At 44.8% G+C, this 43,427-nt stretch carries 45 protein-coding genes, 1 tRNA gene and 2 pseudogenes; 24 read left to right on the top strand and 24 right to left on the bottom strand.

The features are described 5' to 3' along the window. The 4 genes and pseudogenes from KIH43_RS04605 to KIH43_RS04590 all read right to left on the bottom strand — a co-directional run. Positions 1 to 654, bottom strand: a pseudogene (locus KIH43_RS04605) (arsenical-resistance protein); the annotation flags it as partial. Next, a complete protein-coding gene (locus tag KIH43_RS04600) occupies positions 651 to 1,133 on the bottom strand; it encodes an arsenate reductase ArsC (RefSeq protein ID WP_297718210.1) in 483 nt (160 codons plus the stop codon). The gene KIH43_RS04600 and the pseudogene KIH43_RS04605, both read right to left, overlap by 4 nt. After that, the gene (locus KIH43_RS04595; RefSeq protein ID WP_296969295.1) at positions 1,130 to 1,459 is read right to left on the bottom strand and encodes a metalloregulator ArsR/SmtB family transcription factor; all 330 of its coding nucleotides are present in this window, start codon (positions 1,457 to 1,459) and stop codon (positions 1,130 to 1,132) included. Before KIH43_RS04595 ends, KIH43_RS04600 begins: the two co-directional genes overlap by 4 nt. 151 nt (positions 1,460 to 1,610) lie before the next feature. After that, the gene (locus KIH43_RS04590) at positions 1,611 to 2,231 is read right to left on the bottom strand and encodes a DUF6803 family protein (RefSeq protein ID WP_297718206.1); all 621 of its coding nucleotides are present in this window, start codon (positions 2,229 to 2,231) and stop codon (positions 1,611 to 1,613) included. An 87-nt stretch (positions 2,232 to 2,318) separates the two neighbouring features. On the opposite strand from KIH43_RS04590, the gene KIH43_RS04585 reads away from it, so the two are divergent. Continuing rightward, positions 2,319 to 2,459, top strand: coding sequence for a hypothetical protein (locus KIH43_RS04585; RefSeq protein WP_297718203.1), 141 nt, complete (start codon positions 2,319 to 2,321; stop codon positions 2,457 to 2,459). 287 nt (positions 2,460 to 2,746) lie between these two features. Here the strand turns inward: KIH43_RS04585 and KIH43_RS04580 are convergent, their stop codons facing one another. From KIH43_RS04580 to KIH43_RS04570, 3 genes are all read right to left on the bottom strand, one after another. Next, positions 2,747 to 3,787 (bottom strand): nitronate monooxygenase, encoded by a 1,041-nt coding sequence (locus KIH43_RS04580; RefSeq protein WP_297718199.1) that lies wholly within the window; start codon positions 3,785 to 3,787, stop codon positions 2,747 to 2,749. Between the two features lie 126 nt (positions 3,788 to 3,913). Continuing rightward, entirely contained in the window at positions 3,914 to 5,005 is a 1,092-nt protein-coding gene (locus tag KIH43_RS04575) for a patatin-like phospholipase family protein (protein ID WP_297718196.1), read from the bottom strand. Between the two features lie 69 nt (positions 5,006 to 5,074). Further along, on the bottom strand, positions 5,075 to 5,887 hold the full coding sequence (locus KIH43_RS04570) for a DMT family transporter (RefSeq protein ID WP_297718216.1): 813 nt from the start codon (positions 5,885 to 5,887) through the stop codon (positions 5,075 to 5,077). Here KIH43_RS04570 and KIH43_RS04565 point away from each other — a divergent pair. After that, positions 5,814 to 5,996, top strand: coding sequence for a hypothetical protein (locus KIH43_RS04565; RefSeq protein ID WP_297718219.1), 183 nt, complete (start codon positions 5,814 to 5,816; stop codon positions 5,994 to 5,996). The genes KIH43_RS04570 and KIH43_RS04565 overlap by 74 nt on opposite strands. A 123-nt stretch (positions 5,997 to 6,119) precedes the next feature. On the opposite strand, the gene KIH43_RS04560 is transcribed toward KIH43_RS04565, so the two are convergent. The 4 genes from KIH43_RS04560 to KIH43_RS04545 form a co-directional block, all read right to left on the bottom strand. After that, positions 6,120 to 6,602 (bottom strand): SRPBCC domain-containing protein, encoded by a 483-nt coding sequence (locus KIH43_RS04560; RefSeq protein ID WP_297718193.1) that lies wholly within the window; start codon positions 6,600 to 6,602, stop codon positions 6,120 to 6,122. Positions 6,603 to 6,759: 157 nt separating this feature from the next. Further along, entirely contained in the window at positions 6,760 to 7,245 is a 486-nt protein-coding gene (locus KIH43_RS04555; protein ID WP_297718190.1) for a hypothetical protein, read from the bottom strand. 139 nt (positions 7,246 to 7,384) lie between these two features. Beyond that, positions 7,385 to 7,460 (bottom strand) — tRNA-Phe (locus KIH43_RS04550). A 56-nt stretch (positions 7,461 to 7,516) separates the two neighbouring features. Continuing rightward, positions 7,517 to 7,711 (bottom strand): hypothetical protein, encoded by a 195-nt coding sequence (locus tag KIH43_RS04545; protein ID WP_296969339.1) that lies wholly within the window; start codon positions 7,709 to 7,711, stop codon positions 7,517 to 7,519. Positions 7,712 to 7,822: 111 nt separating this feature from the next. Between KIH43_RS04545 and KIH43_RS04540 the strand changes: the two genes are divergently transcribed. Then, entirely contained in the window at positions 7,823 to 8,188 is a 366-nt protein-coding gene (locus KIH43_RS04540; protein ID WP_297718187.1) for a hypothetical protein, read from the top strand. Between the two features lie 51 nt (positions 8,189 to 8,239). Then, entirely contained in the window at positions 8,240 to 8,518 is a 279-nt protein-coding gene (locus tag KIH43_RS04535) for a hypothetical protein (RefSeq protein ID WP_366069221.1), read from the top strand. On the opposite strand, the gene KIH43_RS04530 is transcribed toward KIH43_RS04535, so the two are convergent. Genes KIH43_RS04530 through def form a run of 6 tightly spaced genes read right to left on the bottom strand, consistent with a single transcriptional unit; the run spans position 8,519 to position 14,951 of the window. After that, a complete protein-coding gene (locus tag KIH43_RS04530) occupies positions 8,519 to 9,202 on the bottom strand; it encodes a response regulator (RefSeq protein ID WP_296969344.1) in 684 nt (227 codons plus the stop codon). Between the two features lie 2 nt (positions 9,203 to 9,204). Continuing rightward, the gene (locus tag KIH43_RS04525; RefSeq protein ID WP_297718184.1) at positions 9,205 to 11,517 is read right to left on the bottom strand and encodes an ATP-binding protein; all 2,313 of its coding nucleotides are present in this window, start codon (positions 11,515 to 11,517) and stop codon (positions 9,205 to 9,207) included. After that, entirely contained in the window at positions 11,514 to 12,134 is a 621-nt protein-coding gene (locus tag KIH43_RS04520; protein WP_297718182.1) for a DUF4390 domain-containing protein, read from the bottom strand. The genes KIH43_RS04525 and KIH43_RS04520 overlap by 4 nt, the downstream gene beginning before the upstream one ends. Beyond that, positions 12,079 to 13,374 (bottom strand): 16S rRNA (cytosine(967)-C(5))-methyltransferase RsmB, encoded by a 1,296-nt coding sequence (gene rsmB / locus KIH43_RS04515; protein ID WP_297718179.1) that lies wholly within the window; start codon positions 13,372 to 13,374, stop codon positions 12,079 to 12,081. Before rsmB ends, KIH43_RS04520 begins: the two co-directional genes overlap by 56 nt. Positions 13,375 to 13,428: 54 nt before the next feature. Beyond that, complete coding sequence (gene fmt, locus KIH43_RS04510; protein ID WP_297718177.1) at positions 13,429 to 14,427, bottom strand: methionyl-tRNA formyltransferase; 999 nt, start codon at positions 14,425 to 14,427, stop codon at positions 13,429 to 13,431. An 8-nt stretch (positions 14,428 to 14,435) separates the two neighbouring features. Beyond that, positions 14,436 to 14,951: a peptide deformylase gene (def, locus tag KIH43_RS04505; protein ID WP_296969355.1), complete on the bottom strand. Its 516-nt coding sequence runs from the start codon at positions 14,949 to 14,951 to the stop codon at positions 14,436 to 14,438. Between the two features lie 75 nt (positions 14,952 to 15,026). On the opposite strand from def, the gene dprA reads away from it, so the two are divergent. Together dprA and KIH43_RS04495 are read left to right on the top strand one after the other, a co-directional pair. Continuing rightward, positions 15,027 to 15,692, top strand: coding sequence for a DNA-processing protein DprA (dprA, locus tag KIH43_RS04500; protein ID WP_297718174.1), 666 nt, complete (start codon positions 15,027 to 15,029; stop codon positions 15,690 to 15,692). A 220-nt stretch (positions 15,693 to 15,912) separates the two neighbouring features. Further along, positions 15,913 to 18,576 (top strand): DNA topoisomerase III, encoded by a 2,664-nt coding sequence (locus tag KIH43_RS04495; protein ID WP_297718171.1) that lies wholly within the window; start codon positions 15,913 to 15,915, stop codon positions 18,574 to 18,576. Between the two features lie 59 nt (positions 18,577 to 18,635). Here KIH43_RS04495 and KIH43_RS04490 read toward each other — a convergent pair. The 7 genes and pseudogenes from KIH43_RS04490 to rpmH form a co-directional block, all read right to left on the bottom strand. Beyond that, positions 18,636 to 19,637, bottom strand: a pseudogene (locus tag KIH43_RS04490) (FAD-dependent oxidoreductase); the annotation flags it as partial. 37 nt (positions 19,638 to 19,674) lie between these two features. After that, a complete protein-coding gene (locus tag KIH43_RS04485) occupies positions 19,675 to 21,540 on the bottom strand; it encodes a phosphoenolpyruvate carboxykinase (GTP) (RefSeq protein ID WP_296969363.1) in 1,866 nt (621 codons plus the stop codon). A gap of 90 nt (positions 21,541 to 21,630) precedes the next feature. Further along, a complete protein-coding gene (gene mnmE, locus KIH43_RS04480; protein ID WP_297718213.1) occupies positions 21,631 to 22,992 on the bottom strand; it encodes a tRNA uridine-5-carboxymethylaminomethyl(34) synthesis GTPase MnmE in 1,362 nt (453 codons plus the stop codon). 40 nt (positions 22,993 to 23,032) lie between these two features. Beyond that, a complete protein-coding gene (gene yidC / locus KIH43_RS04475; protein ID WP_297718166.1) occupies positions 23,033 to 24,709 on the bottom strand; it encodes a membrane protein insertase YidC in 1,677 nt (558 codons plus the stop codon). A 15-nt stretch (positions 24,710 to 24,724) separates the two neighbouring features. Next, positions 24,725 to 24,931 (bottom strand): membrane protein insertion efficiency factor YidD, encoded by a 207-nt coding sequence (yidD, locus tag KIH43_RS04470; protein ID WP_296969391.1) that lies wholly within the window; start codon positions 24,929 to 24,931, stop codon positions 24,725 to 24,727. Positions 24,932 to 24,958: 27 nt separating this feature from the next. After that, positions 24,959 to 25,276 carry a ribonuclease P protein component gene (gene rnpA, locus KIH43_RS04465; protein WP_297718163.1) on the bottom strand — a complete coding sequence of 106 codons (318 nt, stop codon included), beginning with the start codon at positions 25,274 to 25,276 and terminating at the stop codon, positions 24,959 to 24,961. A gap of 8 nt (positions 25,277 to 25,284) precedes the next feature. Then, positions 25,285 to 25,419, bottom strand: a complete 135-nt coding sequence (rpmH, locus tag KIH43_RS04460) for a 50S ribosomal protein L34 (RefSeq protein ID WP_011903922.1) — start codon at positions 25,417 to 25,419, stop codon at positions 25,285 to 25,287. 222 nt (positions 25,420 to 25,641) lie between these two features. Here rpmH and dnaA point away from each other — a divergent pair, with 222 nt between their 5' ends. From dnaA to atpE, 18 genes are all read left to right on the top strand, one after another. Then, positions 25,642 to 27,069 (top strand): chromosomal replication initiator protein DnaA, encoded by a 1,428-nt coding sequence (gene dnaA / locus KIH43_RS04455; protein ID WP_297718160.1) that lies wholly within the window; start codon positions 25,642 to 25,644, stop codon positions 27,067 to 27,069. Positions 27,070 to 27,333: 264 nt separating this feature from the next. After that, the gene (gene dnaN / locus KIH43_RS04450; protein WP_296969377.1) at positions 27,334 to 28,449 is read left to right on the top strand and encodes a DNA polymerase III subunit beta; all 1,116 of its coding nucleotides are present in this window, start codon (positions 27,334 to 27,336) and stop codon (positions 28,447 to 28,449) included. Between the two features lie 11 nt (positions 28,450 to 28,460). Further along, positions 28,461 to 30,959, top strand: coding sequence for a DNA topoisomerase (ATP-hydrolyzing) subunit B (gene gyrB, locus KIH43_RS04445; protein ID WP_297718155.1), 2,499 nt, complete (start codon positions 28,461 to 28,463; stop codon positions 30,957 to 30,959). A 1-nt stretch (position 30,960) separates the two neighbouring features. Continuing rightward, positions 30,961 to 31,455 carry an SET domain-containing protein-lysine N-methyltransferase gene (locus KIH43_RS04440; RefSeq protein WP_297718152.1) on the top strand — a complete coding sequence of 165 codons (495 nt, stop codon included), beginning with the start codon at positions 30,961 to 30,963 and terminating at the stop codon, positions 31,453 to 31,455. Between the two features lie 10 nt (positions 31,456 to 31,465). Further along, positions 31,466 to 31,690 (top strand): DUF3717 domain-containing protein, encoded by a 225-nt coding sequence (locus tag KIH43_RS04435; protein ID WP_297718149.1) that lies wholly within the window; start codon positions 31,466 to 31,468, stop codon positions 31,688 to 31,690. A gap of 57 nt (positions 31,691 to 31,747) precedes the next feature. Then, the gene (locus KIH43_RS04430; protein WP_296970639.1) at positions 31,748 to 32,551 is read left to right on the top strand and encodes an ABC transporter ATP-binding protein; all 804 of its coding nucleotides are present in this window, start codon (positions 31,748 to 31,750) and stop codon (positions 32,549 to 32,551) included. After that, positions 32,548 to 33,249 (top strand): ABC transporter ATP-binding protein, encoded by a 702-nt coding sequence (locus KIH43_RS04425; RefSeq protein ID WP_297718145.1) that lies wholly within the window; start codon positions 32,548 to 32,550, stop codon positions 33,247 to 33,249. Before KIH43_RS04430 ends, KIH43_RS04425 begins: the two co-directional genes overlap by 4 nt. 22 nt (positions 33,250 to 33,271) lie before the next feature. Continuing rightward, positions 33,272 to 34,498, top strand: a complete 1,227-nt coding sequence (locus KIH43_RS04420; RefSeq protein ID WP_296970228.1) for an ABC transporter substrate-binding protein — start codon at positions 33,272 to 33,274, stop codon at positions 34,496 to 34,498. 13 nt (positions 34,499 to 34,511) lie between these two features. Next, positions 34,512 to 35,432: a branched-chain amino acid ABC transporter permease gene (locus tag KIH43_RS04415; protein ID WP_296970226.1), complete on the top strand. Its 921-nt coding sequence runs from the start codon at positions 34,512 to 34,514 to the stop codon at positions 35,430 to 35,432. A gap of 2 nt (positions 35,433 to 35,434) precedes the next feature. Beyond that, complete coding sequence (locus tag KIH43_RS04410; protein ID WP_297718141.1) at positions 35,435 to 36,364, top strand: branched-chain amino acid ABC transporter permease; 930 nt, start codon at positions 35,435 to 35,437, stop codon at positions 36,362 to 36,364. Positions 36,365 to 36,491: 127 nt separating this feature from the next. Continuing rightward, positions 36,492 to 37,229: a TSUP family transporter gene (locus KIH43_RS04405; protein ID WP_297718139.1), complete on the top strand. Its 738-nt coding sequence runs from the start codon at positions 36,492 to 36,494 to the stop codon at positions 37,227 to 37,229. A gap of 106 nt (positions 37,230 to 37,335) precedes the next feature. Further along, entirely contained in the window at positions 37,336 to 39,255 is a 1,920-nt protein-coding gene (gene mnmG / locus KIH43_RS04400; protein WP_297718136.1) for a tRNA uridine-5-carboxymethylaminomethyl(34) synthesis enzyme MnmG, read from the top strand. Continuing rightward, a complete protein-coding gene (gene rsmG, locus KIH43_RS04395) occupies positions 39,252 to 39,914 on the top strand; it encodes a 16S rRNA (guanine(527)-N(7))-methyltransferase RsmG (protein ID WP_297718133.1) in 663 nt (220 codons plus the stop codon). The genes mnmG and rsmG overlap by 4 nt, the downstream gene beginning before the upstream one ends. A 24-nt stretch (positions 39,915 to 39,938) precedes the next feature. Continuing rightward, positions 39,939 to 40,709 carry a ParA family protein gene (locus KIH43_RS04390; RefSeq protein ID WP_297718130.1) on the top strand — a complete coding sequence of 257 codons (771 nt, stop codon included), beginning with the start codon at positions 39,939 to 39,941 and terminating at the stop codon, positions 40,707 to 40,709. A 21-nt stretch (positions 40,710 to 40,730) separates the two neighbouring features. After that, positions 40,731 to 41,621, top strand: a complete 891-nt coding sequence (locus tag KIH43_RS04385) for a ParB/RepB/Spo0J family partition protein (protein WP_296970214.1) — start codon at positions 40,731 to 40,733, stop codon at positions 41,619 to 41,621. 69 nt (positions 41,622 to 41,690) lie between these two features. After that, entirely contained in the window at positions 41,691 to 42,185 is a 495-nt protein-coding gene (locus KIH43_RS04380) for an ATP synthase subunit I (RefSeq protein ID WP_296970212.1), read from the top strand. Between the two features lie 40 nt (positions 42,186 to 42,225). Then, a complete protein-coding gene (gene atpB, locus KIH43_RS04375) occupies positions 42,226 to 43,101 on the top strand; it encodes a F0F1 ATP synthase subunit A (RefSeq protein WP_296970210.1) in 876 nt (291 codons plus the stop codon). 45 nt (positions 43,102 to 43,146) lie between these two features. Beyond that, positions 43,147 to 43,413, top strand: a complete 267-nt coding sequence (gene atpE, locus KIH43_RS04370) for a F0F1 ATP synthase subunit C (RefSeq protein WP_114639407.1) — start codon at positions 43,147 to 43,149, stop codon at positions 43,411 to 43,413. The last annotated feature ends 14 nt before the right edge of the window (positions 43,414 to 43,427 follow it).

Below are 43,427 nucleotides of genomic sequence, written 5' to 3'. Positions count from 1 at the left end.
AGATGTGTATAAGAGACAGGTCACAAACTTCAACATCGCGTAACGAGTTAAAAATCCCGCAACACAAGGCACGCCTAGGTAAATAGCTACAGTCTTAGCAATTTCACCAATCGAAATATTGATGACAGATCCCTCGAAACCAAAATAGGGCGGCAATATAGTTAAAAAGAAATAGGCGTACACGCTAAAGAACAACACTTGGAACACGGCATTAAATGCCACCAAGCCTGCAGCATATTCAGTCGACCCTTTGGCAATATCGTTCCATACGATAACCATTGCGATACAGGGCGCTATCCCAATCAGAATTAATCCTGCCATGTATTCTGGCTGATTGGGGACAAAAGCAATTGCCAATAAAAACATCAGGGTTGGCGCCACAATCCAATTTAGCAAGAATGCTATCCCAAATATTCTTTTATCCCTAAAAACATCCGGCAGCTCTTCGTACTTAACCTTGGCAAATGGCGGATACATCATCAAGATCAAACCAATCGCAATGGGAATATTGGTTGTGCCGATCTGAAACGAATTAATGAAGTCCTCGATACCAGGGATAAAGTAGCCCAAACCGATGCCAAAAGCCATTGCGGCAAAAATCCAAACTGTAAGGTATCTATCCAAAAATGAAAGTTTTTGCGTAATTTGGCTCATGATTTAGTGTGAACCTCTTTCAAGCTCATGGAATCTAATTTGTCTAATGGCATAGAAGCGAGAATATCCAAACGTTTTTGAAGCCCATTCTTAACCTCATTGAATGCTCTGCGCTTATCCAAGTCAGAGCCTTGAACTTGCGAAGGGTCAGGGAAGCCCCAATGTGCTGTAGCTGGATTTCCGGGCCAGAATGGACATTGCTCACCAGCGGCGTTATCACAAACTGTCACAATAAAATCCATCTTGGGCGCATTGGGTAAGCCGTATTCATCCCAAGATTTAGAGCGCAATTTAGACTCATCGTAGCCAAGCTCTGCCACCGCAATATCTTTAGCAATCGGATTGACAGCCGTTCCAGGGGTTGAGCCAGCTGAGTAGCCAACAAATAGGCCGCTTGGATGCATGGATGCTAATGCCTCTCCGAGCACTGAGCGAGCAGAGTTATGGGTACATAAAAAGAGAATGTTGTATTGCTTCATTTGATTTTTACTTTTTTGATTGGAGAAACTGGAACACAAGGCCTTCCACCACAACAGTTATCTAGCAAAAAACTGCTGAGATCTTGAACTAATACCGCATTTGGGCGATAAATAAGATTGCGACTTTGGCGCTCTACCAATAGCAACCCCGCATTTACCAATTCTTTTAGGTGAAAGCTGAGGGTGGCATTCGGAATCCCGAGTTTTTCAATCATTTGAGTGGGCGTTAGCCCCACATCACCGCGCTGGACAATTAAGCGAAAGATATTGAGACGAGTTTCTTGTCCAAGTGCAAGGAAAATATGAATAGCATCTTTATTTTTCATATTTCCAATTATATGGAAATATGTATTACATTTCTATGACAAAAGTTGCTTTGGAATCAATAAATAAAAAGCGCCAAAACCACGCGAAGGGAGTTTTGGCGCCTCTTTCTGGCCTAGATGCAATCATTAGATCCAATTAGGCATTTCTTACCTAATGGTTGTGCGTTGACTTATTCATAGGCATTTGATTAGTAGGCATATTGCCCATCATTTGCTGATGTTGCTTCATCATCTTTTCATGCTCTTCGGGGTGACAGAATTCATGGTCATCAGCACCAGAAATCATTTGATGGGCGCTAGCGCCTTTATAGCCAAGAATGCTTGGATCTAGCATTCCAGCAATCATTGCAATGTGGCCAAATACCAAAAACAATGCGACACATATCGCGTGAATCTTTAGCTTGCCCATTTGGTCCAATGCTTTATTAACTAAGCCCATCTCTTGTAAAGCAATCCAAATGAGCGGTAATCCTGCGATTAGGTAAGTGCCAACAGCAATCACATCAATCACCGTCCTCCATTCGCCCGCCTTGGTAATAGGAATTACCGCATTTGTCATGATGTAAATGATGATACCGACAAAGTAAACGCCAACAGCAAGGCCGGCGAAACGATTAAGGTAATAAACGGCACCATCAAACTTACGTGTAAAGAGCAAATAGAGCTCAGTGATGGCCAAGGTCTCAGCCAAGACGACCGGAATAGCCATAAAGATAATTAAATTCCAGGGCTGGTTAACAGCCAACAACTCCATGTAATGGGTCATGTTCATAGATTTCTCCAATAGATTACAGTGGCCTGATGCCACAAAAATTTGTTAACTACTTAATTAACTAATGAATCTAGGAGGCTTGAAAATATGATTGGGTATCGCCTCCATAACCAGCAAGGGAACCCACGCAACAAAGTGACTGGACAAGTCTGGTTGCGTATATTGATTTGTAGATATGTTGGCTACGACGCCCAAACAGCACTGGTGATGAGTTTGATGATTGGTTGATTGTGACTTTTCAATCTTTGAATCGGCATTTGTATGACAGTTATGTTGCACTACATGCTGAACATGAACACCTCCCAAAGACTCATATGACGCAGACATACTGCCCGCATGAATGAGACTAACAAATAAGGAGAGGCACAAAAACGCACAAATTCGACGCATGATTCATTCTAAGCCTAATTAATGATTTTGTCGTTTTAATGACATCACAAAACCACAAGTTAAGGTAATGCGAGGATAGTTTTAGTATTGCTTGGTAGCCCAGGGCGAAGATGGCTTACTCCAAGTCATCTCATCGCAACCAAAAACTCTTTCTTTAACGCCAACATTAAATCTTTAGCGCTGAGATTTCTAGTTTTCGCGTATTCTTGACCCGCCCATAGACTTTGAAATTCCCCATTATTCATTTTCGCAGCCAATTGCCGCAAAGAAGCGGTCATCGTATTTTGTAGGGGAAATGGCAACGTAGCCTTGTCTTGCATGAGGCGAATAAATTCATTCTCAATGCCTCGGGCAAGCCTGCCTGAGAAACCTCTAGTGAACACTGAGCCCCTGCCATGTTGGCTGAGCAAGTAATCCTTATGGGCTGGTGATGCACTAGACTCATCGCAACATAAAAATGCCGTTCCTAATTGAGCGGCTACAGCCCCCGCTTTTAAAGCATTGGCTATATCCGCCCCATCCATGATTGCGCCAGCACAAACTATTGGTATAGAGCAGTGCTGAACTAATTTTTTAGTCAAGTCAATCGCAGTTAATTTTTCGTCTGCGCCATCTGGGTTAAACATGCCGCGATGACCGCCTGCTTCAATACCTTGAGCCACAATAAAATCGGCGCCCGCTTTTTCAATCATTTGTGCCTCTTGAACATTGGTAGCAGTAATACCAACTACTATGCCCAGCGAGTGCGCCTTCTCTATTGCTCTTAATGGAGGAATCCCAAAATGAAATGTCACAATCTCTGGACAATGCTCCCACACGGGATTGAGCTGCTCTTCTATATCGGGATAAAAAGGGGATTGCGGTATAGCCAGCGAATAATCTCCCTCAAAAGGCAAAGCCCTTAATGCCTCTGTTGCTTGAGCTTGAATTGCTTGCGAAGGTAAATCAACCACACTAAAGACAAAGAAATTTGCATTAATGGGCCCTTTAGTTAAAGCTCTAGTAGCCACCAAATCTTCACTAATTTTTTGCGGCGTACTGTAAGCAAAACCAAAGCTGCCCACACCTCCATGATTGGCAACTGCTGAAGCCAGCTTAGGATTATTAATACCGCCCGCCATTGGAGCCTGAATGATTGGAACTTCTAATCTTGAAAAATTAAACATGTCGCTAAATTAAATGTCGTTTTAAAAAACATTACAAGACGCTGGGATTTTGAGCAACGAAATAAGGATTAAAAATAATCCAACAAGCAAGCCATTACGCTTATTAGTGATCGGGAGATGTCAACCCTATACCCAAAATTCTTTAATTTTTAATGCCTCGACCTTTGCTCGATCATATCCAGTACGCAAAGCGCCTTCGATCTGCTTTGGATCCAACAAATTTACGCCTGGTGGCGTACCAGCAACAATCCATTTAACCTTGGTGCCTGTTGCCTCTACATCCTTAATATTTTGGGCAATTGGGTGTGGAATCGTCGTCAGAATTGCCCCCGTTACACCATTGGTTAACGTAATAATTAAAGCTCTTTTTGAACCAGCTACCAAATCTACATGGGCTGGATTGGAACAAATTCCACCATCCATGACATAACGCTGCCCCAGCAACGTTGGCCCAGCAACACCTGGCAATGAACTGCTTGCAGCAGCTCCATGAGCCAAAGCAATATTATTTTTCTTAGCTGTTTGCTGACCAACAACTAATCGCTCTCCTGTGTAGCAATCAATTCCAGTAGTAAACATTCTTTTTGGTGGCCAACTTGTTTTGCTATCACCCGTTAATAAAGCGGCTAACTTTTCAATGCGATCGCTATTCAATTTATTGTCGGCGGCCAGTGCGGCGGCGCCAATTGTTCTGCGTGTTTCAATACTGCCATCCGTAGCGCTCATATTGACCTTATCAGCCCTCATCTGACTGAGATTAGGCGTTGCCAATGGAGCCATCTTTGAAAAGATTTCTGGAAACTTTCCAAAAAAATCAAACTCTGTTCGCAGGCGATAAAACTCGCCCGATAACAGTGACGAGCCAATGTAAGAGCCAGCAGAAGTACCAACAACCATTTCAGGGATATTGGCCATATCTAAACCAGCTTCATAAAGACCATGAAAAAATCCGCAATACCAAGCAATGTAGTATTCGCCGCCGCCGCCAAGGACCATTGTTCGATCCAATCCTTTTGCTAAGCTCGAAACAGTTGGCTTATTAGCAATGGGGATTACTAAACCATCATCAGCAAATAATTTGCTTGATATTTCTGCTGCCTTTAGCTCTAGATCTGGCTTGGGGGGCAATGTCCGGGCTTCACTATGTGCAAATCCAGAGGTACCAGCTATAGCAACCGAACTAACAACTGTTGTTTTTAAAAAATCGCGGCGTGACATATTGGTACCCCTTGAAAAATTAATTGCAAAAGATGGTAACGATTTCGCTTGTCTTTTTAAGATACATTGCTATCTCTTATTTACCAACGAAACGCCTAGCGCGGCAACAATACCGCCGACGACCATTGATATCAGCACTTGCTCGCCAAGCAGCAATGCTGAGAACAATACTCCAAATGCTGGAACTAGATTAGTAAAGACGGCTGTACGCGATGGGCCGATTGCCTTAATTCCTTGGTAATACCAAATAAAGGCAATAACCGTGCCAAATGCCCCCACGTAAATGATGGAAGCCCAAACATACCATTCAAGTGAAGTCCATTTAATATTTCCAAGCTCGCCTACAGCGCCAATGCTTAAGAACAAGAATCCCCATAAAGTGCCATAAGTTGTAGCGATCACGGGTGATAAGGACTCTAGAGCCTTGCGTGAAATTAATGTGTAGGCCACCCAGCTCAATACGGCACCTAACATCATTAACTCCCCAAGACCAATGGATTGACTGATATCCGTAAGGCCACTTATTAAATCGCCGCGAGTAATCACAATCATTGCGCCAAGCAATGCGATCACTACTCCCATCCAGCGACGCAAACCTAGTCGTTCTTGAAATATCAAGCTGGCCAGCAACGCGGTCATTGTGGGGTTTAGGCTAACAAATAAAGAGGTGCGTCCGGCAGGCACTCTTGCTAAGGCACCAAAGAAGAAAATGTTATAGAGAAAAATTCCCGTTAAACCTAACGCGGCAGTTAGTAATAACTGTTGACGATTAAGTTTTGGCAATCGCCCCTCCATCTTTATTGCAAAAATGATTAGCAATAAAGAAGCCACCAAGAACCTGCCAAATGCTGCTGTCATCAAAGGCAATGACTGGGCTAAGATTCTTCCTGCGATGAAAGTGCCACCCCAAAACGCCGCGACCATTACAAGCTTGAATCCCAGCGCGGGTGTGAGTGAGGAAAAATTGGCTACTGTCATCGGGACAGAATAAACGATGCCACAAAAGACAATGGCCCAACAAGCGGGCTATTGCGATTCTTGGTGGCCCCGAGGGATCTACCTGAGTCAGAGGTACCCACTCTAAACCTCAATGCTTACTACAAAGCAAATAAATTTATTTATATAACTCAACTAATTGATCAAGTGACATGCTCCAGCCATGTTGGAAGCCCATTTCATCATGCGCTTTTCTGCCAGCTTCATTCTGATGCATGACATTCGCCCTATAGTTTGTTCCGCCATCCTTAAGCGGCAAAAGTCTTAGGTCAACCACAAAAAAGAATCCAAGATTCTCGGCTTTTGGTTGTGACTTGGGCTTAAAACCGGGAGCAAATTTATTTGTCCAAACCAGTCGTTGTTGTGGTTCGATGGCTAAAAAACACCAAGCGTTGTCGGGCATTCTTTCGCCATCTGGCGATTGCATAACGGTGCGAAAAATGCCGCCAGGCTGAAGATCGATTTCGCACTCTACAACGCTCCATGGTCTCGGACAAAACCACTTCATTAAGGTTGTTGGATTGGTTAGGCCCTCCCAAATCTGGGCACGAGAGAGACTGACATCACGCTGAAATTGAAGATCAAGCAGTGGGTCTGGCATTTTGGCTCACCTTCAAATGTAAGATGATTTGAGTTTGATTTTAAGTCTCAGGTCGCGAAAAACAAAAAAGCCGCCCGAAGGTGGTTTTGGCATTTCTTAGTGGCCCGGGGCGGAATCGACCAGGGGATAAGGAGATCTAATCCAACTCTAGATACATCTAGCTGTTACCTACAATTGACCCATCTGAGGCCCTTATTTTGCGGTAAGTGCGCATCATATCCATCATTACAGCGGTGCTCCAAGCAAAGCAAAAAAGACTGCTCATTGAGAGAACTACAGCAAGAATGCGATATCTGCTTGGCAGATTTGAAACGGCCTGCTCAGATCCAATCGTTGTATAAATGCCGCCAATAACAACAATAGCGTGATCAATGCTTGACGCTACGCCATGCCACAACCCTAAGAATGAGAGTATGCCAATCTCGCTTAAATGAATTAGCGCTAATGCGGATAACCCCATAAAGAAAAAAATTTCCATACGGAAATATTGCTTCTTAGCAATCAATTTATTGGCGTGCCGATGGTATATGGATTGCGCTCCCCACAAACATAAACCGTGATACACAATCAAAACAAAGAACACCACGATAAAGCCTATCAACAAGCCAAAAGAAGATAAGTCGCTAATTGAAATTTCTTTCATTTTTGAGCACCTAGTTAATATTGTCTGGTTAACCTAAACAACCTTTTGGATGAATTGTATCTAGCGGTGCATCCAAGCAGGCCATAATCTGCCTCTCTCGGAAAATGAAAAACCACCCGAAGGTGGTTTTGGTGTTTCTTGGTGGCCCGGGGCGGAATCGAACCACCGACACAAGGATTTTCAATCCTCTGCTCTACCGACTGAGCTACCAGGCCAAGAGTGATGATTATAGCGGAACTATAAAGTCTCCCCCTTGTAACCCCGATAAAGCCTACTGAAGCTTGCTACGCTCTTGTTGATATTGTTGATAACTTGGCAGGATGGGTTTTTTTGGCTCGGTCCCGCCACTATTCGCTTTTTGTTGAGAACGTACGCCTTCATACATTGACTCAGAAGGTGCCGATCCGCACCCGGCAATAAATGCAATGATCAATGCCAAAACTATAAATAGTGGTTTTTTTGTCATGCCATTCTTTTCTTAAATGCTCGGTTGCTTTTTAATGTAATGGATAATTTTTACAAATGCTGTCTATTAAATAGTATGGTGATGCTTAAATAATCTACCTTGGGGATCTTTATGAAGGCCGCAGTCAATTTTTACTTTTTAATCGTCTCGTTTTTTGTTGCTTCTTCATACGCACAAACTTCTAATTTAGCTGGTCCTTATGGACAAATCGGTGTTGGCTACCAAAATACATCTCCCTCGTTTTCAAATACAAGTCTAGTCGCCCTAGGTCAATCGCTCAACCCCAATATCTCCGTCTCAAATTCCAGTGGGACAACCGGCGTGATTTCTGCGGGCTACAATTTTTCACTTGCACCCTCATTACTTATTGGCCTTGGATTAGATTTTTCTCCCTTCTCCACGCAAAGTGCTACAGCCTCTGCAAGCTATAGCGGGCCAATAGGTTCATATCAAAATAGTGCGTCTGTCTACATTTAAAATACGCTCAACCTCTTTGTCTCTCCAGGTATCGCTCTAGATCAAAATAAGTTGATATACGCAAAAGTTGGCTACACAGGAGCAAGTGCCAATGGTGTAAATACTGATTTCTATATGGGTGGCACAAGCTTTGGATTTGGCTATAAGCAAATCATCAGCTCTGGTGTTTATGGTTTTGCAGAATACAACTATGTTAACTATGGCAGCCTGAGCCGCTCTTTGAGTGGAAACTTGGTAACCCCAACTAAATTAAGCGTTCCTGCAACGCTTACATCCACCGTTTCCGCCACATCAACCAACCTACTTATTGGGCTTGGTTATCGCTTCTAGCTACTGCTCGCCTTTGTTGCGAGAGGTGTCTATACCCAAAGCCTTGAGCTTGCGATACAAGTGCGTTCTCTCAAGGCCGGTGTATTCAGAAATCTTGGTCATGCTTCCGCCCATGATTTGCATCTGATGCTCAAAGTAAGCCTTCTCAAAAAGATCTCTAGCCTCTCTTAAAGGGAGATCAAAGTAAGTCTTCGCAATTCCGCTAATGAATTCACCTTCAAGAACTTGCTCAATTGGCTCATTATTTACTGGCTTGGAAACTAGGCTTGGGCTTGACCCTTGCTGAGGCGTCTTTTCTTCAACTGGCTCAACGTATTTTGGAGAGCTCTCTAAAGCCTTGCTAACCGTCTTTAAGAGCTTTTGTAAGGCAATTGGCTTTTCTAGAAAGTTCAGCGCGCCAATGCGGGTTGCTTCTACAGCGGTATCAATGGTTGCATGTCCAGACATCATGACCACTGGCATTGTTAGCTGACCAGTCTTGGACCATTCTTTTAATAAAGTGATGCCATCAGTTTCAGGCATCCAAATGTCAAGCAAAACCAAATCTGGGCGCATCTGCTCACGAATGGTTCTAGCCTGCGCGGCACTCTCCGCAGCATAGACGGTATGCCCCTCATCAGTCAGAATCTCGTTGAGTAACTCACGGATTCCCATTTCGTCATCAACGACCAGAATACTAGCCATGCTTAGGCTGCCTCATTTGCTAAGTTCATAAACAAAATTGATACTTGCGCACCAACCACTTCTTCCCCCTGCATACGATTTCGGATTTCTATTTTTGCACCGTGATCGTCAATAATTTTTTTCACAACTGCCAAGCCTAAGCCGGTGCCTTTACTTTTTGTAGTGACATAAGGCTCAAACGCTCTTGCCAATATCTTAGCTGGAAATCCAATCCCGTGATCGCTAATTGTTAAGCGCACTGCATTTTGTGTCGCTCCATTTTGCTCTCCATAGGAAACCAATTCTGTTTTTACTTCAACAGGCTCCGATTGACGCTTACCTTCAAGAGTGGCATCTTGAGCATTTTGGAGCAAATTATGGATAACCTGCCTCAACTGTGTTGGGTCACCCATAATATTTGGACAACTTGGGTCTAAACGGGTTTGCAATGGACTGCCTTCATACAGGCCAAGAATCTCAGTAGTAAGTGTGTTGATTGAAACGGGTTTTAGCTGGGGCGATGGGGTCTTGGCAAAATCCCTAAAGTCATTGACCATCTCCTTCATAGCCTGTACCTGGCCAATAATGGTTTCGGTGCTGCGATTAATCATTTCTTCTTGCTCAGGACTGAGCTTGCCAGCAAGCTTATGCTGCAAGCGCTCTGCAGAGAGTTGAATCGGCGTTAATGGATTTTTGATTTCGTGAGCCAACCTTCTTGCCACTTCGCTCCACGCGATCGATCTTTGTGCACTAACAACATCTGTAATGTCATCAAAAACCACCATGCGTAGATCATCCGTTAACTTCGTGCCGCGCACAAATAAAGTAATTCCTGGCTCATTTTCATACTCACTAGTGGCATGCAATTGAATTTGTTTTTGCCAAATTGGTGCAGACTGTTGCGCATCAGAAGCAGCCGACTCTGGCTCAGCATTTGCAATGGCAAGTTTCATCGTTGCAAAACCTTCTTTAATGGCTTCTTCAAACTCTGTCAGAGAAGGGTTGCTGCTTAAGGGCTTTCCATCTAGCAGGGTGAGGTCCTGTGAAAAAATACGGTCTGCACCAGCATTGCTTGAAACGAGATTGTATTGTTTATCAAAAATGCAAACCCCTGCAGTTAAGCTTCCCAAAACCCTTTCAAGAAAGGCCTTTGACTCTTGCAAAGAGGTACGGGTATCGGCCAATTGTTTGGTCATCACATTGAACTGGCGCGTCAACATGCCTAACTCGTCCCCAGTATCTAATTCCGGCTTAGGCGATAGATCTCCTTGCGCAACGGCTTGAGTGCCTTTTAATAACATCAATAAGGGTTTGGCAAGCTGGCGGCCCAATAACAACGCCAATATCACAGCCACAAATAAAGCAAAAAAGAGGGTCAGAGTTAAAGTCCCCACAAACATTTTGCGCAAACCACTACGACCCAACGATTTTTCTTGATAGTCCGTATAAGCAGTTTCAACTGCAAAAATATTTTTTGCCAACGGTGCTGGAATAACGCGAACTAATTGCAAGAAATACCTGTCATCCAGGTCTTTATTTGCATCTGCTTTATTGTGAACCGCGCGCTTGCGCACAATAGGAATAATTGCTCTTACTCGATAGCTACGCTGACCACCCTCAAGCTCTATTTGCTCTACCGAAGTCATGCCCTTCTTTTTAAAGGCCTCGCTAACAATCTCTAAATTTGGCGGCGGCAAATAGTTATTCGTTTTTACTTCGCTAGTAAAAATCATTTTGCGTTGCATGCTAAATAGGGTGATCTCTTGGATTCCGAACTGGCTGCGGATTTTCATCACCATAGAGGCAACTTGTTCAGCACTAGTACCAGCTGGCGCCAACACAATCTGCTCAGCAATATATTTGCCCTCGGAAAGAATTTCTTCTTGGGCGAGCCTTAAGGTCACGCGCCCCAACTCTAAGCCAGAATTGAGTGCAGACTCCACCTGTACATCAAACCAAGTTTCAATACTGCGGGATACGAATTGCAGCGAAACGCCATACAAAATGAATCCGGGCACCGCTCCCACCAAAGCAAAAATCATCGCAAGTTTTGCAATCAAGCGGGTGCCAAACTTGCCGCGATACCACCGCACTGCAATTACGACAACTAAAATTAATATGACCAGTGTGAGAGATATGCCGATGATGAAGTTAGCCGCATAGAGCCAAATGAAATAGCGCTCAAAAAACTCGGTATTGGATGAGGCAATTGCCAACAAAGCTAACAGTAAGAGGGCGAATACACCAATTAAGCCGATAGAAAATGGCAATAGTTTTTTACGCCAAATTTTTGACTCAAAAAAACTAGGATTAATCGATGCGGTAGGATTGTTCATCGTTTAATTAAATTCGGGCCATTGGCGGAAAATGGAAAACGATACCAATCACTAGAGACATTCCAGTCTCGGTTGTTTAAAGCGTTAACTTGAAACGGCTTGGGCAGCTTACTTAAATCCAAAAACATCCGAAATCCCGCGGTATATGATCTATTTGGATCCAGCTGATTCGCTTCGATTACACGCCAGCCACCAATACTACCAACCGCTTGCAGCGCCTCACCAAGGTTTTTAGCAGAAAAACTAAACCCCTCAGAAGCGATTCGATATTGCTGCGTCAAAGGTTGATAAGAAAGACGAATTTGTCTTTGAGCGAATATCGTTTTTTCATCAAACCAATACCAGCGAGATCGCATCAACTCAAAATCAACCTGAAAATACAGAACAACGCCTTTTTGGATAGCATCCTCTAAACCAGGAGTAAGTTCGATTTGAAAGGAGGTGTTTAATAGCCACTCGCCATCAACCTTTTCCATTTCAAAAGATTTGATCTTGATTCCCTCGGCGTGAACAGTTGTTGAAGCAATGCACACAGCCATCAAGCAGAAAAGGATCAGTTGCTTAATTCGTTGGCTCATGGCCTTTTTTTCTAAATAAAGCGTAGTAAAAACCATCATTGGTCTCAGAGGGCAAAAGCTGTCCTGGAGCGCCTAATCGTACCGCATTGCTATGCTGCTGCGCAAACCATATCGCCTGATCTTCCCCCTCTTCAGGAAATAAGGAGCATGTCACATAAAGTAGCAGCCCCTCTGGTTTAAGCATTTGCCAGGTGTGGGTCAAAAGCTCTCGTTGTTTTTGCTGCAAAGACGTTATATCTGCAGCGCGGCGCAAAAAAGGTATATCTGGGTGTCGCGACACAATTCCAGATGCTGAACATGGGGCATCCAGCAAAATTTTGTCAAAAAGTTCGCCGCCCCACCAATTACTTTTGGAGGCATCCCCATGAATCACTTTTACATTTTCTGAATACAAATGTAATCGCTCTAAATTGCCCTCGATCTTTTTGAGTCGCTGGGCATCCATCTCTAAAGCCAGCATGCGGCAATCGGCCAATTCTAAGAGATGGCCTGTTTTTCCTCCAGGCGCAGCACAGGCATCCAATATCAAATCGCCAGGTTGTGGGTTTAACAGAATGGCTGCAACTTGAGCGCCCGCATCTTGTACTGAAACTGCGCCACCATAAAAACCAGGTAACTCAGAAACCGGAACGGGGCTTGTCACTAACAATGCTTCAGACAAATTAATGCCCGCGATGCTTGCAATTGGTGTGGATGCAATTCCTTTTTCACTCAATAAAAGTTGATACTGTTCGCGCGAAAATTGTTTTCTATTTACTCGCAGAATGAGTGGCGCACGTCTAGCTTGCGCAAATAAAATGGCTTGCCACTGTTTTGAGTAATTTTTCTTTAAACTCGCACGCCACCATGCTGGGACATACATAGGGATTGGGTCTGGGGGATATCTATGCTCACCCTTAGGCGGATGCAAAAGCAAGTCAACCTTGCGCAATACTGCATTGACTAGGCCCTTGGCATAGATTGTTTTGTCATATTCTGAACAGGCTCTCACAGCCTGATCCACAATGGTATGAGCAGGATAGCCTTTACCTTCGGAACTATCTTGCAAAAACAATGCAATGGCAACACTTAAGAGATGATCAATTTCTGGCGCGGGCGCTTTTGGAATGAGTTGTTTTATTAACTCGTGAGAACGAACCCATTTTCGTAAAGCATCAAAAGTTAGGCTTTGAACAATAGGTTTTTCTTGGACTTCGAGCTGATCTAAAACTTCAGTTAAAGATCTGCCATGCATGACTTCTGTTATTGCTTGTGCGGCAATGGCAATTGCCTCAAACAAGGGCAGATTAAGGGTGTGTTTTTGAGCTTGCAATGATTTTGTCCATCTTCAACTTTACTTCGGTAACGCTTCAAAACATATTGGCTGCTTCGTACCCTCAACCGTCTGTAGCCATGTTTTTGCGTCAATCCTTTTGCCACCAGGTTTTTGCACTTCAAGAACTTCGATGACGTTCGCGCCACATTGCACAAAAATTCCACGCTCGCCAAAGCCCAGCACCTCTCCCGGCTTACCTTTTTTGTGATCTAACTTAGGACAAAGACTGGAATTCCAAAGCTTGATGGTTTGGCCTTCAAAACCACTAGTAGAGCCGGGGAAGGGGTTAAAAGCCCTAATCTGAGCATCGATTGTTTTGGCCTCCAAAGACCAGTCTATCTCAGCTTCACTTTTTAAAATCTTTTCCGCATAGGTAATGTTTTCGGCTGGCTGTGGAGTGTGCGTCAATGTCTGGCCCGAATCTAACTGCGCAAGAACGTTCACGATGAGTTTTGCGCCTAACGCTGCTAATTTGTCATGCAAGGTTGCACTCGTGTCGCTCGTGGTAATTTCAACAACATCTATTAACACCGTACTTCCAGTATCAAGGCCAGCATCCATTTGCATAATGCATACGCCTGTCTTTTGATCGCCAGCCTCTATTGCACGCTGAATTGGAGCGGCTCCTCGCCAACGAGGCAATAAGGAAGCATGGATATTAAAACTTCCGTGCCTGCCAGGGCGCTCACTAATATCTAAAATCTCTTGGGGCAATATCAAACCATAAGCAACCACTACCATCGCATCAAAATCAGTTTGAATTAAACGCTGATAGGCCTCTTCTGCTTGCGCTTTTTTATGCGAGTCTGAACTAGTGCGCCGTAGCGTTTCAGGCTGAATGACCGGTATCTTTTTTTCTATTGCAAACTGTTTAACCGGGCTGGCCTGAAGATGCATTCCTCTGCCAGCAGGACGATCTGGCTGGGTTAACGCCAAGACAATATTATGGCCAGCATCATAGATTGCTCGCATTGCTTGCGCGGCGAATTCAGGAGTGCCAGCGAAGACAATTTTCATAAATACGCTTAACGCGAACCTATCAACTCTTTAGCGCGCTTTTTCAATTTTTGTGAAATGCGATTACGTTTAAGAAGCGACAAATACTCAACAAAAACTTTACCTTCTAAATGATCGAGTTCGTGTTGCAAGCATACTGCTAGCAACCCATCAGCTTCGATTTCAAATTCTTTACCGTCCAAATCCAAAGCCTTTACTTTTATTTGTGCAGGGCGCTCAACCTCATCATAAAAATCAGGAACTGAAAGACATCCCTCACGCCAAGATTTTTTCTCTGGGCTGGTCCAAGTGATTTCAGGGTTAATGAAAACTCGCAGCTCATTTTGTTCATCAGACACATCAATAACAACGATTCGCTCATGAATATCTACCTGGGTTGCAGCCAAACCCACTCCTGGAGCGTCATACATCGTATCAGCCATATCAGCTACGATTTTTTTGATGCGTTCATCTACCTTGGCAACCGGTTTGGCAACCTTGTGCAGACGGGGGTCGGGATAACAAAGAACAGTTAATAGGGCCATGTAGGAATTATCCAACAGAGCAATCCATCTGTCCCGATTGCCATCAAAACCCCACGCCTCAAAAATGCTTTCACCATGACCCTTGAAAAACAAATGATTAAAAAAATTATGCGTGGAAGCCCAAACTATCCTACGCGCTTAAATGATTTATTCGACCCACCTTCGTGCATTTATGCCCTTGGAAATGTCCAACTTCTTCAGCGCCCAATGATCGCTATTGTGGGCTCACGGGCTGCGAGCCCACAAGGATTAAGTCACGCTTATTTTTTTGCCCAATCACTCGCAAGATCTGGCGCTCTCATTATTTCTGGTCTTGCGAGGGGCGTCGATGGCGCTGCCCATAAAGGGAGCCTAGCAGCAGAATCTCAAACTCTAGCGGTATGCGGAACAGGTCTAGACATCACGTACCCTAAAGAGCATTTTGGGCTCGCCCAGCAAATTGCCCGGCAAGGGCTACTGGTCTCGGAATTTATGCCTGGGACGGGCCCAAGACCCTTTCATTTTCCTAAGAGAAACCGCATCATTGCAGCCCTATCACTAGGGGTAATCGTGATTGAAGCCGCTAAAAATTCTGGCTCTTTAATCACCGCCCGGATAGCGGCAGATTTGGGTAGAGAAATTTTTGCGTTACCGGGAAACATTCATGATGGCCACTTTGCTGGATGCCATCAACTCATTCAACAGGGTGCCAAATTGGTTTGCAAGCCTAAAGAAGTGCTGGAAGAGATTCTTCTTCCATAAAAAAGTCTTTTTATACAATTGGTTAGCGCGTTTTATGACGCTTTTAGACCTCCAATTGAAAGTCAAATCATGCCCAAATTAAGGGGTTTTTGGACATTTCCAGATTTATCGGTTAATAATAAAAAAGAGGGGTTGAAGTAGACCAATGCCAAATTTGGTTTAAATTGATCCTCCTTTTTCGCTAATAAACATTCATTTAGGCTCAAATTTAGGCAAACGCGTGGCTAAAGCATCTACCAAAAGCAGCTCCAAAACCATATCGGCGGACCACCCAAAGGCGTTAATCATTGCCGAAAAGCCGTCGGTCGCCAATGACATTGCTAAGGCCCTTGGAGGGTTTACAAAGCACGAAGACTATTTTGAAAGCGATGATTTTTTAATTTCATCCGCAGTGGGCCACCTTTTAGAAATAGCGGCCCCAGAGGAATATGACGTAAAACGCGGTAAATGGTCTTTTGCCAATTTACCGGTTGTCCCGCCCCATTTTGATTTGCGCCCAATCGCAAAAACAGAATCGCGCCTAAAAGTCTTGCAAAAGCTCATTAAGCGCAAGGACGTTACCACCCTCATTAATGCATGTGATGCCGGACGCGAAGGCGAGCTCATTTTTAGATTGATTGCCCAACACGCGAAAGCCTCTCAAACTATCAAAAGACTTTGGCTGCAATCGATGACGCCTGCAGCTATTCGAGAGGGGTTTGCAACTCTACGCTCTGATGATGAGATGCAGCCTCTTGCCGATGCTGCTCGCTGCCGCTCAGAAGCGGACTGGTTAGTAGGCATTAATGGCACTAGAGCAATGACCGCCTTCAATAGCAAAAGCGGTGGATTCTTTTTAACAACCGTCGGTCGAGTGCAAACGCCAACCCTTTCCATTGTGGTTGATCGTGAAGAGCTTATACGTAAATTCGTATCAAAAGATTACTGGGAAGTGAAGGCCGAATTTATTGCCTCCGCAGGTATATACGAAGGGCGATGGTTTGATCCTAAGTTTAAAAAAGATGTGACGGAGCCGGACGCCCGCGAAAATCGCATTTGGAGCGAAGCGGCGGCACAAAGTATTGTGGCAGCTTGTCGTGGGAAAAAAGCCTCTGTCACAGAAGAATCAAAACCCGCAACCCAGCTGGCTCCACAACTTTTTGATTTAACCAGTTTGCAACGTGAAGCCAATGCTCGCTTTGGCTTTTCGGCAAAAAATACATTGGGTCTAGCTCAAGCACTTTATGAACGTCATAAGGTACTAACCTATCCGCGAACTGATGCAAAAGCATTGCCCGAGGATTATCTTGATACCGTGAAACAGACTATGGAAAATCTTGCGGAGCACTCGCAAGAATATCGCCCATTTGCAAAACAAATTCTGCAAGGCGATTCCGCTGACTCAAAAGCAAAAGCCGGTCATGGCTGGATAAAACCCAACAAGAGAATTTTTGATAACTCCAAGATTTCTGATCACTTTGCCATTATTCCAACCCTAGAAGCGCCCAAAAGCTTGAGCGAGCCAGAGGCAAAGCTTTATGACTTAGTTGTGCGCCGCTTCTTAGCTGTCTTTTATCCTGCTGCTGAATTCCGCGTCACCACACGCATTACTGAGGCCTCGGGACATCATTTCAAAACCGAAGGTCGAGTGCTCGTCAACCCAGGCTGGCTAACCGTTTACGGAAAATCTAACCAGGCAGACGATGAGCTGGTGCCAGTAAAAGAGGGTGAAACCGTACAAACCGAATCTGTTGTCGCCGTTCCACTCAAAACTAAACCGCCTGCGCGCTATACCGAAGCTACCTTGCTGTCTGCAATGGAGAGCGCCGGGAAGTGGGTTGATGATGATGAAATGCGTGAAGCAATGGCTGAAAAAGGGCTTGGCACTCCAGCAACTCGTGCCGCGATTATCGAAGGGCTGCTTGCTGAAAAGTACATAGTGCGCGAGGCACGGGAACTCATCCCCACAGCTAAGGCGTTTCAATTAATGACCTTGCTGCGTGGCTTAGATGTAGAAGAGCTCACTCGTCCAGACTTAACTGGAAGCTGGGAAAACAAGCTGTCGCTCATTGAGCACGGCAAAATGAAGCGCGATACATTTATGCAAGAAATTGCGCAGATGACACAAAGAATTGTGAAGCGCGCCAAAGAATATGACAGCGATACCATTCCGGGCGACTATGCAACCTTAAGCACCCCATGCCCACACTGCAAGGGCCCCGTTAAAGAAAACTATCGACGTTTTGCATGTGAAAAATGTGGTTTTACGATTAGCAAAACCCCGGGTGGTCGCGCTTTTGAATATCCAGAGGTGGAAGAGTTATTACGTGAGAAAACCATTGGTCCACTGCAAGGCTTTCGTAGCAAGATGGGGCGTCCATTTGCAGCCATTATTAAATTAACTGAAATACCCGAGGATGATGCCGATTATCCAAATGCCGGATTCAAGCTAGAGTTTGATTTTGGCAATACAGAAGATGATGAAACAGAGGCGATCGATTTCACTGGGCGCCAAGCATTAGGCGCTTGTCCAAAATGCTCTGGGGCGGTTTATGAAGACGGAATGCGATACATTTGCGAGAGCAATACTGGGCCCAGCAAATCATGCGATTTCAAAACTGGTAAAGTCGTTTTGCAGCAAGAAGTCTCTCACGAGCAAATTCAAAAATTGCTCAAAGAAGGCAAAACTGATCTTCTTACCAACTTTAAATCTAACCGCACTGGGCGTGGCTTCAAAGCCTACCTAGCGCTTGGCTCGGATGGCAAAATTGGTTTTGAGTTTGAAGCTAAGGCGCCGGGCGCTGCCAAAGCACCAGCCAAGAAACGTGCGGGCGCCAGCGCAGCAACTAAATCGGAAGCAAAGCCTAAACGCGCAAGCAAAGCAAAGTCGTCCTCCAGCAGCTGAGCTGTAATTAGCTTGGCTGCTAACGCTGACCACAAAATTCCCCTTGACCCCAGTGCAGTAGCAATAAAAATGCCAGGGCGCTGATTCAAGGCGCCGATGATTGGCAAGCGGTCGCCCGCAACACAACGCACACCAACAAACTCTCCATCGTGGTGGAGATGCTTTACATTTCCATCGGCATAATTCACCAAGCCTTTGGCTTGCTCACGATTAAAGTCATCGCTGGTCAGTCTTGGAACAAGATCGTCCTCTCCCTCATCAAAGCTAGACCCTACCATCCAGCGATAAATGCCATCATTTCCCTTAAGAGCCGGCAAGCAATAACCGTCGCCCGAAATTCCGACTCTGGGTAACTTTGTCACCCAGTGATCCTGGGGGTTAATTGAAAAAATGCTTAGCTGCCCGCGCACAGGCCTGAGCGGCAAACGCAGGCCCAAACTGTTGATCAAGGGCTTGGTCCCCATTGCCGCTGCAAGAACCACTTTCTTCGCCGTTACTACTACATGCCCTTGATTGTCTTTAAGGCGCCAAATACCCTCAACATTTTCTAAGCAAGTAATTTGTGTGCCCCATAAACATGTGAGGCCATCATGATTGCTTAATAGCTCTTTTGAAGCTTGCGATAAGTCTAGGCTGGCACCGCGCGCGATCCAAACCCCGCTTTGCTCAACACCGCAGACACTGCTTGCTTCTTTAGCATCTAAGGGAATTGCAATATCTTTTTCTAGATTGAGTGAGCGCAGATGGGCTGACACCTCATCCCGATTAAATGTGCGGTCTTTTTTTGTTGGAAGAAAAATGCCGTGGGCATTCCACGTCTTTCCCCAACGCGCTTCGGCCAATAAAAAAGCTAAGCGTGTTAGGCGCAATAAGCGTGGAGAGCCTTTGCCAATATGGGGATGTGCAATTGCATATGCATGACTAGAGCATGCTGTTGCAGCCGAATTTGCGGCATCAATTACACAAACTGATTTTCCACACTCAAGAAGCTCTCGGGCAATTGTTGCACCACAAATACCTGCCCCAATCACCACGATGTCATGGTGATTGGGTTTGGTCATTAATGTGTATGAAGGGTATTACTAACAGTGTTGCCGATTAGGCGTTGAGGCGCTGCTCAATCTTTGCGCGGGTCTCTTTTAACTCTTTAGGCAAACGCTCGCCAAGATGATCAAACAACTCTGTATGCAGCTTTAACTCATTCTTCCAGTCATCAACTGCAACGGTAATTGCTTTAGCAAATTTCTCGGGTGAATAATCAAGGCCGCCCCAGTGCATATCATCATATTCAGGGGTAATACCAAATGGGGTTTCTTTGCCCTTGGCTTTACCTTCTGCACGATTCAAAATCCAAGAGAGAACGCGCATATTCTCACCGAAGCCTGGCCATACAAATTTACCGTTTTCATCTTTGCGGAACCAGTTCACGCAATAGATCTTAGGCAATGTAGCGCCTTCTGCTTGTAGCTTCTTACCAATATTGAGCCAATGTTGGAAGTAGTCGCTCATGTTGTAACCTGCAAACGCAATCATGGCGAATGGGTCACGGCGGACAACACCAATCTGACCAGTAATCGCTGCGGTAGTTTCAGAGCCCAAAGTAGCGGCCATGTAAACACCCTCAACCCAATCACGTGCTTCACTCACAAGTGGAACAGTATTAGAGCGGCGACCGCCAAATAAGAATGCATCAATTGGAACGCCTTCTGGATCATCCCATTTTGGGTCTACCGCTGGATTATTGGTTGCTGCTACTGTAAAGCGTGAGTTTGGATGAGCTGCTTTACGGCCAGCGGCGCCATCTGCAGGAGTCCAATCCTTGCCTTGCCAATCGATCAAATGTGCTGGGGGTGTTTCTGTCAAACCTTCCCACCAAACATCACCATCATCCGTTAGACCAACGTTGGTAAAAATAACGTCCTGATTAAGTGAGTCAATACAGTTTTGGTTGGTTTGGCGGTTTGTTCCAGGAGCAACGCCAAAGTAACCAGACTCAGGATTAATCGCGAATAAACGTGTTTTGCCGGTGACAGGGTCTTTGCGTGGCTTGATCCAAGCAATGTCATCACCAATGGTAGTAACCTTCCAACCTTCAAAACCTTTTGGTGGAATCATCATAGAGAAGTTGGTTTTGCCACAAGCAGAAGGGAAGGCGGCGGCAATATGATATTTCTTACCTTCAGGCGAAGTCACGCCCAAAATCAACATATGCTCAGCGAGCCAACCTTGATCGCGGCCCATGTTTGAAGCAATACGCAATGCGAAACATTTTTTACCTAACAGCGCGTTGCCACCATAGCCTGATCCAAAAGACCAAATCTCGCGTGTCTCTGGATAGTGAACAATGTATTTGTTTTTATTATTCGGCCATGCAACGTCTTTTTCGCCGGCAGCTAATGGCTTACCAACAGTATGAATGCAAGGCACAAACTCGCCGTCCGCACCCAACTGATCAATCACCGCCTTACCCATACGAGTCATGAGACGCATATTGATGGCAACATAAGGACTATCAGAAAGCTCTACACCAATGTGTGCAATAGGTGAACCAATTGGGCCCATAGAAAATGGCACAACATACATTGTTCTTCCGCGCATGCAACCATCAAAAAGAGGCTTTAAGGTTGCGCGCATTTCGCTTGGCTCAACCCAGTTATTGGTTGGACCAGCATCTTCTTTTTTAGCAGAACAAATAAAAGTACGATCTTCGACGCGAGCAACATCCTCTGGGTCAGAAAGTGCTAAAAATGAATTTTTACGTTTTGCTGGGTTAAGGCGTTTAAAAACGCCCGCACTAACAAGTAACTCGCATAACTCATCGTACTCTGCTTGAGAACCGTCACACCAACGAATAGCATCAGGTTTTGTGAGGGCGGCAACCTCTGCAACCCACTCAATTAAACGCTGGTTTTTTACGTAGGCGGGCGCATTCACATTGATTTGGCCGCTAGTAGTTGAAGTCATATGTTTCCCTATGAAAATTGAATTTTTTAATCCGATGATTTTAACATTTTGGACATATTTCGCGTCTTATGGATTGCCCACGATGGCTGGTCACTTGCCTATGCAAAATTGGCTAAAAATCTTGCCCAATAAATCGTCTGGCAGCAGCTTTCCTGTAATCTGACCTAGGTGATTTTGCGCTAAAGATAGCTCTTCTGCAAACAATTCGAGCGAATTGTTGCCATTTGCAGCGAATTGCTCCGATCTTTCAATATGCTCAGCAGCGCGCTCAATACATTCTAAATGGCGCCTACGCGCGACAATGGATCCCTCTTGGGATCCATTCCAGCCAATTAATTCGAGTATTTTTTGCTTAAGGTCTTCAATCCCATAGCCCGTTTTGGCCGATATCAACAATGTGTTCTCGTTTCTTGATATTTTTGCCAAATCCAATAGATCTGCCTTGTTTATCAACTCAAGGATGGGGCACCTAGCTGGCAATGCCTTCAATATTTGTGGCCTTAAATCGTTAACTTCTTTTTGAGCACCCGGCGCAGTTAGAAACACCACCAAATCTGCCGACCGAATAGCTTCCCAGGTCCGCTCGATCCCCTTGGCCTCGACTTCATCAGTGGTTGACCTCAGGCCAGCCGTGTCAATAATGTGTAAGGGCACCCCCTCAATCTGGATGCTTTCTCTCACTCGATCGCGAGTAGTGCCAGCAATGGGTGTAACGATGGCCACCTCTTCTCCAGCCAAACAATTTAATAGCGAACTTTTACCGACATTTGGTGCTCCGACCAAAACCAAGTTTGCCCCATCACGCAAAATTTTTCCCTGCTTGGCGCCATCCTGTAATGTCCGAAGCTTATGCTTCACCGCCAAAAGTCTCTCGCGAGCATGGGCATTTTCCAAAAACTCAATTTCCTCTTCTGGGAAATCTAATGTTGACTCCACCAAAATTCGCAACTGAGTAATCTCTTCGATTAACTCATTAATGTCATGGGAAAAGGTTCCCTGCAAAGACCTTGCGGCACCAAGCGCAGCAGCTTCGCTCTGCGCATCAATTAAATCTGCAATGGCCTCTGCCTGAGCTAGGTCTACCTTGTTGTTTAAGTACGCTCGTAAAGTAAATTCGCCAGGCTCAGCAATAGCCAAGCCGCTATCTTTTCCCAGCTCAAGGCAGCGCCGCATAACCAAACCCAGCAACTGGGGGCCACCATGGCATTGCAACTCAAGAACGTCTTCTCCAGTAAACGAGGCTGGAGAGGCGAAATAAATTGCTAGAAGCTGATCAATAAGTTGATCAGAGGCGTCTAGCAAATTGAGTAATGTTGCCTGTCGAGGTTGAAGCTCTTTGTTAAAAAGGGCTTTAATTATTGGCTTTAGGTCTTGCCCGCTAAGCCGAACCACCCCCACTCCCGCCCTGCCTGGAGCAGTAGCTACAGCAATGATGGGCAACTTACGAGTCATCATTGCTGTGCGCCTTTAATGTCTGAATGCCATCAATAATTTATTTGGCTTCTTTTTTTCCAAACATTTGGTTAATTTGCCATTGTTGAGCAATCGACAACAAATTGTTAACCACCCAGTACAAGACCAACCCTGCTGGGAAAAAGAAGAACATGATTGAAAAAACGATCGGCATGTACATCATCACCTTCGCCTGAATTGGATCTGGTGGCGTAGGATTCAACTTTGTTTGTACAAACATTGAAACAGCCATGATAAGTGGCAAGATGTAATAGGGGTCAGGGATCGAAAGATCATGAATCCACAAAATCCAAGGTGCGCCGCGCATCTCAACTGACGACAGCAATACCCAGTACAAAGAGATAAACACCGGAATCTGAATCAGCACTGGGAGGCAGCCGCCCAGGGGATTAATTTTTTCCTTGCGATACATCTCCATCATCGCTTGATTTAATTTTTGGGGATCACCCTTATATTGCTCTTTCATGGCCATCAAGCGCGGCTGCACTTCTTTCATGCGTGCCATCGATTTATAGCTTGCAGCCGATAGAGGGAAAAACACCAGCTTGATCAGAATGGTCAAAAGAATAATTGCCCAACCCCAGTTACCCACAAAGCCATGAATCTTCTCTAGCAACCAAAATATCGGTTTAGCAATAATGGTCAGATAACCATAATCTTTTAACAACTCAAATCCAGGGGCAATCGTTTCTAAAACTTTTTCTTCTTGGGGGCCAACAAAAAGCTGCGCCTTCTCTACAACTGTTGAGCCTGGAGCAACAACGCCCAACGGGATTTGCATGCCAATTCTATAAAGGGCGTTATCAATCTTGCCGGCATAAATATCGCGCGCTACTTTATCGCCAGGAATCCAAGCGCTCGCAAAGTAATGTTGAACCATTGCAATCCAGGCGGGGTCGCCAGCCGGCACTTGCGTAGGAATGGTGATTTTATTTTTATCAATCGCCGTAAATTCCAGCTTGTTAAATTTTTCTTTGTCGGTATATGCAGCGGGACCAGTAAAGGTGCTGGCAGAAAAGGCGCCATCAAATGGGCCGATTTTTTGCTCCTGCATACCATCACGAACAATTTCTGTATATAGCACTATTGGATTTTGACTTGCAGCCGACTGTGTAACGCGATGACCAACATCCACTACGTAACTGCCTGGATTTAAAACAAAGGTCTTCTCCAACTTAACGCCATTACGCTCGCTCGCAAGAACCAAAAAAGGCCTGCCCGAACCATCTTTTCCGGACTGAACCAACTTAAAAGTGCTGGTGTGATTGGGTAGGTCGCTATTGTTTAATGCAATCAAGCCAGACCGAGCAAAATATTTATGTGTTGCCGTATATTGAAAAAGCTCAATGGGCTTTTTCTCAGCAGTTAAAGACTTCAATAGTTTTGCATCAATCACATTTGCGCCATTTGCGCTAATTTCTAAAACGAGAACATCGTTTTGCAAAACAAATTTTTCTGCGGACTCAATTGCTCCTGATGGGACCACAGGGTTAGCCGCAACGACCGCGTTATTGCTTGAAACTGAAGGCGGCACATCAGCCTTCCCGGCGGGACTTGTTTTATCCGCGTCTATCTGGGTGCTTGTAGGGGCGCCACCAAACATGGAAGGCTTGCCTTGCTGAACCTGCCAGTTGTTGTAAAGCATAAGGCCCGATAGCGAAAACACAGCCCAAAGAATTGTTTTTTTAAAGTCCATTTGTATTCACTTAATTTATTGTGGTGTCTGTTTTACCGCAGGATCATAACCGCCGTGTGACCAAGGGTTACACCGCAAAATCCGCCAAACAACCAAACGCACACTTTTTAAAAAACCATAATGATGAAAACAATCGCAAGCATATTGCGAACAACTTGGAACGTACTTGCAGTGCATACCCATATACGGACTCAACGTATGTTGATAGATCTTTACCAACATCAGCGCCGCCTTGTTTAGTGCTTGCACTTAAATTAGCTCCGTAATTTGAGCACGAAGAAAATCTTGTTCTTGCCTTCTAAGCCTTCCTCTCGTCTGCCTTCCAATTGGCTTTTTAAGCTTTACGACTACATCATCTTTTAATGATGTTGCTTGAGCAGACCGCACTAGCTCCCGAATCATTCTCTTAAGTCGATTGCGGTCTACGGCGCGTCTCACCAATTTTTTTGCAACAGCAATTCCGAGATCAGGCTTGGTTTTTGTGGAAGCGCCCATGACATACAAACCCCAAGACTGGTTTGTTTTGGGGCGAGTTTTAAGGAGCTCGGATATCCTTGCGCTATTCAACTGCTAAATTAAACCGCCAAACGTTTACGACCTTTGGCGCGACGAGCGTTTAGAACTGCGCGGCCACTTTTGGTTTTCATGCGAATGCGAAAGCCGTGTGTGCGCTTGCGGCGTGTTACTGATGGTTGATAAGTTCTTTTCATGATCGATCCTAGGAAAACCCATTATTTTCCTTGTTGCAGAGCAAAAGGTCAATCGATCTCACTAAATATGTAGGTGTTTTTCTCTATTTTTTGGTTTATTTTTAGCAAATTACTGATTTATATATCTTTTTTTTGCTTATACACAACTTATCCACAGTTTTTCCACCTTTTTTTGCCTTGTGGATAACTTTCTCAAATAGCTAAAATAGATCCTCCAAAAATATGAGCAACTTACAAAATCCCCCCGCCTTGAATTCAACCAGCCATCTGGATTTTTGGGATAACGCCTTGGGCGTTTTTTCCCGGGAACTGTCTCCCCAACAATTTAAAACCTGGATACAACCACTAAGATTATTATCTTTTGAAGAGAGTGATCGCTCACTAACAGTGGGTGCTCCAAATCGATTTAAGCTTGATTGGATTAAAAAAACATTTGCCGACCGCTTTCAAGAAATTGCTTCCCAATATTTCGGCACACCAATTAATGTCAGTTTTGTACTCGCCCAAGAAGCTTCAAGCCCCACAACAACACCCCAAACAAATAGAGAGGCTGAGTCCGGAGTGATGTTGGCCATCCCTGATTCAGAGTCAGGTATTTCTGTGGAAGAGCAGTCTTTTGAAATTGAAGATCACTCAAAACTCAATCCAAATTTAACCTTTGAAACATTTGTCACTGGAAAAGCAAATCAGCTTGCAAGGGCTGCATCCATCCAGGTCGCACACAACCCAGGCACCTCCTACAACCCCATGTTTTTGTATGGCGGTGTTGGATTAGGTAAAACCCACCTAATTCATGCCATTGGCAACCACCTACTCAAAGAAAAACCAAACGCGCGAATTCGCTACATCCATGCGGAACAGTATGTTTCCGATGTAGTCCGCGCATATCAACAAAAGGCATTTGACCGTTTCAAGCGTTATTACCACTCCTTAGATCTGCTGTTGATAGACGATATTCAGTTTTTTAGTGGCAAATCAAGAACCCAAGAAGAGTTTTTTTATGCCTTTGAGGCTTTGTTGAGCAACAAGTCTCAGGTCATTATCACTAGCGATACATACCCCAAAGAGATGGCAGGCATTGATGATCGCCTGATTTCTCGTTTCGACTCAGGTCTAACGGTTGCCATTGAGCCACCCGAACTAGAAATGCGCGTTGCCATTTTGATGAAAAAAGCTGCTGGGGAAGGAATCGCTATAAGCGAAGATGTGGCTTTTTTTGTGGCCAAACATTTACGCTCAAATGTTAGGGAGCTTGAAGGAGCATTACGTAAGATTTTGGCGTTTGTCAGATTCCATGGTCGTGATGTGACTATAGATGTTGCAAAAACCGCCTTAAAAGACTTATTAACCATTCAAAATCGCCAAATATCCGTTGAGAATATTCAAAAAGTAGTTGCTGATTTTTACAGTATTAAGGTGGCTGATATGTATTCTAAGAAGCGTCCCGCCAACATAGCCAGACCCAGACAAATCGCCATGTTTATGGCCAAAGAGCTTACTCAGAAGAGTCTGCCAGAAATAGGTGAATTATTTGGTGGTAGAGACCACACAACCGTCTTACACGCTGTCCGCAAGATTGCAGATGAGCGTGCGCATGACAGTCAACTAAACCACGAAATTCACGTTATTGAACAAACTTTAAAAGCGTAGTTTTTTGGATGTGGATAAGTTTGTAGATAACCCAAGGGATAAGTATGGGGATAGTGTGTGGATAAATTGTGGAAAGTGTGCGCTTCATGCAAAAATAGGGTTTAAGTAAAAAGTTATCCAAGTTTTATGCAGGACTTATACAGAAGTTTTCCACAGGTTTTTTGTCGTCTAATGTGTTGTTTTATTTAGGTTTTTTAAGTTATCCACGGAAAAACAAAGCTTTATTACTATTACTACAAAGATATATACAAGGATTTAAAAACAATGCAATTAGTAAACACTTCGCGCGATAACCTACTAAAGCCACTTCAAGTGGTTAGTGGAATTGTTGAGCGTAGACACACGTTACCAATCTTAGCCAATCTTTTATTTAAAAAGAGTGGTGAAAAAGTCTCTTTTGTTTCAACGGATATAGAAATTCAAATCACTACCAACGCAAACTTTGGTGTTGGTAGTGAGGATGTCACAACAACAGTGGCAGCAAGAAAATTATTAGATATTTTGAGGGCGCTTCCAGAGGGACCTGTATCTCTTAATCTGAAAGACAATCGGATGGTTGTCCAAAGTGGAAAGAGCCGTTTTTCTTTGCAAACACTTTCTGCGACAGAGTTCCCGGTAATGCAAAGTGTAGGTGAGGTAACTGCAGCGTGGAAGATGTCGCAGAAAAGCTTTCGTCAACTCATTAGCCAAGTGCATTTTTCAATGGCGCAACAAGATATCCGCTATTACCTTAATGGCATGTTGTTGGTGGTTGAGGGTAAAGAGGTTGTTGCAGTTGCTACAGACGGACATCGCTTGGCCTACTCTCAAGTCGAACTTACTCAAGCCCCATCAGGCTCTGGTCAAAGACAGGAAATTATTATTCCGCGTAAGACTATTTTGGAGTGTCAACATCTACTAGAAGATTCGGATGAGTCTTTGGAGATTAGCGTTAGTTCAAACCAGGTGAAATTCTCTTTTGGTGATATCGAATTAATTTCAAAACTGGTAGAAGGTAAGTTTCCAGACTTTCAGCGAGTAATTCCTAAGGGACACAAAAACAGCTTAACGGTTGGTCGCGATGTGTTGCAGGCAGCACTTCAGCGCGCTGCAATTTTGACTACCGATAAATTTAAAGGTGTGCGCTTCTCTCTGTCTCCTAATCGAATTACTGTCCAATCAACCAATGCCGAACAGGAAGAGGCTCAAGAGGAGATTGAAACTGAATATGCGGGTGATGCAGTAGAGATTGGTTTCAATGTGAGTTATTTGCTAGATGTATTGGCCAATCTGAAGAGTGAGAAGGTGCAAATCAGTTTAGGTGATGCCAACAGTAGTGCTGTCATCACACTACCGGGATCTGAAAGCTTTAAATATGTAGTAATGCCAATGCGCATTTAATTTAGAAAAAAATGACAGAAGAAAAAAAAGCAGTAGAGCAGTACGGCGCAGCATCGATTCAAATCTTAGAGGGTCTTGAGGCTGTAAGAAAACGTCCTGGAATGTACATTGGAGACACCTCCGATGGAACGGGCTTACACCACCTTGTTTTTGAAGTTTTGGATAACTCAATTGACGAGGCGCTCGCTGGATATTGTTCTGAAATTACAGTTGTTATACAGACTGATAACTCAATCTCTATTGTTGATAATGGTCGCGGGGTTCCAACAGGCATCAAATATGATGACAAGCACGATCCCAAAAGGAGTGCTGCTGAGATTGTGATGACTGAATTGCATGCTGGTGGCAAGTTTGATCAAAATAGCTACAAAGTATCTGGCGGTTTGCATGGTGTAGGTGTGAGTTGCGTTAATGCGCTATCAAAATGGTTAAAACTCACGATTCGCCGCGACGGTAAAACTCACTATATGGAGTTTGCTAGGGGTGTCATTCAAAACCGAAATATTCAAGAAGAGAATGGAGTAGCAATTTCTCCGATTACAGTGCTTGGCGATACCGAGCTATCTGGAACTGAGGTTCATTTTTTAGCGGACGAGGAAATTTTTGGAAACGTTGAGTTTCATTATGAAATCCTTGTAAAACGCATTCGCGAGCTTTCGTTTTTAAATAACGGTGTGCACATCAAATTAATTGATCAGCGTACCGGTCAAGAAGAGGATTTTGCTTTCTCAGGCGGCGTTAAGGGTTTTGTAGAGTACATCAACCAAACTAAAAACGTTTTACACCCCAATATTTTTTATGCAGAGGGAGTGCGCCCTTCAGAGTTGGGTGGTCAAATTACCGCTGAAGTATCCATGCAGTGGAATGACAGTTTTAGTGAACAAGTTCTTTGTTTTACGAACAACATTCCGCAGCGTGATGGTGGAACACATTTAACAGGTTTGCGTGCGGCAATGACACGCGTCATCAATAAATATATTGATGAAAATGAAATAGCCAAAAAAGCTAAAGTAGAAATTTCTGGCGATGATATGCGCGAGGGATTGGCGTGCGTGCTTTCAGTAAAAGTGCCTGAGCCAAAATTCTCCAGCCAAACAAAAGATAAGCTTGTTTCTAGCGAGGTGCGCGGTCCCGTAGAGGAAATTGTTGCTGAAGCGCTTTCAACATATTTGCAAGAGCGACCCGCTGACGCAAAGATATTATGCGGAAAGATTGTTGATGCTGCGCGTGCGCGCGAAGCTGCTCGCAAAGCGCGGGATATGACACGACGCAAAGGCGCACTTGATGGATTAGGTCTACCTGGAAAGTTAGCTGATTGCCAAGAGAAGGACCCCGCCAAATCCGAATTATTTATTGTTGAGGGTGACTCCGCGGGCGGCTCTGCAAAGCAGGGCCGTGATCGTCGTTTTCAGGCAATACTCCCTCTAAAGGGAAAAATTCTGAACGTGGAAAAAGCACGTTTTGACAAAATGCTTTCTAGCCAAGAGGTGGTGACACTAATTACAGTTTTAGGAACTGGGATTGGTGTAGAAGAATACAAGGCCGATAAGCTGCGTTATCACCGCATCATCATCATGACCGACGCCGATGTGGATGGAAGTCATATCCGCACGTTGCTGTTAACTTTCTTTTATAGACAAATGCCTGAGCTTATTGAGCGCGGTCACGTTTATATCGCGCAACCACCTTTATATAAGGTGAAGTTTGGCAAAAGCGAGCAATATATTAAAGACGACACAGAGCTTAATCAGTTGTTATTAAAAATTGCACTAGAGACAGCATCTTTACAAACCCCATCGGGTGAGGTGATTGAGGGCGAAGCGCTTAATGAGCTTGCGAAGCACTACCAGTCTATTCAATCTATCGTCGATCGTTTATCACGCACTATTGATGAGGATGCTTTGCGTGCCATTGCATCGGGAACACAACTAAATCTAGATACCGAGAAATCTGCAAATGATTCGGCTGAGCGGTTGCGTGCGGCACTGGCCGATTCTCAGAATCCGTTGGCAATACCGCCGGAAATTATTGTTCAAAAAGAAGATCGTACCGAGAGATTCCGCCTATTGTTGTCACGCCGCATTCACGGCAATCTCAAACTATCAACCATTAACTCAGACTTTGTTCATGGTGACGATTACCAGAGTCTTGCTAATGCAGCCACAGTTCTGTCTGGCAAAGTTTTGTCTGGAACAAAAGTGCGCCGCGGGGATCCGGATAAAAACCAAAAAGAGCAAACTATTCATGATTTCAGAAGTGCGTTTACATGGTTGCTTGCCGAAGCTGAGCGCGTTTTGAGTCGTCAGCGTTACAAAGGTCTTGGCGAGATGAATCCTTCCCAGCTTTGGGAAACGACAATGGACGCAAACTCACGCACATTGCTTCAAGTAAAAATTGAGGATGCGATCGCTGCCGATCAAGTTTTCACAACCCTGATGGGCGATGAAGTTGAGCCAAGACGCGCCTTTATTGAAAAGAACGCGCTCATTGCCCGTAACCTAGACGTTTAATATGGCCTCTAAAAAATTAAAACCACCAAAGGTGGATCGATCTTCTATTGTTGTCAAATCTTCGCCCATTCATGGTAAGGGCGTTTTTGTGGCCAAACCCATCAAAAAAGGACGGGCAATCATTGAATACAAAGGGGAGCGTATTAGCTGGAAGTTGGCAGAAAAGCGCCACCCACACGACCCCGCGGACCCTAATCACACCTTTTATTTTTCCCTAGAAGATGGGCGCGTGATCGATGCAAAGTACGGCGGAAATGCGGCGCGCTGGATAAATCATTCTTGTAAACCCAGTTGCGAAACCCGCGAAGATTCCTTTGATGGGGAGCCACGAGTATTTATTTATGCCAAGCGAAATCTTAAGGTGGGCGAAGAGCTTTTCTATGACTACTCTTTAGATATTGAGGGTCGCATCACAAAAAAAATGAAAAAAGATTATGAGTGCCGCTGCGGGGCCAAGAAATGCCGTGGCACCATGCTTGCTCTCGAAGAAAAATAATTTTTAATCTATGTTGTTTGTCACCATCCAAGAGTTGGAGGCCGCCATTAATTATTGGCGCAATCAATCGCCCGCCTTGGGTGATGAGTTGTCTTTGTGCGCAGAAGCTTCGGCATTAGCAAAACCTTATGCACTCATGATTGTGCAAGGGTCTCAGCGAATCCCACTGGATGTGCTGGATGGGGCCGCAAGAATCGCCATTCAAAATTTTATTAAAAGCACCCAAAATACTTAAACAGTAATCTTGGTAGATTTAGGGTTATCGCTATGTCTATCTATTTGATCTTGGTTTATGCTCATTACCTTGCCTCAAATTAGGCTAGAGGGTAGAAGCTTGCAAGAAACAATCTTAAAAACAATCGGACTGGGAAAATCTTTTAAAGGTTTTTCGGCGGTAACAGACGTTAACCTTGATGTCACCAGGGGCACCATCCATGCCTTGATTGGCCCAAATGGCGCTGGCAAAACAACCTGTTTTAACTTGTTGACAAAATTTTTAGAGCCTACAAGTGGCCAAATTTTGTTTAATGGTTTTGATATCACCAATGAGGCGCCTGCTCAAATTGCACGCCGCGGGGTAATACGCTCTTTTCAGATTTCTGCAGTTTTCCCGCATTTGACGGTTTTAGAGAATGTTCGTGTTGCGCTGCAGCGAGGATTGGGGACGGAATTTCATTTTTGGAAGTCTGGCGAATCTTTGAATGTTTTAAATGATCGCGCCATAGAGCTGTTACATGAGGTGGGCCTAGAGAGCTTTGCCCATGAGGAAACATTAAATTTGGCCTATGGGCGCAAAAGGGCGCTGGAAATTGCTACTACTCTAGCAATGGAGCCAGAGCTTATGCTTTTGGATGAGCCCACTCAGGGCATGGGTCACGAGGACGTGGAGCGTGTCACAGAATTGATTGATCGAGTGGCACGCGGTAGAACGATCTTAATGGTTGAGCACAACATGAAGGTGGTTTCTTCTATTGCAGATCGCATTACTGTTTTGCAGCGCGGGTCTGTTTTGGCCGAAGGCTCTTATCACGAAGTTTCGACCAACCCCTTGGTGGTCGAGGCCTACATGGGTAGCCATGGAGGAGAAGCGCTATGACCATGGCACTCGAGGTAAAAAATTTAGAGTCTTGGTATGGTGAGTCACACATTTTGCACGGCGTGAATTTCTCGGTGCGTGATGGCGAGGTTGTTACCCTACTTGGCAGAAACGGCGCAGGTCGTAGCACCATACTGAAAACTATTTTGGGCCTTACTAGTAAAAGAACAGGTTCGGTAGAAATTTATGGTTCCGAAACTATTTCTTTGCCAACTTACAAAATTGCTCGCCTGGGTGTGGGATTTTGTCCAGAAGAGCGCGGTATTTTTGCAAGCTTAAGTACGGAAGAGAATTTATTGCTTTTACCCGAGATAGCACCTGGTGGTATGGGCTTAGATGAGATTTATGAAATGTTCCCCAATCTTTATGAGAGACGAAATAGTCCGGGAACAAGGCTTTCTGGTGGCGAGCAACAAATGCTGGCAATGGCGCGAATTTTAAGAACGGGCGCAAGGTTGCTATTGTTAGATGAAATTACTGAAGGCCTTGCACCAGTCATTGTGCAAAAACTGGGTGAAGTGGTTACCAGTTTGCGTAAAAAAGGCTTCACGATTGTGTTGGTAGAACAAAATTTCCGTTTTGCTGCGCCATTAGCAGACCGTCATTATGTTGTGGAGCATGGAAATGTTGTTGAGGTGGTGCAACAAAGCGAGCTTGCCCAAAAGGCGGCTTTGTTAAATGAGTATCTTGGTGTTTAGTGGTCTACTTTAGGAGATAGGAATGAAGTTAAAGCAAATAACCGCATCACTGGTCGCTGCAACGATGTTTGCATCCAACCCAGTATTTGCGCAAGCAGGTTCAAAGGTTAGTGGTGATGTGATCAAGATCGGTGTGTTAACCGACTTGTCCTCAACATATTCAGACTTGGCTGGTCCAGGCGCTGTCATCGCAGCAAAAATGGCTATTGCTGATTTTTCCAAAGACGGCACTGTTATTGGCAAGAAAATCGAGCTGGTAAGTGCAGACCATCAAAACAAGGCGGATATTGCTGCTAACAAGGCTCGCGAGTGGTTTGATAAAGATGGAGTAGACGTTATTGTTGAGCTAGTTTCAACCAACGTTGCCTTGGCTGTAATGGAAGTTGCAGAACAGAAAAACAAGATTACTTTGGTTTCTGGCGCAGCATCTTTGCCAATTACCAATGAAAAATGTACAGCCAACAACGTACATTGGACCTATGATACTTATGCGCTTTCAAACGGCACTGGTAAGGCAGTTGTTAAACAGGGTAAAAAGAATTGGTATTTCATTACCGCTGATTATGCTTTTGGTGCAGCCTTGGAAAAGGACGCAACCAGCGTAGTTACATCTAACGGCGGTAAGGTACTTGGCACCAGCAAGCACCCATTTCCTAACAGCGATTTCTCCTCATACTTATTAAAAGCTCAGGCTAGTGGTGCGGACGTGGTTGCTTTGGCAAATGCCGGTCAAGACACTATTAATACTGTTAAACAAGCTTCTGAGTTTGGTATTAATAAAAAGCAGACCGTTGTTCCGTTGTTGATGTTCATTACCGATGTCCACTCGTTGGGTCTTAATGCGGCGCAAGGCATGTACCTGACAGAGGGCTTCTATTGGGACAAAGACGATAAAACCCGCGCTTTCTCTAAGCGCTTCATGTTGCAACATAAGCGCATGCCAAGCATGGTACAAGCTGGTGTTTATTCATCAGTACTTGCGTACTTAAATGCGGTTCAAAAAGCGGGCACGGACGATACTCAAGCCGTGATGAAGGCGCTTAAGTCAACCAATATTGACGATGGCCTATTCAAAGGCAAGATTCGTGCCGATGGTAAGTTTGAGCATGACATGTATTTGTTGGAAGTGAAGAAGCCATCTGAATCAACAGCCCCATGGGATTACTACCATGTTCGTGCTGTGATTCCAGCTGCAGAAGCAACCCAACCACTTTCATTATCAAGATGCAAATTGGTAACTAATAAGTAATTTACAAATAAGCATGTTTGAACTTCTCGGAATTACCCCACAAGGGCTGGTTGCCCAGCTCTTAGTGGGCCTTATTAATGGTTCTTTTTATGCCATATTGAGTTTGGGACTGGCCATTATTTTTGGCCTTCTCAACATTATTAATTTTGCCCACGGTGCTCAGTACACCATGGGCGCTTTTATTGCGTGGATTGGCCTCACTCAGTTAAGCCAGTGGTTGGGCTTTCCTGAGCTGTCAATCAACTATTGGTTTGCATTAATCATTGTGCCGCTCATATTGGCGGGCTTTGGTTTGATTCTTGAGCGCACCATGTTGCGACGTTTGTATCACCTTGATCACCTGTACGGACTATTGTTGACTTTCGGTTTGGCTTTGATTATTGAAGGCATGTTTCGCCACTGGTTTGGCATTTCGGGCGAGAGCTATCCGGCCCCAGAACTTCTTCAGGGCGCGATACCTCTAGAGTCTATCGGCATCATCTTGCCAAAATATCGTTTGTGGGTAGTCGTTATTTCATTGGTCGTATGCTTCTCAACCTGGTATGTAATCGAGAGAACAAAGCTTGGCGCCTATTTGCGCGCTGGCACTGAAAATCCAAAGTTGTTACAAGCGTTTGGTATCAACGTACCTTTGATGATTTCTTTGGCTTATGCCTATGGCGTTGGTCTTGCGGGGTTTGCAGGCGTATTAGCTGCTCCAATTTTTCAAGTAAACCCTTTAATGGGCTCCAATCTGATTATTGTGGTGTTTGCTGTGGTGGTGATTGGCGGGATGGGTTCGATCATGGGCGCCATTCTTACCGGTCTCGCTTTGGGATTGGTCGAGGGCCTGACTAAAGTCTTTTACCCAGAAGCGTCAGGCGTTGTGATTTTTGTGATCATGGCAATCGTTCTATTGATTCGTCCTGCTGGACTGTTTGGGCGGGAAAAATAATCATGAATCAAAAAACTAAACTCCTTTATGGCATTTTGGTGTTGATTGCGCTGTTGTTGCCGCTACAGGATTTCATTTATCTCGTGTTTGCAATGAAAGTGTTATGTTTCGCACTTTTTGCCTGTGCTTTTAATCTATTGCTTGGTTTTACTGGCTTGCTTTCGTTTGGCCATGCAGCGTTTTTTGGAACAGCTGCATACATTACGGCGTATTTTTGTAAGGAAGTGGGCCTATCACCTGAGTTGGGTATCCTTTTAGGTGTTGTGGGTTCGGGCGTTTTGGGATATCTAATAGGCTCATTGGCGATTCGCAGGCAAGGCATTTATTTCGCAATGGTCACCCTTGCTCTCTCACAAATGATTTATTTCATAGCTGTTCAAGTTCCTTATACGGGTGGTGAAGATGGCATTCAAGGCGTTCCGCGTGGAAATCTTTTTGGATTAATTGATCTCAAAAATGATGTTGCAATGTATTACTTCGTATTGGCGGTTTTCTTGTTCGGATTTGCGCTCATCATGCGCGCTGTGCATTCACCGTTTGGCCAAGTTTTAAAAGCCATTCGTGAAAACGAGCCACGCGCAATCTCTTTAGGCTATGACGTTGATCGTTTTAAGCTAATGTCGTTTGTCATTTCGGCAACTTTGGCCGGTCTTGCCGGCTCCATGAAGTCATTGGTGTTCCAGTTGGCAACGCTTACCGATGTTCATTGGCATATGTCCGGCGAAGTTGTGTTGATGACTTTGCTTGGTGGAATGGGCACCATTCTCGGACCAGTGGTTGGTGCTGGAATAGTGGTCGGACTGCAAAATTACTTAGCCAATATCGGTTCTTGGAGCACCATTGCGACCGGCTTTATTTTTGTAATTTGCGTTCTGGCTTTCAGACGCGGAGTTGTTGGCGAAATTATTGCGCACCTCAAAAACAAAAAATAATTTTTTGTTTTCTCTTATTATTACGTTTTTAGTGTGGCGCCCAAAAGCGCCACACTCATTTAAATAAAACGAAAACGAAGAGACTCCCATCGAATTTTCAATTTACATTTGGCCATTTCTTTTAGCAATGGCATTTTTTGCCGGGCTTGTTGATGCTGTTGCTGGCGGCGGCGGACTGATTCAGTTGCCGGCACTGTTTGCGGTTTATCCGGATGTGCCCCCAGCCACATTGCTATCTACCAATAAGGTTTCCGCAATTGGTGGAACGCTTAATGCGGCGCGAAGATATTTAAGGCACGTCTCCTTGCCCTGGGCCGTGGTCGGTCCGGCTATCGCAGCAGGATTTGTCGGCTCTTTGCTTGGTGCAAATGCAGTGAGCAATTTTCCAGCCGAACCTTTGCGTAAAGCATTGCCGTTTGTTTTACTTTTTTTGTTGACCTACACATGGTTTCAGCCTTCTCTCGGCGAGGCGCACGCGCCAAAAGCGATGAGTCGTCATCAGCAAGCCAAGGGTGTTCTATTGGGCTTAACGATTGGCTTTTACGACGGCTTTTTTGGTCCGGGTACGGGAAGTTTTTTATTGTTTGGGTTTGTACGATTTTTTGGCTTTGATTTTTTACATGCCTCTGCAGCAACAAAGCTAGTCAATGTTGCTACCAATTTAGCCGCTATTCTGATGTTGGCAAGTCTTGGCCAGATTAATTGGCCTCTAGGTTTTGCCATGATGGTGGCAAATATTGTTGGGAGTCAATTTGGTAGTCGCTTGGCAATCAAGCATGGAAGCGCTTTTGTAAGAAAGGCTTTTTTAGTTATTGTGAGCGCACTGATTTTGAAGTCAGCATGGAACGCATATTTTGTTAGTTAAATCAGATACTTAGAAATAGAAGATTTCTTTTTGTTTAATTTGCACACGATTTGTTTCACGTGAAACAAACAAAATGCTATGATCATCGCCCTATCAAGGGCAAATCATGCGCTATTCCAAAAATTTCGATGTCATTGTTGTGGGGGGCGGTCACGCCGGGACCGAGGCCGCGCTTGCCTCTGCCCGTATGGGTTGCGACACCTTATTAATCACGCATAGCATCGAAAATTTAGGGGCGATGAGCTGTAACCCCTCCATTGGAGGTATTGGCAAGGGCCATTTGGTAAAAGAGATTGATGCAATGGGTGGCGCTATGGCCGCCGCTACTGACGAAGCTGGAATTCAGTTTCGTATCCTCAATTCAAGCAAAGGGCCTGCGGTTCGAGCAACTCGTGCCCAAGGCGATCGCATTCTCTATAAAGCTGCCATCCGTCGTCGTTTAGAAAATCAACCCCATTTGACTTTATTTCAGGCCGCAGTAGATGATCTTCTCGTCAAGGGCGATGAAGTTCAAGGCGTTGTCACCCAAATGGGCCTGGAATTTATGGCCAGAAAAGTGGTTTTGACGGCCGGAACATTTTTAGATGGCAAAATCCATGTTGGGCTTAACAACTATGTTGGAGGGCGTGCAGGCGATCCTGCTGCTGTGGCGTTATCTAGCCGTTTAAAAGAGCTAAAGCTTCCTCAGGGGAGGCTAAAAACCGGCACTCCCCCCAGAATTGATGGGAGAACCATTGATTTTTCGGTCATGTTGGAGCAGCCAGGAGATCTGGATCCTGTCCCAGTTTTCTCCAATTTGGGTAGACCGGAACAGCACCCAAGGCAGGTCCCTTGCTGGATCTCACATACCAATGAGAAAACCCACGACATTATTCGCGGTGGATTGGATCGCTCACCAATGTATACCGGGGTTATTGAGGGTGTAGGCCCTCGCTATTGCCCTTCCATTGAAGACAAAATTCATCGCTTTGCCTCCCGCAATAGCCATCAGATTTTTTTGGAGCCTGAAGGCCTAACCACCAATGAGTTTTATCCCAATGGAATTTCAACAAGCTTGCCTTTTGATGTGCAGTTGGACTTGGTGCGCAGTATTCGGGGTCTGGAGTCAGCAGTCATCGTGCGTCCAGGTTATGCCATTGAGTACGATTTTTTTGACCCCCGTCATTTGCGCCACAGCCTTGAGACTAAGGCAATCGGGGGCCTATATTTTGCTGGTCAAATTAATGGCACTACAGGGTATGAAGAGGCCGCAGCGCAGGGTATGTTGGCAGGTATTAATGCTGGCTTAGCCGCACAAGGAAAGGCGCCATGGCTGCCAAAAAGAAGCGAATCATACATAGGCGTTCTTGTCGATGATTTGATTACACGTGGGGTGCAGGAGCCTTACCGCATGTTTACCAGTCGCGCCGAATACCGCCTCAGTTTGCGTGAAGACAATGCTGATATGCGGCTTACTGGTATTGGACGCGATCTGGGCTTGGTAGACGACTATCGCTGGGAAGTATTTTGCAGAAAACAAGAGGCTGTTTCACGTGAAACATCTCGTTTGCAGGATATTTGGATTGGACCAAAACATGAGGCCGCACCTTTGGTTTCCGAGTTATTGGGCCAAGATTTATCGCACGAATGCAATCTGACCGAATTACTACGTCGTCCTGGTGTCACATATGAGTCCATAACAAGCCTAGGCAATGGAATGTGGTCTCCAGGGGTTTTAGATGAGGATTTGGGTTTGGCTGCTCAGATCAGCGATCAGGTTGAGATTTCAATAAAGTATCAGGGCTACATTGATCGACAGGCTGTAGAAATTGCCCGTCATGAGCACAATGAGACCTATCCCCTCCCTGAGTCATTGGATTATTCCCAAGTGCTTGGTTTATCCAAGGAAGTGCAACAAAAGCTAAATTTGCATAAACCAGCCACATTGGGTCAGGCCGGAAGGATTTCTGGAGTAACCCCCGCAGCTATTTCACTACTTTTAGTGCACCTCAAAAAGGGCTTGGGCAAGGCTCAAGAGACCGCATGACCGATACCCTTCTCGGTCTAGGAATTGAAGAATTAGGCCTAGATTTAAGTGAAAACCAAGTGGCCGATTTGGAGCTTTTTTTGGAAGAAATGGGCCGCTGGAATAAGGTGCACAACCTTACTGCTATTGAAAATGAACAAGACTCTGTAAGGCTGCATCTTATTGATTCTATTGCGGTATTACCGGTTTTGCGACAGTTCTTAACCATGCCATCACCGAAGATTGCAGACCTTGGATCCGGGGGTGGCTTACCCGCTATTCCCATAGCAATCCTGCAGTCACAATGGCGGCTGACTTTAATCGAGGCCGTTCGCAAGAAGACGGCTTTTTTACAACATGTACGTGGGAAGCTCAAGTTAAAAAATGTAGAAGTGTTGAGTGACAGAGTGGAAAATGTTGCATTGCAACAATCTAATCAATTTGATGCGGTAATTTCTCGGGCATTCACAAGCTTAGCGCGCTTTTTAGATCTCTCCTTGCCTTTGTTAAAGCCCGATGGTCTTGTCTTTGCCATGAAATCTAAGCGTGCTGACGAGGAGATGGCTGAAGTCTCCAAAGAAAATTGGCGTTTATTAGCGGATGAGGCTCTGTTTATTCCCAATACGGGGGTGGAGCGTCGACTTTTGGTGCTGACCCCCGTGCGAAAATCATCCTCTTAACTCTGAGTAAAACCCAAAGCAAATATGGCAAAAATTTTTTGTATTGCAAATCAAAAAGGCGGCGTTGGTAAAACCACCACAGCAGTCAATTTGGCGGCTGGATTGTCTGGTCTGGGACAACGTGTTTTATTGGTTGATTTGGATCCGCAAGGTAATGCGACTATGGGCTCTGGGGTTGAAAAAGCGGACCTAAACAATAGCGTATATCAAGTGCTTATTGGGATGGTATCTGTAAAAGAGTGTGCTCAACGATGCGAAAGCTCTGGCTATGATGTGTTGCCTGCAAATCGAGATTTAGCAGGCGCTGAAATTGAATTAGTAGATATAGATGCACGCGAATCTCGTTTGAAAGATGCGCTTGCACTAGTTGATGGTGATTATGATTTTGTGTTGATTGATTGCCCGCCCGCGCTTTCGCTTCTGACGTTAAATGGATTATGTGCGGCCAATGGTGTCATTGTGCCTATGCAGTGTGAATATTTTGCTCTCGAAGGCTTATCAGATTTAGTCAACACCATAAAACAAGTGCATGCAAATTTAAATCCTGATCTTGTCATTATTGGTTTGTTGCGTGTGATGTTTGATGCGCGCATGACTTTGCAACAGCAGGTGTCAGAGCAGTTGCTAGAACACTTTGGAGATAAGGTATTTAAGACCATTATTCCGCGTAACGTGAGATTGGCTGAAGCCCCATCTTATGGGCTTCCGGGGGTCGCTTTTGATAAGTCATCGCGTGGGGCAAAAGCCTACTTAGAATTTGGTGCCGAGATGGTTGAGCGTATCAAACACATGTAATTATTTAAAAAAGAAAACATCATGGTTGCAATCAAGAAAAAAGGTTTGGGTAGAGGACTAGAGGCATTGCTTGGAGAAAAAACAACGCAAGCAAATTCGTCTACAGAAATTAATCGCTTGCCATTGACAGCGTTACAAGCAGGCAAGTATCAGCCTAGACAAAAAATGGAGGCCGGTGCATTACAAGAGCTTGCAGAAAGCATTCGCGAGCAAGGTGTTATGCAACCATTGTTGGTGCGTTTGGTGAGCGCCGGTAAATACGAAATTATTGCTGGTGAAAGACGCTTTCGTGCAGCAACCATAGCGGGCCTAAAGGAGGTGCCGGTATTGGTCTCTAGCGCAGATGATCAAGCTGCCGCTGCAATGGCGTTGGTAGAAAACATGCAGCGCGAGGATTTAAATCCACTCGAAGAGTCGCAGGGTCTTGCAAGATTAATTGAGGAGTTTGGTTTTACACATGAGCAAGCCGCAAAAGCCGTTGGTAAGTCACGTAGCGCGATTAGCAATCTTTTGCGCTTGACTCAACTTGCTAAGCCAGTACAGGCCATGCTTTTGGCTGGCGATATTGATATGGGCCATGCTCGCGCTCTTTTGCCGCTCCCTGGCGCCAGTCAAGTAGCGCTAGCGCAAAAAATTGCTGCCCAAAGGCTCTCAGTACGTGAGGCCGAAAGGATGTCGGCAGCTTTAGTCATCGCTGGTGGACATATTGGGGACAAAAAGAGCAAGGGTAAAGCGGCTTCAGGATCGGCGAGCGTGGATCCAGATATGCGTCGCTTAACTCAAGAAATAGCAGATTTAATCGGTTTAAGTGCTGAATTTAAGTTCAAAGGGAAGGGTGGCGAGCTTTGCATAAGGTTTAGTCAATTTGATGAGCTAGATTCCTTATTAAAAAAGTTGGGTATCGAGGCCTAAATTAAGCATAAAAATGTGCCCAAATCCTTTGACATATTGCACTGCACACATTAAACTTTCGGGGCTAAATTGATTCCTCAAAAAAATCATTTTTCTGATGTGGATGAATGGGATAAGCCTGAAGAAGAGGTGTTTCGGGTTTATAGCAAAGCAGAAATTGATGCATTGCAACAACAGAATGCTTCGAAATATCGCTCCCTATCGCCATGGAAAATTATTTTGGCCCAAGTGTTGATTACTTTAGTCAGCATGCTGTTTTGGTCGTTTTTTGGGGAGCCGGTAGGGGTAAGCCTTTATACTCAGTCGGCCTTTTTAGGTGGTTTAATTAGCGTCTTGCCTTCGGCCCTGTTTTTAACAAGGCTTGAGCTGGCAAAAAAATCGCAAAAATTGAATCCAGGAAGTTTTTTAGCAGCATTGGTATCCGGTGAATTTATAAAAATTGCCGTGACATTGATGCTGTTTGTGGGGATTGCTTACCTCGTCCCCGGCGTGCTTTGGGTCCCACTACTGGTGACCTACCTGCTTGCCTTGAAGTGTGTTTGGCTAGCGTGGTTATGGCGCTAAGAAGTGACAATTGAGATTGAAACAAAGGACTAGTTAAGAGATGTCTAGCGAAGTACACCAAGCCCATGAGGCAGCTGAGCAAATGACGCCAACAGCGTACATTTCTGAGCACTTACAAAACCTCACCAGTTCTGGCGGCCCTCAGTCGTCAATTATTGATTTCAGCGTTGTAAATTTAGATACTGTTTTTTGGGCCTCATTAATGGGCTTGATTGCAGTATTTATTTTATTAATCGCAGCTCGTCGTGCCACCCCTGGAGTTCCAGGACGTTTCCAGTGTTTAGTGGAAATGGTGGTTGAGATGGTGGATACACAAGCAAAAAGTATCGTGCACGGCAATCGTACGTTTATCGCACCTCTCGCGTTGTTTGTTTTTTTCTGGGTGATTCTTTTAAATACTCTTGATTTGATTCCTGTGGATTGGGTTTTAGGGGTGAATCATTTCATCGAAAGTTTTGGAGTGCACGTACCGCACCACAGATTAGTTCCAACTACTGATTTGAATGCCACTATGGGTATGTCACTTTCAGTATTGATTTTGGTTTTTTTCTACAGCTTCAAAATCAAAGGCGTTGGCGGTTTCTTGCATGAGTTGATCTCTGCGCCGTTTGGTGCCAAGTGGTACCTAGCGCCATTTAATCTTGCATTGAACATCATTGAATATTTAGCAAAAGGCGTTTCCTTGGGAATGCGACTTTTTGGAAACATGTACGCTGGTGAGTTGGTCTTCTTGTTGATCGCATTGCTCGGCAGCGTATGGACATTTAACCTCGATTTATCCCTGTTCGGATTGGTGGGTCATGTTATTGCTGGATCAGCCTGGGCCATCTTCCACATTTTGGTTATTTTGTTGCAAGCCTTTATTTTTATGATGTTGACTTTGGTTTACATCGGGCAAGCGCATAGCCATCACTAAGATTTTATTTTTAACCTACCTCTTTTAACTTCAGGAGTCAGCAACATGCAACAATTTCTCGCAAACATTCAAGGTTTCACAGCGATCTGTATCGGCATCATCATCGGCCTCGGCGCGATCGGTGCTTGCTTGGGTATCGCATTGATGGGTGGTAAGTACATCGAAGCATGTGCTCGTCAACCAGAATTGATGGAGCCACTCCAAACTAAGATGTTCCTCTTGGCTGGTTTGATCGACGCTGCGTTCTTGATCGGCGTTGGTGTTGCAATGTTGTTTGCTTTCGCAAACCCACTGCTCGCAGTTATTAAGTAATTGTTTTGGCGTGG

Source organism: Polynucleobacter sp. (assembly GCF_018500155.2).
Taxonomy (GTDB): Bacteria; Pseudomonadota; Gammaproteobacteria; order Burkholderiales; family Burkholderiaceae; genus Polynucleobacter.
The sequence above is the reverse complement of the archived record's forward strand: the minus strand, read 5'-3'. Positions and strand labels throughout refer to the sequence as shown.

What these genes read in the sequence shown, in the direction of transcription:
- KIH43_RS04600 (WP_297718210.1), bottom strand. Translation starts at nt 1,133, where the DNA reads ATGAAGCAATACAACATTCTCTTTTTATGTACCCATAACTCTGCTCGC.
- KIH43_RS04595 (WP_296969295.1), bottom strand. Translation starts at nt 1,459, where the DNA reads ATGAAAAATAAAGATGCTATTCATATTTTCCTTGCACTTGGACAAGAA.
- KIH43_RS04590 (WP_297718206.1), bottom strand. Translation starts at nt 2,231, where the DNA reads ATGAACATGACCCATTACATGGAGTTGTTGGCTGTTAACCAGCCCTGG.
- KIH43_RS04585 (WP_297718203.1), top strand. Translation starts at nt 2,319, where the DNA reads ATGATTGGGTATCGCCTCCATAACCAGCAAGGGAACCCACGCAACAAA.
- KIH43_RS04580 (WP_297718199.1), bottom strand. Translation starts at nt 3,787, where the DNA reads ATGTTTAATTTTTCAAGATTAGAAGTTCCAATCATTCAGGCTCCAATG.
- KIH43_RS04575 (WP_297718196.1), bottom strand. Translation starts at nt 5,005, where the DNA reads ATGTCACGCCGCGATTTTTTAAAAACAACAGTTGTTAGTTCGGTTGCT.
- KIH43_RS04565 (WP_297718219.1), top strand. Translation starts at nt 5,814, where the DNA reads ATGATTAGCAATAAAGAAGCCACCAAGAACCTGCCAAATGCTGCTGTC.
- KIH43_RS04560 (WP_297718193.1), bottom strand. Translation starts at nt 6,602, where the DNA reads ATGCCAGACCCACTGCTTGATCTTCAATTTCAGCGTGATGTCAGTCTC.
- KIH43_RS04555 (WP_297718190.1), bottom strand. Translation starts at nt 7,245, where the DNA reads ATGAAAGAAATTTCAATTAGCGACTTATCTTCTTTTGGCTTGTTGATA.
- KIH43_RS04545 (WP_296969339.1), bottom strand. Translation starts at nt 7,711, where the DNA reads ATGACAAAAAAACCACTATTTATAGTTTTGGCATTGATCATTGCATTT.
- KIH43_RS04540 (WP_297718187.1), top strand. Translation starts at nt 7,823, where the DNA reads ATGAAGGCCGCAGTCAATTTTTACTTTTTAATCGTCTCGTTTTTTGTT.
- KIH43_RS04530 (WP_296969344.1), bottom strand. Translation starts at nt 9,202, where the DNA reads ATGGCTAGTATTCTGGTCGTTGATGACGAAATGGGAATCCGTGAGTTA.
- KIH43_RS04525 (WP_297718184.1), bottom strand. Translation starts at nt 11,517, where the DNA reads ATGAACAATCCTACCGCATCGATTAATCCTAGTTTTTTTGAGTCAAAA.
- KIH43_RS04520 (WP_297718182.1), bottom strand. Translation starts at nt 12,134, where the DNA reads ATGATGGTTTTTACTACGCTTTATTTAGAAAAAAAGGCCATGAGCCAA.
- fmt (WP_297718177.1), bottom strand. Translation starts at nt 14,427, where the DNA reads ATGAAAATTGTCTTCGCTGGCACTCCTGAATTCGCCGCGCAAGCAATG.
- def (WP_296969355.1), bottom strand. Translation starts at nt 14,951, where the DNA reads ATGGCCCTATTAACTGTTCTTTGTTATCCCGACCCCCGTCTGCACAAG.
- dprA (WP_297718174.1), top strand. Translation starts at nt 15,027, where the DNA reads ATGACCCTTGAAAAACAAATGATTAAAAAAATTATGCGTGGAAGCCCA.
- KIH43_RS04485 (WP_296969363.1), bottom strand. Translation starts at nt 21,540, where the DNA reads ATGACTTCAACTACTAGCGGCCAAATCAATGTGAATGCGCCCGCCTAC.
- mnmE (WP_297718213.1), bottom strand. Translation starts at nt 22,992, where the DNA reads ATGACTCGTAAGTTGCCCATCATTGCTGTAGCTACTGCTCCAGGCAGG.
- yidC (WP_297718166.1), bottom strand. Translation starts at nt 24,709, where the DNA reads ATGGACTTTAAAAAAACAATTCTTTGGGCTGTGTTTTCGCTATCGGGC.
- yidD (WP_296969391.1), bottom strand. Translation starts at nt 24,931, where the DNA reads ATGTTGGTAAAGATCTATCAACATACGTTGAGTCCGTATATGGGTATG.
- rpmH (WP_011903922.1), bottom strand. Translation starts at nt 25,419, where the DNA reads ATGAAAAGAACTTATCAACCATCAGTAACACGCCGCAAGCGCACACAC.
- dnaA (WP_297718160.1), top strand. Translation starts at nt 25,642, where the DNA reads ATGAGCAACTTACAAAATCCCCCCGCCTTGAATTCAACCAGCCATCTG.
- dnaN (WP_296969377.1), top strand. Translation starts at nt 27,334, where the DNA reads ATGCAATTAGTAAACACTTCGCGCGATAACCTACTAAAGCCACTTCAA.
- gyrB (WP_297718155.1), top strand. Translation starts at nt 28,461, where the DNA reads ATGACAGAAGAAAAAAAAGCAGTAGAGCAGTACGGCGCAGCATCGATT.
- KIH43_RS04440 (WP_297718152.1), top strand. Translation starts at nt 30,961, where the DNA reads ATGGCCTCTAAAAAATTAAAACCACCAAAGGTGGATCGATCTTCTATT.
- KIH43_RS04435 (WP_297718149.1), top strand. Translation starts at nt 31,466, where the DNA reads ATGTTGTTTGTCACCATCCAAGAGTTGGAGGCCGCCATTAATTATTGG.
- KIH43_RS04430 (WP_296970639.1), top strand. Translation starts at nt 31,748, where the DNA reads ATGCTCATTACCTTGCCTCAAATTAGGCTAGAGGGTAGAAGCTTGCAA.
- KIH43_RS04425 (WP_297718145.1), top strand. Translation starts at nt 32,548, where the DNA reads ATGACCATGGCACTCGAGGTAAAAAATTTAGAGTCTTGGTATGGTGAG.
- KIH43_RS04420 (WP_296970228.1), top strand. Translation starts at nt 33,272, where the DNA reads ATGAAGTTAAAGCAAATAACCGCATCACTGGTCGCTGCAACGATGTTT.
- KIH43_RS04415 (WP_296970226.1), top strand. Translation starts at nt 34,512, where the DNA reads ATGTTTGAACTTCTCGGAATTACCCCACAAGGGCTGGTTGCCCAGCTC.
- KIH43_RS04410 (WP_297718141.1), top strand. Translation starts at nt 35,435, where the DNA reads ATGAATCAAAAAACTAAACTCCTTTATGGCATTTTGGTGTTGATTGCG.
- KIH43_RS04405 (WP_297718139.1), top strand. Translation starts at nt 36,492, where the DNA reads ATGGCATTTTTTGCCGGGCTTGTTGATGCTGTTGCTGGCGGCGGCGGA.
- mnmG (WP_297718136.1), top strand. Translation starts at nt 37,336, where the DNA reads ATGCGCTATTCCAAAAATTTCGATGTCATTGTTGTGGGGGGCGGTCAC.
- rsmG (WP_297718133.1), top strand. Translation starts at nt 39,252, where the DNA reads ATGACCGATACCCTTCTCGGTCTAGGAATTGAAGAATTAGGCCTAGAT.
- KIH43_RS04390 (WP_297718130.1), top strand. Translation starts at nt 39,939, where the DNA reads ATGGCAAAAATTTTTTGTATTGCAAATCAAAAAGGCGGCGTTGGTAAA.
- KIH43_RS04385 (WP_296970214.1), top strand. Translation starts at nt 40,731, where the DNA reads ATGGTTGCAATCAAGAAAAAAGGTTTGGGTAGAGGACTAGAGGCATTG.
- atpB (WP_296970210.1), top strand. Translation starts at nt 42,226, where the DNA reads ATGTCTAGCGAAGTACACCAAGCCCATGAGGCAGCTGAGCAAATGACG.
- atpE (WP_114639407.1), top strand. Translation starts at nt 43,147, where the DNA reads ATGCAACAATTTCTCGCAAACATTCAAGGTTTCACAGCGATCTGTATC.